The sequence below is a fragment of the Lacisediminimonas profundi genome (genome assembly GCF_008831265.1).
In the GTDB taxonomy this organism is placed as follows: domain Bacteria; phylum Pseudomonadota; class Gammaproteobacteria; order Burkholderiales; family Burkholderiaceae_D; genus Lacisediminimonas; species Lacisediminimonas profundi.
Window position 1 is genome coordinate 1 of record NZ_VTTH01000006.1, and the last position, 57,671, is coordinate 57,671.

Genomic DNA, 57,671 nt, shown 5'->3' on the forward strand with positions numbered 1-57,671 from the left:
CCCAGGCCGGACTGCCGGGCGCAGGCACCGATATCCACGCCGTGCTGCGCGACAGCCGCTTCGGCAGCCAGCCGCAGGCGCCTGCTTCACTGTCAGGGATCGTGCCTTACGACTCGCTGGGTATTCGCTGATGCCCGAGCAGTCCACGATGACGAAATCGCCGGGGCCCATGCCGGGGATGCAGCCAATGCAGCCCATCCAGCCCACGCATCACATCGGAGCCGGCGCGCGGGCCTTCGCCCCCGGCCTGCTTGCGATCCAGGAAAGCCCGCCATCTGCCCTGCCGCGGGCTGTGCTTGGCAGCGTAGCGGCGCTGGTGGTGCTGCTGTTGCTGTGGGCAATTTTCGGGAAGCTGGACGTGGTGGCCTCGGCCGAGGGCCGGCTGGTGCCACAGACCTATCTGAAGATCGTGCAGCCGGCGGAGGCCGGCATCGTGCAACAGATCCTGGTGCGCGAGGGTGAGCTGGTGGAGGCGGGGCAAGTGCTGATACGCATGGATGCCAGCATTGCCAATGCCGACACGCGCGCAATACGCAGCGAATCCGCGCTGAAGCGCTTGCAGTTGCGCCGCATCGATGCCGAACTGGCAGGGCAAGCGCTGACGGCCGACGGTAGCGATCCGCCGGAGCTTTTCGCGCGGGTGGCGGCGCAGCAGGCTGCCCATGTGCAGGCCCAGGGCGATGCGCTGGCGCAGGAGCAGTCGGTGCTCGACAAGACCCGGCACGACCTGCAGGCGGCGCTGGAACTGCTGCGCAAGTTGCAGGAAGCGATACCCGTCTACCAGCGCAGTGCTCTGGCCTTTGCCCGGCTTGGCCGTGAGGGTTTCTACGGCGCGCTGGCCGTCGAGGAAAAGCAGCGCGAGCTGATGGAGAGGGAGCAGGACCTGCGTGCCCAGACAGCGACGGTCGCCAGCCTGCGGGCCACGATCGCCGCCAGTGAAAAGCGGCTGTCCGGGATCCGGTCTGGCTACCGCAGCGAACTGCACAACGAGCGCGCCGATATCGATGCCCGGTTCCGCCAGTTGCTGGAAGAAGGCAACAAGATCGACCACAAGTCAGGCCTGCTGTCATTACGTGCGCCACAGCGCGGCGTGATCAAGGACCTGTCCACCCATACCCCCGGCACGGTAGTCGGCCCAGGCACAGTGCTGATGTCGCTGATACCCAGCGGCGATCCCCTGCAGGCCGAAGTCTATGTAAAAAACGAAGACGTGGGATTCGTCCATCGGGAGCAGCGCGTCAGGCTCAAGCTGAGTGCCTATCCATTCCAGAAATACGGCATGCTGGATGGCACCGTGGTGCATGTCGGTCCGGATGCAGCCGACATGGCTCCTGCTTCTCCTGCTGCGCCAGCCGGCGTCACGCCCAAGGATGCCGACCAGGCTGCGACCGGCCTGCGCTACAAGGCGCTGGTGCGACTGGACCGCCAGGATTTGCCGCTGGAGGGCAAGCCGCTACGCCTGGACGCCGGCATGCAGGTGGTGGCAGAAATCCATCAGGGACGGCGCACGGTGATGGAATACCTGCTGTCCCCGGTGCAAAAGGCATGGCAGGAGGCGGGGCGGGAGCGGTAGGGACAGTAACCAGGGGAGCGCCAAGGGAACAACATGCAAGCGGTATGGCTACATGGGACTCCCTTGTAACAATTCCGTAACCATCGCCCCGTAGACTCGCCACAATCTGTCGTAAGGCAACCGGACATGCCGATCGATAGTCAGGTGTGTCGCCCGACGGTGACACACCGATCCCGGTTTCGATGCCGGGCGTCCGCGATCGGGCGCTGGCAGGCGGACGCAGTCCACCCTTCTTTTTTCTCCTTCCAATGCATCCTGAAAAATTGCTGCCCTCGCCTGCAATCCTCCTCGCTATTGCGACATTTGTTCTTGGCATGCTGGCGACCGTCAGCATGTCCCCGGCACGTGCCGCGACTCCCGGATCACTGGTGATCGGCCAGGTGATTGATCTCAGCGGCCCGAATGGCGCAATCGGACGCGATTACGTAGCAGGGTTGCGCACCTTCTTCGACATGGCAAACAAGAGCGGCGGCGTGGCCGGCAAGAAGGTCGAACTGGTGGTGCTGGACGACAAGGGCGATGCAAAGGCGGCTGCCCAGGCGGCTGCGCAGCTAATACAGCAGGAGCGTGTGCAATTCCTGTTCGGCGGCGTCGGCGAAGAAACTACCCGCGCCATTACCGGCAGCGCCGCATTCCAGAACAGTGGCCTGACGCTGTATGCGCCGCTGGGCGTGGCGGTGTCGTCGCCCAGGGTTGCGCTGTGGCGGCCACGCCATGAACTGGAACTCGCCTTCCTGCTGAATCACTTCCAGAAAATCGGCATTACCAGCGTGGCGCTGGCGGTGCAGCAGAGCAAACTTCAGCAGGACATGCTTGGACGCGCGCTGTCCATGCTCAAACAGAACAAGATGCAACACAAAGGCAGCTGGACCCTGGCCAGCGACCACGGCGAACTGGCAAAACAGGCCCGGCACATCGCCAGCGTCGCACCCGGCGTCGTGATCGTGCTGGGCGATACGCTCGAAATCGGCATGTTCCTGAAGGCCTATCGCCAGCATTCCCCGGCCGGATTCATCGCCGGCACGTCGCTGGTCAGCCTGCCGACATTGCACGAAGTTGCCGGGGCCAGAAACCTTGAGTGGACGGTTTTTTCGCAGGTGGTGCCGGACGCCGGCAGTGCAAAATCGCGGCTGCAAAAAGAGCATGCCGACATGATGGAACGCTTCCGTGACGAGCCGGTCTCCTCCCTGACGCTGGAAGGCTACGCCGCCGCCAAGACGCTCGCTGCGGCGATCGAGAAAAAGATGGTGACGCAGCATCAGGGCGTGCAGTCGATCCGCATTGCGCCGGCGATCGACCTCGGCGGCCTGGTCGTCAAAAATGCGGCGCCGGAAGACGGCCTGTCGTCGTGGTTCGACATGGCGCTGCTGGGCAAGAACGGCCGCCTGCGATTCTGACCAGGGGTCCGGGAACGGGCCTTCTGTCCAACCGCGACAGCTGGCAGGCCCTCCCCTCCTCGTCATTTTACGAATATCCCTACTCGATTTTCTTCGTTTGCCGACTCGCTGCGGTCGGGGAAAATGCGTCAGGTCTTGTCATGACAAGGCCTGATGGATACATCTCCGCCATCAGGGCCACGCTGTCTGGATGCCGGTTTTCCATTTAGCACCCCCTCCATCCAGCGGCAACACATTCGGATACCGGCTCCCGGGCGAGCCGGGTATACGGCACGAGCCAGGCAATGCGCACCAATATACCCACCATTGAAACTGAATATGACGTCGTCATCGTCGGCGGCGGCACGGCCGGTCCGATGGCCGCGATCAAGGCCAAGGAACAAAATCCCGCGCTGCGGGTGCTGTTGCTGGACAAGGCTCACGTCAAGCGCAGCGGTGCAATCTCGATGGGGATGGACGGCCTGAACAACGCCGTCGTTCCCGGCTTTGCAACGCCCGAGCAGTACACCAAGGAAATCACGATCGCCAACGATGGCATCGTCAACCAGTCGACGGTGTACGCCTATGCCAGGCACAGCTTCACCACCATCGAGCAGCTTGACCGCTGGGGCGTCAAGTTCGAGAAGGACGCCACCGGTGATTACGCCGTGCGCAAGGTGCACCACATGGGCGCCTATGTCCTGCCGATGCCGGAAGGTCATGACGTGAAGCGGGTGTTGTATCGCCAGCTCAAGCGCGCCCGGGTCGAAATCACCAACCGCGTAATAGCCACCCGGCTGCTGACCGCCGCCGATGGCAGCGTCAATGGCGTCATGGGCTTCGATTCCCGCAGCAGCGAGTTCCACGTGATCCGCGCCAAATCGGTGGTGCTGGCCTGCGGCGCTGCTGGCCGCCTTGGCCTGCCGGCATCCGGCTACCTGATGGGCACTTACGAAATCCCCACCAACGCCGGCGATGGCTATGTGATGGCCTACCACGCAGGCGCCGAGCTGGCGAACCTGGAGTGCTACCAGATCAATCCGCTGATAAAGGACTACAACGGCCCGGCTTGCGCCTACGTGACCGGTCCACTGGGAGGCTACACCGCCAACAGCCACGGCGAGCGCTTCATCGAGTGCGACTACTGGAGCGGCCAGATGATGCTGGAGTTCTACAACGAACTGCAAGGCGGCAAAGGACCTGTTTTCCTGAAGCTCAACCACCTGGCCGAGGAAACGATCCAGACCATCGAGACCATCCTGCACGGCAATGAACGGCCCAGCCGCGGCCAGTTCCACGCCAACCGCGGCACCGACTACCGGCATCAGATGATAGAGATGCATATCTCCGAGATCGGGTTCTGCAGCGGGCACAGCGCGTCAGGCGTGCATGTGAACGAGCGCGCCGAGACCACCGTACCGGGCCTGTATGCCGCCGGCGACATGGCAGCCGTGCCTCACAACTACATGCTGGGCGCGTTCACCTATGGCTGGTTTGCCGGCACCAACGCGGCGCAGCGCGCCAGCGCCGTCGAGTTGTCCGCGGTGGATGCCGGGCAGGTCGAGCGCGAGCGCCAGCGCGTATACGCGCCACTGCTGCGCACGGAAGGATTGCCGCCACAACAGGTCGAGTACAAGCTGCGCCGCTTCGTCAATGACTACCTGCAGCCGCCGAAAGTCACGCGCAAGTACGAGATCGGCCTGCAGCGTTTTGCCGAGATCGGCGAGGACCTGGACCATCTGCACGCGCGCGACGCGCACGAACTGATGCGCGCCGCCGAGGTGTCGGTGATCCGCGACTGTGCGGAGCTGGCGGCCCGGGCTTCACTGTTCCGCACCGAAAGCCGCTGGGGCCTCTATCACCTGCGCGCGGACTACCCGGAGCGCAACGACGCCGACTGGTTCTGCCACGCCCATGTGAAGAAGGATGGATCCGGCCGCATGACCCACTTCAAGCGCGAGGTCGAGCCCTACATCATTCCCATCGCCGACGATGAAAAAGATGCCTATGGCCGCCTGCGCGTGAACCGCAGCGCCAGCCAGGCGAATGCCGCCGCCCCTGCGCCCGCCACTGTCTGATTTTTCAGGAGTCACCCATGCCTTTTCAAGCCCGCAGCATTACCCAGATCAGCGAGGCGTCGGTCACGGTCGACCCGGACAAGTGCATTGCCGAGAAAGGTTGCACGGTCTGCATTGACGTCTGCCCGATGAACATCCTGGCCATCGATGCCGAAACCGGCAAGGCATACATGAAACACGATGAATGCTGGTACTGCCTGCCTTGCCAGAAGGATTGCCCGACCGGCGCGATCCAGGTTGGCATTCCCTATCTTCTTCGCTGATCCGGAACCGGTCCGGCCTGCAGAAAACATCAAACCTTCAAAGGGACACCCATGACATTCCCCCGCCTTGCACGCAACCTCCTGGCCCTGGCAACGCTTTCCGCCTCATTCCTTGCCCAGGCAGAAACCGTGCGCATCGCCATCGGCACGCAGGACACGACCATCAACTGCGCCACCGGCGGCCTGCTGATCCGCGAACTGAAATTGCTCGACAAATACCTTCCGCGCAGCGGGAAGTACAAGGACGTGAAGTACGATATCCAGTGGAAAAATTTCACTTCCGGCGCTCCCCTCACCAATGAGATGGTCGCCGACAAGCTGGATATTGGCACCATGGCCGAATTCCCGGGTTCGGCCAACGGCGCCGCTTTCCTGAAAGCCGGCAAGAAGAGCATCTTCGTCACCGTCCTGTCCGGAAGCGTGCTGGGCAGCGGCAACGGCGTGGTGGTTCCAAAGAACTCGCCCTACACGTCGCTTTCCGAACTGCGCGGGCGCACGATCTCGGTTCCTTTTGCCTCGGCTGCACACGGCATGCTTCTGCGCGCCTTGAAAAGCCAGGGACTGGACCCGGAGAGGGACGTCACCATCATCACCCAGGCGCCCGAGGTAGCAGGCCCGGCGCTGCAGTCCGGGAAAATCGACGCGCATGCGGATTTCGTCCCGTTTGCCGAACTGTTTCCCTACCGTGGCTTTGCGCGCAAGATCTACGATGGGGTGCAATCCTCGACCCCAACTTTCCACGGATCGCTGGTGGGCGCGGAATTCGCTCGCAAGCACCCTGAAGTGGTCGTCGCCTTCCTCCGTGCCGCCATCGAGGCAGACCAGCTGTTCGCCAGCAACCCGGAAAAATATAGCGAGCTGATCGAAAAAATCACTGGCATCGACGCCCCTGTGAGTTACCTCTTCCACGGTCCGCTCGGGCTGCAGACACGGGACTTCACCTGGAAGCCGGAATACCGCCAGGCGCTCGGGACAGCCATCGATACCCTGCACCTGATGCGCCGCATCGAAATCAAGCCTGATGCTGCCAACTTCGTGGACGACCAGTACATCCGGACCGCATTCAAACAGGCTGGGCTGAATTACGACGCGCGGCTGAAGAACAACGAGCCGCTGGCACTCAAAAGCAACGATGCGTTGACCGGCAAGCCGATCACCGACACCAAACGCCTGGCCGGACTCTGGGTTGCAGGCGAGCCCAAGGTACGGCATTACGCGTCCATAGAATCGGCGGTCGGCGACCTGGCCAAGCTGGAAAAATCCGGCAAGAAGGTACGCGCGGTTTACGTGCATGACCTGATCCACCGGATCAAGTTGCTCGGCACGACGGCGTGGTATGCACGTGATGCCAGGGGCCAGGTGAGCGCCTTCCTGCAAAAGGACGCCGCCGTCGCCTACGCTGCGGCCAACAAGAGCAGCGTGCTCGACTACGCCGCCCTGCGTGCGGCCGGCAATCTGTGAGCGGAAGGTCGCGCCACGCCGCCCTGATCTGGTCAGGGTGGCTGCTGTCGCTCGCGGTTTGCCTGCTGCTTTGGCACCTGGCATCGACCAGGCACCTGAACCTGGCCGTGGTGACGTTCGAGTACGTGCCCGCCCCTCTCGAAGTCCTGCGTGCCGCCTGGGATTTGCTGCATTCGCCCAAGCTGCAAAACCACTTGTCCAGCAGCCTGGCCCGGGTGGCCGCAGGCTTCGCGCTGGCCGCAGTGGCGGGCATCGGTCTCGGATTGGCCATCGGACGTTCGGCCTGGGTGCGCACAGCCCTCCTGCCCCCGCTGGAAATCGCTCGCCCCATCCCCGCGGTTGCCTGGATTCCGCTATCCATCCTGATGTTTCCCTCATCCGAGGCAAGCATGGTCTTCATCACTTTTGTCGGCGCCTTGTTTCCGATCCTGCTCAGCACCATTCATGGCGTGAACTCGGTCGACCAGCGCCTGGTTGCCTCGGCACGCAGCCTGGGCACCGGGCCATGGCGACTGTTTGCCCAGGTCATCCTGCCGTCCGCTGCCCCAGGCATCCTGACCGGGCTGACCATCGGCATTGGTACATGCTGGTTCTGCCTGGTGACTGCTGAAATGATCTCGGGCCAGTACGGCATCGGCTATTACACGTGGGAGTCGTACACGGTGCAGAACTACGCCAACATCGTGGTCGGCATGCTGCTGATCGGCTTCCTGGGCCTGGGCAGCAGTGCCCTGGTTCAATGGAGCGGCTCGCGCCTGATGCCCTGGTACCGTCCCGGAGGCCGACCATGAGCGCCGTGTTCCATGAAACGCAGGAAGCACTGGAGGCACAGGGAGCGCAGGCCACACCCGCCGCAGCGGCGCCCGGCCTGATCGACATCGACGATGTCTCGGTGCATCTCGGCGAGGGTGCGCAGCGCTTCGCCGCACTGGACCAGGTCACGCTTCGCATCCAGCCGGGCGAATTCGTCTGCCTGCTCGGTCCGTCCGGATGCGGAAAATCAACCTTGCTCGGCGCCCTGGCGGGCCACCTCAAGCCGACCCGGGGCCAAGTACTGCTGGACGGCAAACCGATCAGCGGCCCGGCGCCCGAGCGCGGCCTGGTATTCCAGCATCACACGCTTTTTCCGTGGCTGTCAGTGCAGGACAACATTGCCTATGGCCTGAAGATGCAGGGCGTGGCGCGCGCCGAACGCCGGCGCCAGGCGCAGGCCATGTTGACCGACGTCGGGCTCACGGGTTTTGAGACCCGTTACCCGAACGCCCTGTCCGGCGGCATGCAGCAGCGCGTCGAGATCGCACGCGTCCTGATCAATCGTCCCCGCGTATTGCTGATGGATGAGCCGTTCGGCGCGCTTGACGCATTGACCCGGCTAAGGATGCAGGAGTTGCTACTGGAACTGTGGAGCCAGCGACGCATGACCGTGGTTTTTGTCACGCACGACATCGACGAAGCGCTGTTCCTGGCCGACCGCATCCTGGTCATGAGCGCTCGTCCGGGCCGCATCATGGAGGAGTTGATCGTCCCGGCCAGCCGGCCGCGCGGCGCGGACTGGCTGACAAGCCCGGCGTTTTCTGCCCGCAAGCGCCACTGCCTGGACCAGTTGCGCTCGCCAGAAGGCGGCCCGCCGCTGGAGAGGCTTTCACCGCTGGCCGGCCCGGCGGCGAACTAGCGACCCGGGCCTTGCCCCGGCGCTCCCGTCACTTTCTTTTTTACCCCTTCCGTCATGAGCCATAGCTTGCCCCCTCCGCCCGCCGCCGACGTGGAACTGTCCGCGCTTTTCCCCCGCCTGGGCGATCCCGATGCCACGGTACGCCGGCTGGCCCTGATCGAGCTGGCCGACCTTGAAAACGAGGACCATGTGCCGTGGCTGGCCGCCGCGCTGGACGATGCCGATGCCGCGGTACGGGCGGAAGCCGCCGGCCGCTTGAGCTACCGGGAGGACCCCGTCAGCCTGGCGGCCCTGCTGAATGCCTTGACCGACAGCGACCAGGCCGTGCGTGATGCAGCCGCATTCAGCCTGGGAGAAATCCGCGAGCCGGAAAGCGGACAGTGGCTGCTGCCAGCGCTGGCATCGCCGGAGCCGTTTGCACGCGCCGCCGTGTTACGCGCGCTGCGCGAACTGCGCCTGCCCGCCAGCTTCCTGCCAGCCCTGAAGGCCACGCAGGACACGTTTGCGCAGGTGCGACTGGAGGCAGTGGGCGTGCTGGGCTGGCTGAAGCGGGTCGAGGCGCTACCGGCGCTGATCCATCTCGCCAATAGCGACCCCGATCCGGAAGTCCGGCGTGCCGCAGTCGGGGCCATCGGCCTGGCCACCGATGCCAGCGATGCCAACGTGCTGGCATCACTGCTGCAAGCCTTGCAGGACCCAGCCTGGCAAGTTCGCGAGGAAGCCGCAACCACCCTCGGCAAATTGAAGCTGGCAGGCAGCTTGAACGCCTTGCTCGATGCATTGGAGGACAGCTACTGGCAGGTACGCCAGCGCGTCACGCGCGCGCTTGGCAGGCTCGGGGATGCCCGCGCCGTGCCTGCCATTACCGGCTCCGCTCTCGTACATGGTTCGGCCAACCTGCGCAAGGAAGCTGCCATTGCCCTTGGCGAAATCGCCGACCCATCCGCCGTGCCGGCGCTTGAGCAGGCGGCACAGGATGGCGATCCCGAAGTGCGCAAGGCGGCGCGCCTGGCCCTGGGCATGATTGGGCAGCGCGCCTGAACACAAGTACTGGCCTGCCAACATGAACACCGCAAGTGCAACACCCCCCAACGACGGCCGCCACGACCTGGCCGGCCTGAGCCTGGATCTCGACACCCTTGAACAGGCCTACCGGCATGGCGGCCTGACGCCATTGGCGCTGGTTGAAGAACTGGAGCGCCGCGCTCTCGTTACTGTGGATGACAAGGTCTGGCTGTATCGCCTGCCCTTGCCCGCGTTGCGGGATGCCGCCCAGGCACTCCAGCAACGGGCTGCGCGCGGCGAAGTGCTGCCCCTGTATGGCCTGCCCTTCGGCGTCAAGGACAACATCGATGTCGCAGGCCTGCCGACGACAGCAGCTTGCGAAGCCTTGCGCTACACGGCGACGCGTACTGCGGCCGTGGTTGAAAAGCTGCAGGCGGCCGGCGCGCTGTTGATCGGCAAGCAGAACATGGACCAATTCGCCACCGGGCTGGTGGGAGTGCGCTCGCCGTCCGGGCATTGCCGCAATCCCTTCAATCCGGACTTGATCCCGGGCGGCTCGAGCTCGGGTTCGGCGGTGGCGGTCGCGACCGGCCAGGCCAGCTTTTCGATTGGCTCGGACACTGGCGGTTCGGGCCGCGTGCCAGCCGCGCTAAACAACATCGTCGGCCTGAAACCGACACCCGGCCTGGTCAGCACCTACGGCTTCCTGTACAACAACCGCACTTTCGATGTTGCGCCGGTGTTCGCCCTTACCACCGGCGATGCCTTGCAGGTCCTCGATGTCATCGCCGGTCATGACGAGCGCGATCCCTGGAGCGTGATCGGGCAGGATTGGCGCAAGTCCGCAAACACCTTGCGCGAACGTTTCAGGTTTGGCCTGCCGGCTGCGCAGCATCTGGAATTTTTCGGCGATCTGGAGGCCAAGGCACAGTTCGAACGCGCACTGAGCTGGCTGCAGATGCTGGGCGGCGAGCCGATGGAAATTGATTTTTCAGCGTTCGCGGAAGCCCGCTCGCTGGTGTTTGACAGCCCGCTGGTGGCCGAGCGCTGGATCGATTACGGCGCCACGGTCGAGTCCCATCCGGACGCGGTGCATCCTGCCGTGCGCCAGTCATTGCGCGCCGGCCGGAACTACAACGCACAGCAGGCTTTCGAATGCCTGTACCGCCTGGAATCGCTCAAGCGCCGGGCCTGGAGCGCCCTGAAGGATGTCGACGCGCTGGTGTTGCCGACGGCCGCCACGATTTACCGCTGCGATCAAGTGGAGGCCCAGCCCCAGGCTCTCAACACCAACATGGGCTACTACACCTACTTTGCCAATCCCTTGCAACTCAGCGCGATCAGCGTGCCGGCGGGCTTGCGCGAAGACGGCCTGCCGTTTGGCCTGAGCTTCATCGGCCTGCCGTTTGCCGACCTTCGCGTGGCGGCGCTGGCGCAGCGTTTTCATGCCCGCATCGGCGGCATGCTCGGCGCCACTGCGGCGCCGAACTGCAGCGGCAAGCCATACTGATCAGGGCTGGCTGGCGCGCGCCGTGCGCGCCGGCGCATTGTTGGCGTTGTTGGCGGCGCCATCAGCGCCGTACCACGGCAGCAGGCGTTTGATCAGCCGCGTGAACAGAAAATCGGCGAGGAAACCCATCAGGCCAAGCGCAATCAGGCCGGTAAACATCTGGTCGACCCGGAATACCTGCTGCGACATCTGGATCAGGTAACCGACCCCGAACATGGCGCCGGCCAGTTCCGCTGCCACCAGCAGTACCATGGCCACCGACAGGCTGATGCGCAATCCCGCAATGATGAAGGGCAAGGCACCCGGCAACACCACGAACAGCAACATGCGCCAGCCGCGCGCGCCCAGGCTGGCTGCGGCCCGCCCCAGCAGCGGGTTGGCGTCGCGCACACCGAGGTAGGTATTGACCCAGACCGGAAAAAATACGCCCCACGAGATCAGGAATATTTTCGACACCTCCCCGATGCCAAACCAGAAAATCGCCAGCGGCACGAAGGCGAGTGCCGGCACGGCGCGAAACATCTGCAGCAGCGGGTTCAGCAGCCCCTGCAGAAAGCGCGAGCGCGCCATGGACACGCCCAGCACCACGCCCAATGACGCGCCTATGCCAAAGCCGGCGATGGCGCGCCACAAGCTGGCTTCGAGGTGGGCCTGCAGTTCACCGCTGGCCAGCATGGCGGCCGCGGTCTGCACGATCGTGGCCGGGCCTGGCAGCATCACCGGATCCACCCAGCCGCTGCGGCTCAAGCCTTCCCAGGCACCAAAAAACAGACCCGTGCCGAGACTCCCAAGCACGAGCGATGAAGACCAGAAAGAACGATATTTCATGAATTTCAGTCGACTGTCTCGAAGCCGATCAGCTCGGTCAGGTGCTCATACAGCGCGTTGAATTGGGTGCTGGTGCGCCGCCGTGGACGCGGCAGGTCCACCTTCAGGTCTTCCACCACGCGCCCCGGGTTGGGTGACAGCACCAGGATGCGGGTGCCCAGCAAGATCGCCTCGCCGATATTGTGGGTGACGAACACGACCGTCTTGCCCTGGGATTCGTGAATCTGCAGCAACTGCTCCTGCAAGGAGCCACGGGTCATGGCATCCAGCGCCGCGAATGGCTCGTCCATCAGCAGCACGTCGGGATCGGGCGCCAGTGCGCGGGCGATGGCCACGCGCTGCTTCATGCCGCCCGACAGCTCGAACGGATAACGCCTGGCCGCCGACTCCAGGCCCACCAGCGCCAGATGGCTTGCGACGACAGTTGAGCACTGCGCCGCCGACAGGCCTTTCATGCGAAGACCAAAGGCCACGTTGTCGGCCACGGTCAGCCACGGAAACAGCGAATAGTCCTGGAACACCACGCCGCGCTGCGGGCTGGGCCCCCTGACCGGCAGCCCGCCCACGCTGAGCTGTCCCTCGCTGGGCGACAGGAAGCCGGCGAGCAGGTTGAGCAGCGTGGTTTTGCCGCAGCCGCTGGGGCCAAGCAGGCAGACGAACTCGCCGGCCTGGATCGACAGCGAAACGGCGCTGAGTGCCTGGTTGGACTGGCCCAGCGCACTTTCGTAGCGGTGGCCCAGGCCTGCACATTCAATGAATGACACGATTGTTCCCTATTTTTTGCGTGCTTCGTCAAGGAAGCGCGTGACGACCACAGCATTGAAGTCAGGCAGCTTGGCATCCGGACGCGTGAGCTTGTTGTCGATCGCCCATTTGGCCTGGCTTTCGAGTTCCTTCACCAGATCGGCCTTGTCGAGGTCGACATCGAATTTCAGGCGTGGCCAGAAGCTGCGGGTTACCGCCGGATCGAGCTTGATGCGATCGGCCACGATCTTGATTGCGCCCTCGGGATCGGCTTTCAGCGACTTGTCCGCCGCCAATAGCGCGCGCAGGGCCTTGACCAGCAACTCGGGATGCTTGTCGATGGTGGACTGCAAGGTAATGATGCTGGAGTGGCTGCGATACAGACCCGGCGTGGAGATCGCATGGATCTTGCCCTTGCCCTGCTTGATGGCTTGCGAAATGTGGGGCTCGGTCCAGATGAATGCGTCCAGGCTGCCATTCACCAGGCTGGTGACGAAGTCAGATGGGGTGAGGCTGATCGCCGTCACATCGGTCAGTTTCAGGTCGGCCGCGCCAAGCGCCTTGAGCAGGTAGTAATGCGCATTGGTCCCTTGTGAATAGCCGATGCGCTTGCCTTTCAGGTCCTTGAGCGACTTGATGTCCGTGCGTGTCACCACGTCGAACGGTTCATGGCGGTTGAGCGTGCCGATGACGCGCACCGGCAGGCCGTTGAGCGCAGCAAACGCCACCGGCGTTTCAGCCGCCGTGCCGATCAGGACGCTGCCACCGACCACCGCGTCCAGCACCAGGCGTCCGCTGGCGAAGGTGACCGACTTGGGATTGAGTCCTTCCTTCTGCCACAGCTTTTGCTGGTCGGCCACGAAGAACTGGCCCCAGCCGGCGGCCAGGCCCTCGCCGATAACCACATCCTGCGCGCTGCATGTGGCCGACGCCATGGCCGAGATTGCAAGGAAAGCCAGGGCGCGCACAGGGCGCCGGATCGAGTCGATCATTCTGTTCATATCAAAGTGCTCTTTTGGTTCATGGATGAAAAACGTTTGCGGAAGCGATCAGGCCGGGTCGGCTGGCCGGGCGAAAGGGCGGGCAAACTCGAATGCCCGTGCGGCACGCAAAACCAGGGCGTCGTTGTACTTGGCTCCGACGATCTGCAGGCCGACCGGCAAGCCGGCTTTGGTCAGGCCCGCCGGTACCGAGATGGCGGGTTGCTGCGAGAAATTGAAGGGGTAGGCAAACGCCGAAGGGGTGACGCCGCGCGTGCCGGTCGTGCCCGCATGATCGGCAGGCAATGCCGGCACTGCGGTGCTCGGCGTGATGAGCAAATCGTAGTCGCGGTGGAACAGCGCCAGATGGCGTCCGAACGCTTCGCGGGCCTGGACCGCCGCCAGGTAAGTGACGGCATCCAGCAAGCTGCCACGCGCGCCGACTGCTTGCAGGTTCGGGTCGACCCGTTCACGCTCGGCGGGAGTCAGGCTGGCCAACAGGCGCGCCACGGCCGCATCGGCGAGGACGCGGTAATCAGGCAGCGGATCCTTGATGCCAGGATCTGCCCGCACCACGGTCGCCCCCAGTTCGGTGAAGACGGCTGCTGCCTGTGCCACCAGTTCGGCCACCTCGGGATCAACCTCGGCATAGCCCAGGTCAGGACTGAAAGCGATGCGCAAGCCGGCTACGCCGCGATCGAGGCCGTTGAGCCAGTCCGCCGATGGCGCCGGCAAGGCATTCCAGTCGCGCGGATCCGGCTGGGCAATTACCTGCAGCAGCAGTGCCGCATCGCCCACCGTTCGTGTCAGCGGCGTCACATGAAACAATGTGCCCGTATGAGCCGAGGGATAGCCAGGCACGCGGCCGAAAGTCGGCTTGAAACCAACGACGCCGGAATTGGCTGCCGGCAGGCGGGTGGAGCCGCCGCCATCGGTGGCCACATGCAGTGGACCGAATCCCAGTGCCGCACCTGCGGCGGAGCCACCGCTGCTGCCGCCGGCGGTGCGCGACAAATCCCAGGGGTTACGGGTGATGCCGGTCAGCGGGCTGTCTGCCAATGCGGTCCAGCCATACTCCGAGGTGGTGGTCTTGCCCAGCAACACGGCGCCATGTTCGCGCAAGCGCGCAGTGGCAGGCGCATCTTCATTCCAGTCCTGCTTGGGATCGATGGAGAGGCTGCCGCGCAGAGTCGGCCAATTGCGCGCCCAGATCAGGTCTTTCAACGCTGCGGGAACCCCATCCACCAGTCCGATCGGCGCGCCCTTCTGCCACCTTGCTTCGGACTCGCGCGCGGCCGACAAAGCGGCCTGCGGATCGAGCAGGACAAAGGCATTGACCTTGGGCTCAAGCCGTTCGATGCGGGCCAACACCGCATTGACCGCCTCGACCGGCGAAGCCTGCTTGCTGCGGTAAAGCACGAGCAACTCTTCCGCAGATGCCAATGAAAGATCTGTGACGTGCGATGCCTGCGACGGCGTGATGGGCTGTTGAACTGCGGACATTAAATGACTCCTGCCTGGATAAGGAGTCTGAATAATATTCAGCAGGAAAAATTTGGAACAGGAATGGTTTTACATATCGTTAATTGGAAAATGCGATCCATGCCGCTGTGCCAGGCATTGATGTCCAGAACCTTGTCCGGCATGAAGCGCTGAGTAATGGCAGCATCGGTGTCCTCAAGTACGCGGCCACTGTCGAACGAGTCACGATGGGGTTACCAACCGGCGCCCGAAACAATCAAATCAAACATCCATTAATCCCATCACTTGAGTTCGTACCAGACACCCCGCCCTCTGCCCTGCTGATTCAAATGACCGTGCTCGACCAGATTGCGAAAATGTTGCTTCAGCGTGTTTCGACTGACACCCGTCAATTTGATGGCATCGCCGATCGTGACGCGCCCGTGCTCACGGGCAAATTCGACGATCTGCAGTGATAGCTCGGGCAAGGCCGCCAGTACGATCTTCTCGCGCTCGACCTTCTTTTCCAGTCGCCTGACCTGTTCGGCCAATGACCGCAGGAAGAACACCAGCCACGGTTGCCAGTTGGTTGCATCCGTCCGGATCGACCCCTGCGTCTGCCGCAAGGCAAGGTAGTACGCCTCCTTATTGAGCTCGATCACGCTTTCTAGTGAGCTGTAGGGCACGTAGGCGTAGCCAGCCTGAATGAGCAACAAAGTGGTCAAAACACGGCTGAGGCGTCCGTTGCCATCCTGGAACGGGTGGATCTCCAGGAACACCACCACGAAGATCGCAATGATCAACAGCGAGTGCAACTGCGCCTTGTCGCGCTCCTCATTCACCCAGGTCACAAGTTCAGCCATCAGGCACGGCGTGTCGAACGGGCTTGCCGTCTCGAACACGATCCCGATCTGCACACCGTTTTCATCGAAAGCGGCCACGCTGTTCGAGTTGGTCTTGTACTGTCCCCGGTGCCGCGAGTCCTTCTCGCTGTGACGCAGCAGGATCTGGTGCAGTTGCTTGACATGGTTCTCGTTGAACGGGATGTCCCGCCAGGAGATGAACACCAAGTCCATCAGCTCGGCGTAGCCAGCCACCTCCTGCTCATCACGGGTCTCGAAAGACTGGATGGCCAGGTTGGAAAGCAGTTTCTCCACCTCCCTATCGGTCAGCTTGCTGCCTTCGATACGGGTAGACGACCCGATGCTCTCGATGGTGGCCACCCTGCGCAAGGCAGATAGACGATCAGGCGCAAGCGTGCCCAAGGCGCGCCAAGCGCCTTTGAACTCATCAATCCGAGCGATCAGGCTCAAGATCTCAGGGGTGATCTGAAGGGTGTCAGAGCGAAGCATGGAACCAATAATACACCCAATAACACCCATTTATAAAGATGGTAAGTCCATCGATCCTACGAGAGGAAATGGGTGTGAATGGATGTTTTATTGGTTCGCGCCGTGCGCCTCGCGACGGTCAGCAGGATGGATTTGCCAACGTCGTCAACAACAGTGAACTGCTTGCCAATGGAGCCAGCCTGCCGATACCCCTGCATGACAAGCGTCAAGCCAGCAGAGAGGCGTCGGCGGGGGTGAAAGGGTTGGACGAGTAGCGCTCGCGAGGCAAGGCCCGGAATCCGCGCCAACAACTGGGGGAAATGGGCGAAAAAAAACCAACCGAGAACGGTTGGTTTTTTGAATAGTGGTGGCGGGTGGTTGACCATGTGCCGACTGGCCTCCCGAGCTTAATTGCACTGGAGCGGGCTGCTGCGGGCTTGCGGGTGGCGCGCGGAGCTTGCACAAAGAAAAAGGGCCCGGAGATAAGTCCGAGCCCTTGTGTATGGTGGAGCGGATGAGGATCGAACTCACGACCTTCGCATTGCGAACGCGACGCTCTCCCAGCTGAGCTACCGCCCCAGTGAATCCTATTCTTAAGGATTCCATCCCGGCATGCAAGCCATCCGGCAAAAATATCCGCTCCCCGGAACACCCCCGCCACCAATACCCCGCTACCGCCCAAAACCGTTCAAAACCCCAGCCGCGCCCCTGCCCCAAGCAGCGTGGCCACCCCCAGCGCCGCGAAAATCAGCGCCGCAATCCCGTGTACCAGGCGCACCGGAATCCGGTGCGCAATGCGGGCGCCGAACAGGACGGCGGGCACGTTGGCGATCATCATTCCCAGCGTGGTGCCGGCGACCACCAGCAGCAGGGACTGGTACTGTGCCGCCAGCGCGACCGTGGCGATCTGGGTCTTGTCGCCCATCTCGGCCAGGAAGAATGCCAGCAGCGTGGTGCCGAACACGCCAGCGTGAGCCAGGTGGGCGTCGCGCTCGTCGAACTTGTCGGGCACCAGGATCCAGGCTGCCATCGCGATGAAGGAAATGCCCAGTCCCCAGCGTAGCCATTGCGGATCGAGCAGCGAGGTCAGCAGCGCGCCAATGGCGCCGGCAAAGGCGTGATTGAACAGCGTCGCGACGAATATCGCGGCGATGATCGGTAAAGGTTTGCGGAATTTCGCGGCCAGGATGAAGGCCAGGAGTTGGGTCTTGTCGCCGATTTCAGCCAGCGCGACAACACCCGTCGAGAGCAGGAAAGCTTCCAATTTGCAGATCCATCGCCGGGGCTGTAACGGTTGACCATGCAGCTGCCCCGGCAATGGAGTGCGGCATGGTCAAAGGTCTTGCCAGGTTCAGGACTGCCTGCGCCATGAGCCCGGCGTGCGGGATCAAGCATGTTGACGAAGGCCCCTTCGCTTGCGAAGGGCGGCTACTCCCCAATGACCTCGGCATTTTACGATGCCGCACCCTTCACCGTCACGGCAATTGTTGTGGCATGAAGCGCAACGAAGCCTGCAGGGACTGCTGTTGCAAGGCTGCGCTGCGCTAATATAGCGCCACCTACAAACTGACACGCACTCCTCTTTCATGGCCCCTGCCGACCTTCTTCTCGCCGCGCCCCACTCCTTGCTGCCCAGCCTGGTCGCCGCCGTTTTCGGCCTGATCATCGGCAGTTTCCTCAATGTCGTGATCTACCGCCTGCCGCGCATGATGCAGCGCGAGTCGGACAATTACGTTGCCGAGGAGAGCGGCAAGCCGGTGCCGCATACCGACCGCTACAACCTGGCCGTGCCGCGCTCGGCCTGCCCCAAGTGCGGACACCAGATCACGGCAATGGAAAACATTCCGGTAGTCAGCTACCTGGCGCTGGGCGGCAAGTGCAGCAACTGCAAGACGCCGATCCCGGCCCGCTACCCGATCATCGAGTTGCTGACCGGGGTGCTGTCGGGCTACCTGGTGTGGCAGTTCGGCAGCGGACTGGCCGGGTTTGCGGCCTTGCTGTTCTGCTATCTGCTGATCGCCATGACCTTCATCGACGCCGACACCCAGTTGCTGCCCGATGACCTGACCTACCTGCTTCTGTGGGGCGGCTTGCTAGTCAACCTGGCAGGCACATTCGTACCGATCCACACCGCCGTGATCGGCGCCATCGCCGGCTACCTGTCCCTGTGGTCGGTGTACTGGGCGTTCAAGCTCGCGACCGGCAGGGAAGGCATGGGCTATGGCGACTTCAAGCTGCTGGCGGCGCTGGGCGCATGGATGGGCTGGACCATGCTGCCGCTGATCATCCTGCTGTCGTCGATCGTCGGCGCGGTGGTCGGCATCAGCTTGATCGTGTTCAAGAGTCACGGGCGCGACGTCCCTATTCCGTTCGGCCCCTACCTGGCGGCCGCAGGGCTGATTGCGCTGATCTTCGGCAAGCCGATTGTCCAGGCCTGGCTGCCGGGAGCGTACTGACATGACATCCGCACCCTTGCGCCTGCCATTCTCGGTGGGCCTGACAGGCGGCATAGGCAGCGGCAAGAGCCTGGTGGCCGACATGCTGGCCGAGCGCGGCGCAAGCCTGATCGATACCGATCGCATCGCCCATGCCCTGACTGCCCCCGGCGGCGCCGCCATGCCGGGCATACGAGAGCAGTTCGGGGATGATTATGTGACGCCCGAGGGAGCAATGGACCGCGACCGCATGCGGCAACGGGTGTTCTCGGATCCCGACGCCAAGAAGCAGCTGGAGGCGATCCTGCATCCGCTGATCCGGGTCGAGACCGAGCGTGCCGCACAGCGCGCGAGCGGGCTGTACCCGATCTTTGTGGTGCCGCTGCTGGTGGAGTCCGGCAAGTGGGCCGATCGCGTGTCGCGGGTGCTGGTGGTCGACTGCCCCGAGTCGCTGCAGGTAGAGCGGGTCATGCGGCGCAGCGGGCTGACGCAAGAACAGGTGCTGGCAATCATGGCAGCGCAGGCCACGCGTGAACAACGGCTGGCGGTGGCTGACGATGTGATCGTCAATGACCGCGATCCGGCCGCGCTCGCGCCTGAAGTGGACCGGCTTCATGCGCTTTACTCGTCACTTGCACGGGCGGCAAGCAATCAATAGTTACAGGGTTTGTAATTTCGCCCGGCATGGGTCAGAATCACGTACATTGTCGGACCGGCCTCCACTACCCTACGGATGCAACATTGATTGTCTACGAATACCCTTTCAACGAGCGCATTCGCACGTTGTTGCGGTTGGAAGACCTATACGAGAAGTTCGCTTTCTTTGTGCAGCAAGGCCATGCGCTGCATCACCACGTCGCGCTCTCCACCATCTTCGAGATGCTGGAAGTCGCCGGACGCGCCGACCTGAAATCCGACCTGCTGCAGGAACTCGAACGGCAGAAGCACGCCTTGCTAGGCTTCCGCAGCAACCCTAACGTGCAGCCCGAGATGCTGGACGCCATCCTGGGCGAGGTCGACCAAGTCAGTTCCGCATTGATCGCCGCACAGGGCCGGACCGGCCAGCATATCCGTGAAAATGAATGGCTGATGAGCATCCGCGGCCGCACCATCATTCCGGGTGGCGCTTGCGAGTTCGACCTGCCTTCCTACCATGCCTGGCAACAGCGCCCGACCGAAAGCCGGCTGCAGGACATCTCCAACTGGTTCGGGCCGCTGGAACCGCTGTTCAATGCAATCGGCCTGGTGCTGCGGCTGCTGCGCGAATCAGGTCGCCCCTCCAAGTTCATCGCACAGGCTGGCAGCTACCAGCAGATGTTGCAAGGGAAGGTCTACCAGATGCTGCGGCTGACGCTGGACGAGTCGCTGGGAGCGATCCCGGAGATTTCCGCCAACAAGTACATGCTGTGGGTGCGCTTCACGCTGCAGGACGGCGACATGAAGCCGCGCCCCATCGAGACCGACGTTCCGTTCGAACTGACGCTCTGTAATTTCTGACAGATCCATCCATGGTTACCGTTGTAAATTGCCCAACCTGCTCGGCCAAGGTCGAATGGAAGGAAGAGAACAAATACCGGCCGTTCTGCTCGCTGCGCTGCAAGCAGATCGACCTGGGCGCATGGGCCGAAGAGAAATACGTGATTCCTGCGGTGAATCCGCCGCAGGACATTGAGGACGAGAATCGCGAGGGGTAGTCAGGGGGCATTCCTGAAAAAGTCACGCCGCATTACATTGCGTTGACCCCATCCCCACCCCAGCCCTCCCCTTGAAAGGGAGGGAGCGTTCTTGGCGTGCGTCGCGCCATGCTTTCAATCAGGATATGAGTAATGCCTAGCTTACAAGGCGAGGTTTACTGATCCACCCGGTACAGCCACTCCAGCAGTGGTATGGTCGCCGGCAGCACCGGTTCCACTTCCACATTCCCCTGCCACGCAAAAGCCTGCCCTTCCAGGCTTTGCGGTTCGCCCTGCCAGGCGCGGATGATGAAGAAATGCAGGTGGACGTGGGCGTGGGGATAGACGTGCTCGACGCAGCACCAGGGCTGGGCCTGCAGCACCTTCACCCCCAGCTCTTCCTCGAATTCACGCTTGAGCGCGTCCAGCACGCTCTCTGACGGCTCGACCTTCCCGCCCGGAAACTCCCAGTAACCCGCATAGGGCTTGCCTGGCGGACGCTGCGCCAGCAGCAGGCTGCCGTCGGACTTGCGCATTACCCCTACGGCAACGTCGATGGCGGGCATTCGCTGCTTTCCGGCCGCTTAGCGGCCAGCCTTGCCGGCGTGGTCCTTGGCAAACTGCCAGGCCACGCGCCCCGAGCGCGAACCGCGCTGCAGCGCCCATTGCAGGGCCTCGTGTCCGGACGCCTCGATCTCTTCCTCGCCGCAACCGAAATGCCGCAGCCAGTGGGCAACGATATCCAGGTAGTCGGCCTGCCGGAACGGATAAAACGACACCCACAACCCGAAGCGTTCGGACAGCGAGATTTTCTCCTCGACGGTCTCGCCGGGATGCAGGTCGCCATCGTCGGTGTGCGTGTAAGTCGCATTGTCGGACATGCGCTCGGGCATCAGGTGGCGCCGATTGGAGGTGGCATAGATCAGCACGTTGTCCGACTGCGCTGCGATGCTGCCATCGAGCGCAACCTTGAGCGCCTTGTAGCCGCCCTCGCCTTCCTCGAACGACAAGTCGTCGCAAAAAATCACGAAGCGCTCAGGCCGGGCGGCGACCAGTTCGACGATGTCGGGCAGGTCGACCAGGTCTTCCTTGTCGACCTCGATCAGGCGCAGGCCGCGGTCTGCGTACGCGTTCAGGCAAGCCTTGATCAATGAAGACTTGCCGGTGCCGCGGGCGCCGGTCAGCAGCACGTTGTTGGCGGGCTTGCCGTCGACGAACTGGCGCGTGTTCTGCTCGATCTGCTCCTTTTGCCGCTCGATATTGTGCAGGTCGCCAAGCGTGATGCCGGAACGGTGCGTGACCGCTTGCAGGTAGCCGCCGTCGCGGCCGCGCTGATGGCGCCAGCGGAATGCGGTCGAGGCCTCCCAGTCCAGGGGCTTGGTGTTCGCCGGCAGCAGCGCTTCTACCCGCGCCAGCAATGTCTCGGCGCGGTTGAGGAATCGTTCAAGTTCAGTCATGTCGTTGCTGGATTTGCTGGATTTGCTGGATTTGCTGGTTTCGCTGGTCTGGCTGGCTTCGCTGCGGCCTCAGGACCGGTAGTCGGCATTGATCGAGACATAGTCGTGCGACAGGTCGCAGGTCCAGATGGTGGCGGCATGCGATCCGCGCGCCAGGCGCACCCGCACGGTGATCTCGCTTTGCTTCATCACCCGCTGGCCGTCTTCCTCGCGGTAGTCCGGATTGCGTCCGCCGGCCTTGGCCACCAGTACATCGTCCAGATAGAGGTCGAGCTTGCTGACATCGAGATCGTCGACGCCGGCATAGCCGATGGCGGCCAGGATGCGGCCCAGGTTGGGGTCGGAAGCAAAGAAAGCGGTCTTCACCAGCGGCGAGTGGCCGATCGAATAGGCGATCTTGCGGCATTCTTCGACGCTGGCGCCCTGCTCGACGGTGATGGTCATGAACTTGGTCGCGCCCTCGCCGTCGCGCACGATCATCTGCGCCAGCTGCTGCGAAAGGGCCAGCACTTCGGCGGCCAGCGCCGCATATTCCGGCGAGTCGGCCGAGGTGATCTGCAGCCCGGAAGCGCCGGTTGCGATCAGCATGAAGGAATCGTTGGTCGACGTGTCGCCGTCGATCGTGATGCAGTTGAACGACTGGTCAGCAGCTTCTTTCACCAGTCGGGCCAGCAGCGGCTGCGGCAGTCCGGCATCGGTGGCGATGAAACCCAGCATGGTCGCCATGTTCGGCTTGATCATGCCGGCGCCCTTGCTGATGCCGGTCAGGGTGATCTGCTTGCCGCCGATGGTGGCCGTGCGCGAAGCCGCCTTGGGCTGCGTGTCGGTAGTCATGATCGCTTCCGCCGCCGCCTGCCAGTTGTCCATTTTCAGGTTGGCAATGGCCGCCGGCAGGCCGGCCGTGAGACGCTCGACCGGCAAGGGCTCGAGGATCACGCCGGTGGAAAACGGCAGTATCTGATTGGCCTGGCAACCCAGCAGCGCAGCCAGCGCGGCGCAGGTTTCGCGCGCAGCCGCGAGGCCCGGTTCGCCGGTGCCGGCATTGGCGTTGCCGGTGTTGACCACCAGCGCGCGAATCGGCCTGTCCAGATGCTGGCCCAGGTGTTCCTTGCACAGTTGCACCGGTGCTGCGCAGAAGCGGTTGAGCGTGAACACGCCGGCAACGCTGGCGCCTTCGGCCAGGCGCATCACCAGCAGGTCCTTGCGGTTCGCCTTACGGATGCCGGCTTCGGCAAAGCCGAGTTCAATGCCGGGTACCGGCAACAGGTTCGAAGGAAGTGGGAGATTGACCGCCATGTCCGTGCTCTCGTGGTTTCTGGTTGTGGGTCATGCGCCGGCCGGGCGCGCCGGGGAGGCGGCTCGCTCTCGGCGGCCGCCCGCCCCGGTCACTGCAACTGGCCGTGGCAATGCTTGTATTTCTTGCCGCTGCCGCACGGGCAGGGATCGTTGCGGCCCACCTTGGGCAGCGCATTGACCTGGGTCAGGCCACGCTCGTCCCCGGACACGGCGGTCGGCGCCAGCAGTTCTTCCGGCGCCAGCCCCGGCTTGAAGTCGGCGTGCTGGTAATGCACGTTGGCGACGTGCGGCTGTGCGAGTTCTTCCTCCGCTGCCTCGATCTCTTCGCGCGACTCGATCCGAACCGTCATCACGATGCGCACCACTTCGTTGCGGATCAGGTCCAGCATCTGCCCGAACAGCTCGAAGGCTTCGCGCTTGTATTCCTGCTTCGGATTTTTTTGCGCATAGCCACGCAGGTGGATGCCCTGGCGCAGGTGATCCAGCGCAGCCAGGTGCTCGCGCCAATGGCTGTCGATGCTCTGCAACATGACGCTGCGCTCGAAACCGGCGAACGACTCGCGCCCGATCTGTTCGACCTTGGTGTCGTACAGTTGCTTCGCTGCAGCCAGCACCCGCTCCAGCAGTTCGTCATCGCTCAGGTCCGGCTCTGCTTGCAGGATCGCGGCCAGCGAGATACTCATCTGCCACTCGTTGGCAAGCACGCTGTCGAGGCCGGCAATGTCCCATTGCTCTTCGATTGCATCGGCGGGCACATGCTCGCGGAACAGGTCGGTGAACACGCCATCGCGCAGGCTGGCGATCATTTCGCCGACGTCGCCGGTCTCGAGCAGTTCGTTGCGCTGCTGGTAAATCACCTTGCGCTGGTCGTTGGCGACGTCGTCGTATTCGAGCAGTTGCTTGCGGATGTCGAAGTTACGGGCTTCGACCTTGCGCTGCGCCGACTCGATCGAGCGCGTCACGATGCCCGCCTCGATCGGCTCGCCTTCCGGCATCTTCAGGCGTTCCATGATGGCGCGCACGCGGTCGCCGGCAAAAATGCGCAGCAAAGGATCGTCCAGCGACAGGAAAAAGCGCGACGATCCCGGATCGCCCTGGCGTCCCGAGCGTCCGCGCAACTGGTTGTCGACGCGACGCGACTCATGGCGCTCGGTACCGATGATATGCAGGCCACCGGCTGCGACCACCTGCTCGTGCAGCGACTGCCATTCGTCGCGCAGCTTCTGCGAGCGTTGTGCCTTGTCGGCATCGCTCAGGGATGCGTCGGCTTCGATCAGCTGGATCTGCTTGTCGACATTGCCGCCGAGGACGATGTCGGTGCCGCGGCCTGCCATGTTGGTGGCGATCGTGATCATCTTGGGCCGGCCGGCTTGGGCGATGATCTCGGCTTCGCGCGCATGCTGCTTGGCGTTGAGCACGTTGTGCGGCAGCTTGGCCTGCGTCAGGATCGACGACAGCAGTTCCGAGTTCTCGATCGAGGTGGTGCCGACCAGCACCGGCTGGCCGCGCTCGTAGCAGTCCCGGATGTCGGCAACCACCGCGTTGTAACGCTCTTCGGCCGATTTGTAGACCTGGTCCTGGCGGTCCTTGCGCTGGCTCGGCCGGTTAGGCGGAATCACCACCGTTTCCAGACCGTAGATCTCCTGGAATTCGTAGGCCTCGGTATCAGCCGTGCCGGTCATGCCGGACAGCTTTGCGTACATGCGGAAGTAGTTCTGGAACGTGATCGACGCCAGCGTCTGGTTCTCGTTCTGGATCTTGACGCCTTCCTTGGCCTCGACTGCCTGGTGCAGCCCGTCGGACCAGCGGCGGCCGGTCATCAGGCGTCCGGTGAATTCGTCGACGATGATGATCTCGTTGTCCTGCACCACGTAGTGCTGGTCCTTGTGGTACAGGACATGTGCGCGCAATGCGGCATAGAGGTGGTGAATCAAGGAGATATTGGTGGCGTCGTACAGCGATGCCCCCTCGGGCAGCAGCCCCATGCTGGTCAGGATCTGCTCGGCCTTCTCATGGCCGGCTTCGGTCAGCAGCACCTGGTGCGCCTTCTCGTCCTTCAGGTAGTCGCCTGGCTTCTCGACCTGGCCGCGGCCGTCCGGCGTCTCTTCGCCGATCTGCTGCGTCAACTGCGGCGGAATGACGTTGATCTTCAGATACATGTCGGTGTGATCTTCAGCCTGGCCGGAAATGATCAGCGGCGTGCGGGCTTCGTCGATCAGGATCGAATCGACCTCGTCGACAATGGCAAACGGCAAACTGCGCTGCACCCGGTCGCTGGTCTCGTAGACCATGTTGTCGCGCAGGTAGTCGAAGCCGAACTCATTGTTGGTGCCGTAGGTGATATCGGCGTTATATGCCTGCTGCTTCTGCTCATGATCGAGCTGGGCGGTATTGACGCCGGTGGTCAGTCCGAGCCAGCCGTACAGGCGACCCATCCATTCAGAATCGCGCTGGGCCAGGTAGTCGTTGACGGTCACGATATGCACGCCACGGCCGGCCAGTGCGTTCAGGTAGGCGGCCAGTGTCGCCATCAGGGTCTTGCCCTCGCCAGTTCCCATCTCGGCGATCTTCCCGTCATGCAGCACCATCGCGCCGATCAGCTGCACGTCGAAGTGCCGCATTTTCAGCACGCGCTTGCTGGCCTCGCGGCAGACGGCGAAAGCTTGCGGCAGGATCGCATCCAGCGTCTCGCCCTTGGCAAGCCGCTCCCTGAAAGCCGGCGTCATGGCCTGCAGCTCCGCGTCCGACAACTTCTCCATCTCGGGTTCGAGGGCGTTTATCTGGCGGACGGCTTTCTGGTACTGCTTGAGCAGGCGCTGATTACGGCTGCCGAAAATCTTGGTCAGGAATGACATGCTTGTTTGGGCCTGGGAAAAGGCGGCCGGACAGGCTTTGTCCGGCGCATTGGTCGGTATCAGCAAACCGTTGATTTTATCACGCGGCATGCCCGGTAAAGATTGTGGCGGGTTGCCGGGAAACAAGCCCGGCCCGGGAATCAGCGGCTGGCGGACAACAGTTTCGCCTGGGCTGCTGCGCCGGCAGAGAGGAATTTGTGCGGATCCTGGTGTACGTTCCTGACCAGCACCTCGAAATGCAGATGGGCACCGGTCGAGCGTCCGGTCGATCCGATGTCGGCAACACGCTGGCCGCGCCGCACGATATCGCCCAGTTTTGCGTGCAGCCGCGATGCATGGGCGTAACGCGTGACGATGTCATTGCCGTGGTCAATTTCCAGCAAGTTGCCATATTGCGGGTGGTATTCGGCCGCCACCACCACCCCGCCTGCAGCCGCCACCACCGGCGTCCCGGCCGGACCCGGAAAGTCGATTCCGCCATGGAATGCCTGCCGGCCATTGAACGGATCGATGCGCCAGCCGAAACCGGAGGCGCTGTAGCTGACATTGGCCGGCTGCACCGTCGGCAGCATCTTGAACTGCACCTTGTCGCGCATCAGCGCGCTTTCAACGACATTCAGGTAATCGGCGCGCTGTTCCAGCTCCTTCGACAATTGTTCGAGCGCACGCGAGAACTCGGCCATGGTCATGGGCTGGCCCGGCTCGGCCGGCGCCTCGATCCCGCCACGGCCCGGCTTTTCGCGGAAATTGAAGGTCTCCGGCTTGATGCCGGCGAGGCCCTGGACCCGCTCGCCAAGCGCGTCCAGGCGCATCATCTGCGCCTGCATTTCACCGACCTTGACCGCCATCGCCGAGATATTTTCGCGTACGTAGCGATCCTTCTGCCCGGCCTCGCCCGGGGTGGCGCTGGCTTCGGCCACGAATGGCAGGCCGGCGCGTGCCAGCAGCGGAAGCCCGAAATAGGAGATGCCGGCACCGGCCGCGCAGACGAGCGAAATGAACAGCAGCAACAGCGCGACCAGATGGCGGGTCTTCAGCGTGATCGAGCGAGCCTGGCGCAGGCCCGGATGGACCAGGATAATTTGCATTGCGATTCCTCGGTGCAGTCCACATCGGCGAGCTGTGATAAGGTTGGCGGATGTCACGTCCGTCGCCTTTCCCCGCTTACCAGCAAAACTCCCGCCCGGCCCGAGCATCGAACTCGCGCACGTCGTTGGGTGCTGTGGACTTCCTAAATGCGCATGACAAGATGGCTAGCCTCTTGCCGACGGTTGCGCGCATGGCAGCACTGCAAAAAGACTGCGCCGCCATCCTTCCTGAGCTATTCAAGGCATGTGAAGTACTGCTGTTCGAATCCGACCAACTGGTGCTGTCGGTTCCGAGCGCGGCGCTCGCCGCGAAGCTGAAACAGACCCTGCCAAGATTGCGCGAAAGCCTGCTGAAACGAGGGTGGCAGGTTAGCTCAATACGCCTCAAAGTGCAAGTTGGCCAAGTTGCTGTAAAGACAAAGCAGGAGAAGCGCATTGCCCTGTCAGGCAACGCGGTCGGCGCCCTGGACGAACTTGAAAAATCGCTGGAGAGAAATCCGCACAACGACGGTTTGCGCGCCGCTTTGCAGGCGATGATACGGCGCCATCGGCGCGACCAGCCAGCCTGAGCAGCCGGCCTAGTTGAGCGCCCACTCCTGCCCGACTTGCTGCGAGTAAGCAGTCGGGGCGGTCGCATGCTCGAAGCTCACGATCTCGTAGGCGTCGGGTTGTGCCAGCAGCGCCCGCAGCAACTGGTTGTTCATTGCGTGGCCCGACTTGTGCGCCGTGTAGGATGCAATCAGCGCATGGCCGACAAGGTACAGGTCGCCGATGGCATCCAGTATCTTGTGCCGCACGAATTCATTGTCGTAACGCAGACCGTCCGGATTGAGTATCCGGTACTCGTCCATCACGATCGCGTTCTCCAGCGAGCCGCCGCGCGCCAGTCCAAGGCCACGCAGGGTTTCCACATCCTGCATGAAACCGAAGGTGCGGGCGCGGGAAATTTCCTTCACGTATGAATCCATCGCGAAGTCGACTTCGGCGATCTGTCCGGTCGCATCGACGGCAGGATGATTGAATTCGATGAAGAACTTCAGGCGGAAGCCGTCGTAAGGCTCCAGCCGGGCCCATTTCTCCTGCGCCCCCTGGCCCTCGCGCACTTCCACCGGGCGCAGCACGCGGATGAATTTTTTCGGCGCATCCTGCTGGTCCAGTCCCGCCTGTTGCAGCAGGAAGACGAAGGATGACGCAGAGCCGTCCATGATCGGGATTTCTTCGGCGGTGACGTCGATATAGAGATTGTCGATTCCCAGTCCGGCACAGGCAGACATCAGGTGCTCCACCGTCGACACTTTCGCGTTGCCCCTTTGCAGCGTCGAGGCCATGCGAGTGTCGCCCACCTCCAGCGCGGCCGCAGGAAGATCGACGACGGGGTCGAGATCGACGCGGCGGAAAACGATGCCGGTATCAGGGGCAGCGGGGCGCAGCGTCAGTTCGACCCGGGTACCGGAGTGAAGTCCGATGCCGACGGTCCTGATCAGTTGCTTGATGGTTCGTTGTCTGAGCATGATGCGATTATATCAACCGTGCCAATCCGGCCCGGGCGAAGATTACCTGGCGTAATGGTGGCGTGTAGCGGAAATGGAACGGCGGCGGCATTCCCGGCGGGCCATGAGGAAGTGAAGGTTCGCCCCGGAAGTTGAACGGCAGTGCCTGCGGCCAGGGCCAGCGGGACCCTGGAAAATGCAGATGCACCTGCCCGGGGCCGGCACGCTTTCATGCCGACCCGGGCAGCATGATCCTTAAAGCTGCGCCAGCATGGTCTCGGCGTTCGACACTTCAAACTTGCCAGGCGCCTCGACGTTCAACCGGGTCACGACACCGTCCTCGACCAGCATCGAATAGCGGCTCGAACGCACGCCCATGCCAGCCTTGGTCAGGTCCAGTTCCAGGCCCATCTTCTGGGTCAGTTCGGCGCTGCCGTCGGCCATCATGCGCACGGTGCCGGTGGCTTTCTGGTCACGGCCCCAGGCCCCCATCACGAACGCGTCGTTGACCGACACGCACCAGATTTCATCCACGCCCTTTTGTTTCAGTTCCGCCGCCTTGGCGACATAACCGGGCACATGCTTGGCCGAGCAGGTCGGGGTGTACGCACCAGGCAGGCCGAAGATCGCGATCTTCTTGCCCTTCACCAGGTCAGCCACATTGAATTTGTTCGGGCCGAGCGAGCAGCCTTCGGTTTCTACTTCGATGAATTCGGACAGCACAGCGTCGGGCAGACGGTCTCCAACCTTGATGGTCATTGCGTTTCCTTTCAGAGTACGATTTTATTGGCGTGAACCATGCCTGTCGCGGCACGGCGAGCGGGCAGTATGCCGTGTTTCGTGCTTCCGTGCAGGGCGCCCGCCACCAAAGGAAACGCCGCCCGCAGGCGGCGTTTCCGGAGGACCGCCCAAAGGCTTAGTCCGCCTGCTTGCGCAGGAAGGCCGGGATGTCGTAAGTCTCCATTCCGTTCTTCTCCAGTGCCCGCACCGTATCCGAGGCGGATTCGCGGCGCCATACTGCCGGCGCTTTCATGCCCTCGAACGACTGTGCCGGCTGCGCGCCGGTGGTTTGCTGGTGGCCGTGCTGTTGGCCGTGCATGTGACCGACCGCCATCGGCTGGTCATGGGTACCGGTGCGCAGCATGGGCGTCTGCACCAGTTGCACGTTCTTGCGGCCGCGGCCAAGGCCGGTGGCGACCACGGTCACGCGCAAGTCGTCGCCCATGGTGTCGTCATAGGCAATGCCCTGGGCAATCGAGGCGTCCGGCGCGGCAAATGCGCGAACCGTGGCCATGACTTCCTTGATCTCCTTGCCCTTCAGGCTGCGGCTGGCGGTGACATTCACCAGCACGCCGCGCGCGCCGGAGAGGTCGATGCCGTCAAGCAGCGGCGAGGCCACTGCCTGTTCGGCGGCAATCCGTGCGCGATCGACGCCGGCTGCGGTTGCCGTTCCCATCATGGCCTTGCCCTGCTCGCCCATGATGGTCTTGACGTCGTTGAAGTCGACGTTGATGTGGCCCGGGACGTTGATGATCTCGGCAATGCCGGCGACGGCATTGTTGAGAACGTCATCGGCATGCTGCAGCCAGTCGATCATGCTGTCGTCTTCGTAGATCTCTTCCAGCTTCTCGTTGAGGATCACGATCAGCGAGTCGACGTGCTGAGTCAGTTCTTCCAGCCCTTCGTTGGCGATGTCCATGCACTTCTGCCCTTCATACGAGAAAGGCTTGGACACCACCGCCACGGTCAGTGCGCCGAGTTGCTTGGCGATCTCGGCCACGATCGGCGCTGCGCCGGTGCCGGTGCCGCCGCCCATGCCGGCAGCGATGAACACCATGTGCGCGCCGCGCAGGGCATCTTCGATCCGCGCGCGCGAATCTTCAGCCAGCTGCCGTCCGACCGCCGGCCGCATGCCAGCACCCAGTCCGCTGTCGCCGATCTGGATGATGTTGTGCGCCTTGGACAGCAGCAGTGCTTGTGCATCGGTATTGGCGCAGATGAACTCCACGCCCTGCACGCCCTTGTTGATCATGTGCTGCACCGCGTTGCCGCCTGCACCGCCGACGCCCACCACTTTGATGACGGTGCCGCCTGATGCGCTGTCGATCATGTCAATTTCCATCATGCTCCCCTTTAAGTGCAGTTTTCAGTCGATAGGCATCACGCGGTGTGACGCCTAGCCACTGCCAGCTGCGGTTGAATAAAAAAACGTCTGTCAGAAATTCCCCAGGAACCACTCTTTCATGCGCTGCCAGACCGCAGTCGCAGAACCTTGCTGCCGGTGCACGATGTGCCCGCGCAGATACTGTTTTTTCGCTTCCTGCAGCAAGCCGAGCACGGTTGCGTAGCGCGGGCTGCGCACCACATCGGCCAGCTGTCCTGTGTAATCCGGCATGCCCAGGCGGGTCGGCTTCAGGAACATGTCCTCTGCCAGTTCGACCATGCCCGGCATCATGGACGAGCCGCCGGTCAGGACGATCCCGGACGACAGCACTTCCTCGTATCCGGACTCGCGCACCACCTGGTGCACCAGCGCAAAGAGTTCCTCGACGCGCGGCTCGATCACGGCGGCCAGCGCCTGCCGCGACAGGGTTCGCGGACCGCGGTCGCCCAGTCCGGGCACCTCGATCGACTCGCCCGGATCGGCCAGCACCTGCTTGCAGATGCCATAGCGCAGCTTGATTTCCTCGGCTTCGGCCGTTGGCGTACGCAAGGCCATGGCGATATCGTTGGTGATCTGGTCGCCGGCGATCGGAATCACCGCCGTGTGCCGGATCGCGCCTTCGGTGAAGATTGCGATGTCGGTGGTGCCGCCGCCGATGTCGACCAGCACCACGCCCAGTTCCTTCTCGTCCGGCGTCAGCACCGCGTCGGCAGAAGCCATTGGCTGCAGGATCAGGTCAGACACTTCCAGGCCGCAGCGGCGCACGCATTTGACGATGTTCTGGACGGCCGACACGGCGCCGGTGACGATATGCACTTTCACTTCGAGGCGGATGCCGCTCATGCCGATCGGCTCGCGCACGTCTTCCTGGTTGTCGACGATGAATTCCTGCGGCACCGTGTGCAACAACTGCTGGTCGGTCGGTATGTTGACCGCCTTGGCGGTCTCGATCACGCGAGCGACGTCGGCCGCGGTCACTTCCTTGTCCTTGATCGCGACCATGCCGCTGGAGTTGAAGCTGCGGATATGGTTGCCTGCAATCCCGGTGTAGACATTGCGGATCTTGCAGTCCGCCATCAGTTCGGCTTCTTCCAGCGCCCGTTGTATCGATTCCACCGTGGCTTCGATGTTGACCACCACGCCCTTCTTCAATCCCTTGGAATCGTGCTGGCCCAGGCCGATCACCTCATGCCGCCCGTCCGGCATGATCTCGGCCACCACGGCCACGATCTTGGAGGTGCCGATGTCGAGGCCGACAATCAGGTTTTTCGCGTCTTTAGTCATGTTTTATCGCTTCACTTCTTTTTGGTTTCCTGCTTCAGGTTCAGCCCGTGCGCCTTGAGCGCGAGGCCGTTCGGATAGCGCATGTCGACACTTTCGATACGGTCCTGCAGTCGCGCCGCCAGCTGCGGATAGATGTTCACAAGGCGCTCCACCCGCGCCTTCAAGGTATCCCTGGTCTGCTCCCTTCCCAACTCCACCGTCATGCCATTACTGAGCTTGACGGACCATGCATAACGGCCCGAAAGGCTGACCGACGCCGGCTTCAGGTTGACGCTGCGAAACCATTGCAGGAAATCGCGGTAGCGCGTCACCACTTCCTTTTCACTGCCGGCCGGCCCCGTGAACGAAGGCAGGTCGCCGTCCTCTTCAGCCTCGGCAAGGTTGGCCGTAAAGATATCGCCGGCAACCGACAGCAGTCGGCCGTCCTCGCCCCAGGTGCCCAGCGGCTGGTGCTCTTCCACCGTGATCACCAGCCCGTTCGGCCAGGCACGACGGACTGTTGCGCGCCGCACCCATGGCACCGATTCGAACGCAGAGCGAACGGAATCCAGGTTGGCCGTGAAAAAATTTCCCTTGATGCGCGGCAGGGCCGTGCCACGTATGGTCGACGTGCTGACATGGCGCAGCGGCGCCTGCGAAACACCTTCGACCCGGATCGACTTCAATGTGAATGCCGGCCGATGCGCGACCCACCACAGGCCAGCACCCAGCACGGCCAGCAGCGTTGCCGCCACCAGCGCACTGGCCATCGCATTCAGCAATTTGATGTCGTTCCACATGTCGGGTCAGGCCTCTCCCTTGATGTCCGGCGTCGGCCCCGGATGCGAATCCAGCCGTGCCATCGCCAGGATCCGGACGCACAGGTCCTCGTAGCTGACGCCGGCGGCCCGGGCCGACATTGGCACCAGCGAATGTCCGGTCATGCCGGGCGATGTATTGATCTCCAGCAGATAAGGCGCGTCGTCGCCCTCGCGCAGCATGAAGTCGACCCGACCCCAGCCGCTGCAGCCCAGGGCATTGAAGGCGCGCACTGCCAGTTCCTGCACCTGCGCCGTCACCTCCGCGCTGAATGGCGCGGGGCAGAGGTATTTGGTTTCGTCGCTGAAATACTTGTTGTGATAGTCGTAATTGCCTTCCGGCGCACGGATCTCCACCACCGGCAGCGCATGGGCACTGCGTCCGCGCCCGATCACCGGCACCGTAATCTCCCGCCCCCTGATGAAGGCCTCGGCCAGCAGTGTCTCGTCGTAACGAGCACAGTCGTCGAACGCGGCACGCATCTCGGCCGGTGCGCTGACCTTGCTGATGCCGATGGTCGAACCCTCATGCGGCGCCTTGAGCATCAGCGGCATGCCGAGCCGGGCGGCGACCCGCTCCAGGTCGGCATCGGTCGTGCTCGCGCTGTCGAGTTCCGCGAATGGCGGCGTCGGCAAGCCCTGGCTGGCCCAGATGCGCTTGGTCATGATCTTGTCCATCGCAATGGCCGATGCCATCACGCCGGAGCCGGTATAGGGAATCCCCAATTGCTCGAGCGCGCCCTGCAGCGTGCCGTCCTCGCCGTAGCGGCCATGCAGCGCAATGAACACGCGATCGAATTTCTCGGCCGCCAGTTCGGCCAGGCTGCGCTGCGCCGGATCGAAGCCGTGCGCGTCCACTCCCTTGTCACGCAAGGCCTTCAGCACGCCGCTTCCCGACATCAGCGACACCTCGCGCTCTGCCGAGCGGCCGCCATAGAGCACGCCGACCTTGCCAAATCCTGCCGCATCGAGAGCACTCATGGCGCCTCCTTTCCGGACAAGGTCGCCAGGTGCGCGGGCACCGCGCTGATCGAACCGGCTCCCATCGTGACGACGACGTCGCCGTCACGCACGACATTCATGATGGTGTCCGGCATGTCGGCGATATTCTCGACGAAGACCGGCTCCACTTTGCCCGCCGCCCGCAGCGCGTGCGCGAGCGCGCGTCCGTCAGCGGCGACGATCGGCTGCTCGCCAGCCGCATAGACCTCCGCCAGCACCAGCGCATCGGCGCTGGAAAGCACCTTGACGAAGTCCTCGAACAAGTCGCGCGTCCGGGTATAACGGTGCGGCTGGAATGCCAGCACGATGCGCCGTCCGGGATAGGCGCCGCGCGCCGCCGCCAGCGTTGCCGCCGTCTCGACCGGGTGATGGCCATAGTCATCCACCAGCGTGAAACTGCCGCGATCACCGCCGTCGGCGGAGACAATCCGGATGTCGCCGTGGCGGGTGAAACGGCGGCCGACACCGTTGAATTCGCGCAGCGCCTTCTGCGTGGCGCTGTCCTGCACGCCGATCTCGCGCGCAATGGCAATCGCAGCGCAGGCGTTCTGCACATTGTGCATGCCGGGCTGGTTCAATTCGACCGCCATGTCCGGATAGCCGTCCTGCTTGACGGTGAAGTGCATCTGCCCGTTCACCGCGCTGGCGTCCACGGCGCGCACCTCGGCCTGCGGATCGAAGCCGTAGGTGACCACTGGCTTGGAGATGAACGGCATGATCTCGCGCACGTTCGGATCGTCCACGCAGATGATCGCCACGCCATAGAAAGGCAGTCGCTGGGTGAACTCGATGAAGGCCTGCTTCAGCTTGGCGAAGCTGTGGTCGTAGGTCTCCATGTGGTCGGCGTCGATGTTGGTGATCACCTCGATCACCGGCGACAGGTTCAGGAACGACGCATCCGACTCGTCGGCTTCGGCGACGATGAAGTCGCCGGTGCCGAGCTTGGCATTGGCGCCGGCGCTGTTGAGGCGGCCGCCGATCACGAATGTCGGATCCATGCCGCCTTCTGCCAGCACACTGGCGACCAGGCTGGTGGTCGTGGTCTTGCCGTGCGTCCCGGCGATCGCGATGCCGCTTTTCAGGCGCATCAACTCGCCCAGCATGATCGCGCGTGGCACGATCGGAATCCGGCGCGCGCGGGCCGCCATCACTTCCGGATTGTCGGCCTTGACCGCGGTGGAGGTGACGATCGCATCCGCACCATCGACGTTGCCCGCCTCATGGCCGGACATGACACGCGCACCGAGCGACGCCAGCCGTCGGGTGGCAGCATTGCTGGACAGGTCGGATCCGGACACGCCATAGCCGAGATTGAGCAATACCTCGGCAATGCCGCTCATTCCGGAGCCGCCGATGCCGACAAAATGAATATTCTTTACTTTGTGCTTCATGACTTTTTCGCCAGTTCTTCGAGCACCCTGGCAATCGCCTCGTTGGCGTCGCGACGGCCCTGTTCCCAGGCCGATTGCGCCAACTGGCTGCAGGTGTCGCGCGTCATGCCGCGCAACAGAGCCGCCAGGTGCTCGGGATTCAATTCGGATTGCGGCAGGTGGATCGCCGCGTTTTGCGCCGCCATCCACTGCGCGTTGTCGCGCTGGTGTGATGTGGTCGACGCGACCAGCGGCACCAGCACGCTGGCCACGCCGGCGGCAGTCAGTTCGGATACGGTAATGGCGCCGGCGCGGCAGATCACGAGATCGGCCTCACTGTAGCGGCGCGGCATGTCATCGATGAAATCGACCACTTCGGCCTCCACGCCGCAGTCGCGGTAGGCTGCGCGCAGCACGTCGATATGCTGCTTGCCGGATTGGTGCACCACCAGCGGCCGCTGCCCGGCCGGGAGCAAGGCCAGCGCCTTGGGCAGCGTGTCGTTGAGCACCTTCGCGCCCAAGCTGCCGCCAATGACCAACAGCCGCAGTGGGCCGCTGCGGCCAGCGTAACGAGCCGCCGGCAGCGGCAACGCCATGATTTCCTTGCGCACCGGATTGCCGGTGACGATGGCCTTGGACGCAGCACTGCCGAAGTCGGCAGGAAAGCCGAACAGCACCCGCTGCGCGACGGGCAGCAAGGCCTTGTTGGATAGCAGCAGCGCGGCGTCGGCATTCACCAGCACCAGCGGAACGCCGCGCACCCTGGCCATCAGGCCGCCGGGCACGGTGACATAGCCGCCCATGCCAAGCACGACATCGGGATCGCGGCGGCGCAGGATGCCCAGGCAGGCAGCAAAGCCGGCAATCAACCTGAACACGCCGGTGGCCGTATGCTTCCAGCCCTTGCCGCGCAGTCCGCTGAACTCGATCGAATCCATATCAACGCCGTGGCGCGGGACGATGTCCTGCTCCATGCCGTGGGTGGTGCCCAGCCACGACACTTCCCAGCCGCGCGACTTCATCGTCTCGGCGATGGCGAGTCCCGGGAAGATGTGACCGCCGGTTCCCGCTGCCATGATCAGGAGGCGCTTCATGGTCGGCTGCATCATCGGCTTGACCATTTCCGTCATACGCGGCCTCCGCGCATCAGCAGGCGATTCTCGTAGTCGATCCTCAGCAGGATCGCCAGCCCGACGCAATTGATCAGCACGCCAGTGCCGCCATAACTCATCAAGGGCAGGGTCAGGCCCTTGGTCGGCAGCAGCCCCAGGTTCACGCCCATGTTGATGAAAGCCTGCACGCCGATCCAGATGCCGATGCCCTTGGCCGTCAGCCCGGCAAAGGTCTGGTCGATCGCAATCGCCTGGCGGCCGATCTCGAAGGCGCGCTTGATGATCCAGTAGAACATCAGGATTACCGTCAGCACGCCGACAAAGCCGAGCTCTTCGCCGATCACCGCCAGCAGGAAATCGGTATGCGCTTCCGGCAGGTAGTGGAGTTTCTCGACGCTGCCGCCCAGCCCGACGCCGAATATTTCCCCGCGTCCGAACGCGATCAGTGAATGTGAAAGCTGGTAGGCCTTGCCCAGCGCGTTCTCTTCCTGCCACGGATTGAGATAGGCGAAGATGCGCTCGCGCCGCCATGGAGAGAGCACGATCACCATGGTGAATATGCCGACCAGGGTAGCGCCGATGCCGCCGAACCAGATGCCGTTGATCCCGCCCAGGAACAGGATGCCCATGGCGATGCAGACGATCACGCCAAATGCGCCGAGGTCGGGCTCCAGCAACAGCAGCAACCCGACGAAGCCGATTGCGGCAGTCATCGGCATGAAGCCTTTGGTCAGCTTGTGCATGAACTGCTGCTTGCGCACGGTGTAGTCAGCGGCATACAGCACGACGAACAGCTTCATCAACTCCGACGGCTGCACATTCATGAATTTGAGCGACAACCAGCGGCGAGCGCCGTTGACGCCCTTACCCACGCCAGGGACCAGCACCAGCACCAGCAGCACCAGGGTAAGGACGAACAGATAGGGTGCCATCTTTTGCCAGGTCTTGACCGGGATCCGGAACGCCATCAGGCTGGCGACCAGTGCCACAACGATGAAGATTGCCTGGCGCATCAGGAAATGAGTGCTCTTGTAGCCTGCGTATTTCGGCGAATCCGGCAGCGCGATCGAGGCCGAATAGACCATCACCATGCCGAACAGCATCAGCAACACGGTGACCCAGACGAGGGGCTGGTCATATTCCATCATGCGTGAGCGTTGGGACTGGACGTGCACCTGGCCGGGGGTCCCGGCGCCTGGCAGCAATGCGGAAAGGAATTTCATCCGGTCACCTCCCCGCGCGACAAGCCCAGTTCGCGCACTGCGTCGACGAACACTTCGGCCCGGTGCAAGTAGCTGCGGAACATGTCGTAGCTGGCGCAGGCCGGCGACATCAGCACGGCGTCTCCCGGCTGGGCCAGGGATGCCGCCTTGTCGACTGCCTCTTCCAGAGTCTGGCAGGAATGCACCGGAACGCCGGATCCATCCAGCGCCACGCCGATGGCCGGGCCATCGCGCCCGATCAGCACGACGTCGCGCACGTAACGTGCAACTGGCTCGCGCAACGGAGCGAAATCCTGGCCTTTCCCATCGCCGCCGGCGATCAGGACCAGGCGGCCGCCGGACATGGAGCCCATGCCGTTCAGCGCAGCCACGGTCGCGCCGACATTGGTGCCCTTGCTGTCGTCGTAGTAGCCGACGCTGCCGATGGTAGCCACCAGCTCCACCCGGTGCGGCTCGCCCTGGTAATCGCGCAGGCCGTGCAGCAGCGGAGCCAGCGGCAGTCCGACCGCGCGGCACAGCATCAGCGCGGCCAGCGCATTCATTGCATTGTGCGTGCCACGGATTTTCAGGGCGTCGGCCGGCATCAGGCGGTTGATCAGCAGCGGCAACTCCTCCACTTCCTTCTTGCGGCGGCGGGACGGGCGCGAGTCGCCGGACTCGCCCGCGCTCGCCAACGCCAGCCATTGCATGCCGTTCTCGTTGACCAGGCCGGTGCAGTCGGGCTGGTCCGGCTCGTCGCGGCCGAAGGTGAGCACCGGCGCCAGCGGCGACGCCATCGCCATCACCAGCGGATCGTCGCGATTGAGCACCCGCACGGTGCCGGCGCCGAAGATGCGCGCCTTGTCACTGGCATAGGCCTCCAGGCTGCCGTGCCAGTCCAGGTGGTCCTGGGTGACGTTCAGTACGGTTGCCACATCGGCTTGCAGGCTGGCGGTGAAATGCAACTGGAAGCTGGACAGTTCGAGTACCCATGCTTGCGGCAGCTCGTCGGCGTCGAGCGCACTGCGCAGCACATCAAGCGCAGCCGGGCTGATGTTGCCCGCCACTTGCACCGACAATCCGGCACGCCGGCACAACAAGCCGGTCAGGCTGGTCACGGTCGTCTTGCCATTGGTGCCGGTGATGGCGATCACCTTGGGCTGGTATTCACGGGTCTCGCGCAGCGCCTGCAGCGCCTGCGCGAACAATTCGATCTCGCTCCACAAGGGCAGGCTGCGTTCCTGCGCGGCGGGGATGATGTCCGCCAGTTCATTGCCGGGCGCCAGCCCCGGGCTGACAGCGACAAAGTCGCAACCGTCCAGCAGTTCGGGGCTGAATGGGCCGCTGACGAAGACAGCCTCCGGCACGGCCTGCAGCAACTGCTCCAGGCGCGCCGGCGCCTCGCGCGTATCGGCGACCACCAACCGGGCGCCGCAGCGCCCCAGCCAGCAAGCCATCGCCAGCCCCGATTCACCGAGGCCGAGCACGAGTACCTGTTTGCCCTCGTAATTCATCAGCGTAGTTTCAGTGTCGACAAGCCAAACAGCACCAGGATCATGGTGATGATCCAGAAACGGACCACTACCTGCGTTTCTTTCCAGCCCTTCTGTTCGTAATGGTGGTGCAGCGGCGCCATCAGCAGCACCCTGCGGCCGACGCCGGTGCGCATCTTGGTGTACTTGAACCAGGCCACCTGCAGCATGACGGACAGGGTTTCAACCACGAACACGCCGCCCATGATGAACAGCACAATTTCCTGGCGCACGATGACGGCAACCGTGCCGAGGGCGCCGCCGAGCGCGAGCGCGCCGACATCGCCCATGAACACCTGGGCCGGATGTGCGTTGTACCAGAGGAAGGCCAGGCAGGCCCCGGCCATCGCTCCGCAGAAAATCAGCAGCTCACCGGCGCCCGGTATGTGCGGAATGAACAGGTAGCGGGCGTAATTCGCGCTGCCGGTCAGGTAGGCAATCAAGCCGAGCGCCGACCCGACCATCACGGTAGGCATCGCCGCCAGTCCGTCCAGCCCGTCAGTCAGGTTGACCGCATTGCTGGTGCCGACGATCACGAAATAGGTCAGCGCGATGAAGCCCCATACGCCGAGCGGGTAGCTGATGGTCTTGAAGAAGGGCACGATCAGGTCCGCCTTGGGCGGAAGGTCCATGCTGAAGCCTGATTGCACCCAGGCCATGAACAATTGCCAGACTTTGATATTGGTCTCGCCCGAGACGGAAAATGCCAGGTAAAAGGCCGCGATCAAGCCGATCAGCGACTGCCAGAAGTATTTCTCCCTGGACGGCATGCCTTTCGGGTCCTTGTGGACCACCTTGCGATAGTCATCGGCCCAGCCGATCGCGCCGAATCCGAAGGTCACCAGAATTACCGGCCAGATGAAGCGGTTGCTCCAGTCGCACCAGAGCACGGTCGCCACGGCGATCGCAATCAGGATCAGCGCGCCGCCCATGGTCGGCGTGCCGGACTTGACCAGGTGGGTCTGCGGCCCGTCGGTGCGCACCGCCTGCCCGACCTTCAGCCGGGTCAGCATGCGGATCACGGCGGGACCGAAAAACAATCCGATCGCCAGCGCCGTCAGGGTCGCGAACACCGCGCGGAATGTGATGAAGTTGAATACGCGCAGGAAGCCGTACTCCTGCTGGAACATGTTGGCGAGCCATAGCAGCATGTCAGTGCGCCTCCTGTTTTGTTTCGCCAGTCAGGTACTGCACTGTCCGTTCCATGCGCATGAAGCGCGATCCTTTTACCAGCACGGTCGTCTCTGGCGAGGCGACTGCCTGCACGGCCTGGTTGAGCGCGTCGATGTCGGCCGCATGGCGGCCACGGGGGCCAAACGCCGCGGTCGCATGCTGTGCCAGTTCGCCCAGGGTGAACAACTGCTCGATGCCACGCCCGCGCGCATAGGCGCCGATTTCAATGTGGAACTGCCGGCCTTCCTGCCCGACTTCGCCCATATCGCCCAGTACCAGCACGCGCGGTGCAGCGCATTGCGCCAGCACGTCGATCGCGGCGCGCACCGAGTCCGGATTGGCGTTGTAGGTGTCATCGATCACAGTGGCGCCATTTGCCGCCACCTTGTGCTGCAGCCTGCCAGTGACCGGCGCGAACGTTTCCAGCCCGCGCACGATTGCCTTGCGGTGCACGCCGATCGCAAGGCAGCAGGCGATCGCCGCCAGCGCGTTGCGCACGTTGTGGACGCCGGCGGCCGCCAGGTTGAGCACAAAGGTGTGATCCTTGACCCTGACCGTCATCTCGCTGCCGAATGCGGCGGGCTTCCAGGTGCAGGACACGCTGGCGTCATCCGACAGCCCGAAGGTCAGGACCTTGCGCTGGACGCCGCCCTTGACATAGCTGCGCCACAGCGGGGTATAGGTGTCGTCTGCCGGAAACACGGCGACACCGTGCTTCGGCAGCGAGCGCAGGACGCTGCCGTTTTCCTGCGCAACAGCCTCGACGCTGGCCATGAATTCCTGATGTTCGCGCTGGGCATTGTTCACCAGCGCCACGGTCGGCTGCGCAATGGCGGCCAGACGTGCAATTTCGCCGGGGTGGTTCATGCCAAGTTCAAGCACGGCAGCGCGATGACCGGCCTCCAGCCGCAACAGGGTCAGCGGCACGCCGATCTCGTTGTTGAAGTTGCCGCGGGTGGCAAGGTAATTGTCCTCCCCGTACTCAAGCTTCAGGATGGACGCGATCATTTCCTTGACCGTGGTCTTGCCATTGCTGCCGGTGACCGCGATCAGCGGCATGTCGAACTGGGTGCGCCAGAAATTGCCGATTTCACCCAGTGCGATCCGGCTATCCGGAACGATCAGCGCCGGCAAGGCAAAGCCCGGCGGCACCCGCTCGGCAACCACGGCTGCCGCACCGGCGGCTGCCACCTGGCCCAGGAATTCGTGGGCGTCGAAACGCTCTCCGCGCAAAGCGATGAACAGGTTTCCCGGCCTCACTTCACGGCTGTTGGTCGATACGCCACTGAACACCGCCTCGGTCGTCATGACCGAGCCGGCGACGCGGCGTTGCAGATGAGCCAACGATGACTGCATCAAGTATTTCCTTTCATCGTCGCTCGCGACAGCAGGGCCAGCGCAGCATGGTCCTCGTCCAGGAACAGCTGCTTGCGACCCTTTATGTCCTGATAATTTTCATGGCCTTTGCCGGCCAGCAGAACCACGTCTGCCCGCGACGAATGGCGAATCGCCCAAAGAATCGCGGCCGCGCGATCTTCTACCGTCTGCGGCGCAACGGGCATGCCCGCCACGATCTGCCGGATGATCGCGGCCGGATCTTCGGTGCGCGGATTGTCACTGGTGACCACGACGTCGTCGGCCAGCGCTGCCGCGACTGCGCCCATCTGCGGCCGCTTGCCGGGATCGCGGTCGCCGCCGCAGCCGAACACGCACCACAGCCGGCCACCGCGCTCCTGCGCCACCTGGCGCAGGCAAGCCAGCGTTTTTTCCAGCGCATCCGGCGTGTGCGCGTAGTCGATCACCACCAGCGGCGCATCCTGCCCGCCAAGTTGCTGCATGCGTCCCGGCACGGACTGCAGGTTCTCGATCAGGTCTATGGTGGTCTGCCATTCGATCCCGCGCGCCAGCAGCACGCCGGCAATGCCGAGCACGTTGCTGACATTGAAGCGGCCGACCAACTGGGTGCGCACTGGTCCGCTGCCGAACGGCGAATCAAGATTGAATCCGGTGCCGGCCTGGGTACTCTTGATCTGGCTCGCCCGCAATACCGGGAAATCCAACCCGGTGGCAGCAGCATCGTCGATGGTGTAACCGATCAGCGACAGGCCCGGGCGCGAACCAAGCCGCCCTGCCAGCCGCAACCCGGCCGGATCGTCCAGGTTGAGCACTGCATGTTGCAGTCCCGGCCAGTCGAACAACATCGCCTTGGCGTTCTCGTAGTCCTGCATGCTGCCGTGGAAGTCGAGATGATCACGGGTCAGGTTGGTGAACAGGGCGACGTCAAAGTGCAAGCCATCGAGCCGGCCCTGCTGCAAGCCGATCGACGATGCCTCGATGGCCAGCGCCCAGGCGCCGGCATCGCGCAATTCGACCAACCGGCGCTGCAGTTGCACGGCGTCGGGGGTGGTGAAACCGGTGGCACTGAACTCGCCCATGCGGCCGTTGGCCCACAGGCCGGCGCCGAGCGTGCCGACCACGGCAACCGGCCCGTCCACCTGCGACAGCGCGCAACCCAGCCATTGGGTGCAAGAGGTCTTTCCATTAGTGCCGGTGACGGCGACCGCGAACATGTTGCGGTCCGGTGCGTCATACCAGGCCGAGGCGATCAGCCCGGCCAGCTGGCGCAAGCCCGGAACCGCCAGGTGCGGCAAGGTCCAGTCCGGATCCCAGGCGAAATCCGCCGACTCTTCAAACACGACGCCGGCCGCGCCGCGGCTGATTGCATCGGCAATGTAGCGCCGTCCGTCCGAGGTGTCGCCGGGATAGGCCAGGAACAGGTCGCCAGCGGCCAGCGTGCGCGAGTCCGGGCACAGCTGCGCACCGCTTGCCGCCCCTTTCATCCAGGCGGTGGCGTTGGCGATGATGGCGTCGGTCACTGGCATCACAGGCTCTCCACCAGCGCATCCGGCGGGATGATGATGTTGGTCACGCTGGAATCCGGCGCGACGTTCAGGGCGCGCAGCGCACTTGCCGCGACCGCCGAAAACACCGGCGCTGCCACATTACCGCCGTAGTACTGGCCGTTGGACGGCTCGTCGACCATCACGGCGATGATGATGCGCGGGTCGGACACCGGCGCAAAGCCGACGAAGGACGCCACATATTTCCGTACGTACTGGCCGCCTGCCAGCTTGTGGGCGGTGCCGGTCTTGCCGGCAACCCGATAACCTGCAACCTGCGCCTTGGGCGCGGTACCGCCCGGCCCGGCCGCTTTTTCAAGCATTTCGCGCAGCGCCCGCGCGGTGTTCTCGGAAATCACCCTCTGGCCGACCGGTTTCTCGTTCAGCTTCTGGAAGCTGAGCGGGATCATGTCGCCGTCGCGGGCGAAGATCATGTAGGAACGCGCCATCTGGATCAGCGACACTGAAATGCCGTGGCCGTAGCTCATGGTCGCCTGCTCGATCGGCCGCCAGGACTTGAACGGCCGCACCCGGCCGGCGACGGCGCCAGGGAAACCGAAGCGCGGCTGCTGGCCGAAGCCCACGTTCGTGAACATCTCCCACATCTCTTCAGGCTCCATCTGCAACGCGATCTTCGCGGTGCCGACGTTGGAAGACTTTTCGATGATCTGCGCCACGCTCAATATGCCATGCGGGTGGGCGTCGCCAATGGTGGCACGGCCGATGGTGAGCTTGCCGGGCGCGGTCTGGATCATGGTTGCCGGCGTCATCCGCTTTTCTTCCAGCGCCAGCGCGACGGTAAACGGCTTCATGGTCGAACCGGGCTCGAAGGTATCGGTCAGCACCCGGTTGCGCAGTTGGGCGCCGGTCAGGATCGAGCGGTTGTTCGGGTTGTAGGTTGGCAGGTTGGCCAGCGCCAGCACTTCGCCGGTGCGCACGTCCAGCACCACCGCGGCGCCTGCCTTTGCCTTGTGCAGGTCGACCGCTTCCTTGAGCTTGGTAAAGGCGATGTACTGGATCTTGCTGTCCAGCGACAGCACCAGCTCCTTGCCATCGTGCGGGTCGCGGATTGCGCCGATATCCTCGACCACCCGGCCCAGGCGGTCCTTGATCACGCGCCGGCTGCCGGTGGTGCCGGCCAGGGTTTTCTGCGCCGCCAGTTCCATTCCGTCCTGGCCCGCGTCCTCGACATTGGTGAAGCCGACCACATGGGCCATCACTTCGCCTTCCGGATAGAAACGCTTGTACTCCTTGCGCGTTTCGATGCCGGCGATGTTCAGCTTGAGGATCTTGTCGACCGTCTCTTGCTCGACCTGGCGCTTCAGGTAAACGAAAGTCCGGTCCGAATCGAGCTTCTTGCGCAGGTCGCGCTCGTTCATCTCCAGCAGGCGCGCCAGTTCGCGCAGCTTGTCAGCCGGCGCTTCCAGCACGTCCTCCGGAATCGCCCACACGGCCTTGACCGGCAAGGACGACGCCAGCACCTGCCCATTGCGGTCGGTGATCTTGCCGCGTGTGGCTGGCAACTCCAGTGTGCGCGCATAGCGCGACTCGCCCTGCTTTTGCAGGAATTCGCGCGACAAGCCCTGCAGCCAGAGCGCCCGGCAGATCAATGCAAAGAATGCGGCGAACAGCACGAACAGGACCACACGCGAACGCCATGCAGGCAGCTTGACTGCCAGCAGCGGACTGGTGGAAAAGGGTATCCCGCGGGCAGCGGTGGTGCGGGGGGCGACAGCCATTATTTGCCCCCCAGTGTCAGGTATTGGGTGCGTCCGGGCGTGACCGGGACCATGTTCAGGTCGCGCCGGGCGTTGGCCTCGATGCGCGCGCTCTTGCCCAGCGTGGACTGATCGAGTTGCAACTGCGACCATTCGACATCAAGCTGGCGCGCCAGGCCCTGGGCACGCTCGAGTTCGATGAACAGGCGGCGTGATTGATACTGCGCCGTGACCAGCGACAGCGCGCACAGGACCAGCAACAGGGTCAGCACGGAGGCGAAGCGGCCGCTCACTGCAGGCCTCCCGGGAGAGGAATCCGCTCGGCGACGCGCATGATGGCGGAACGGGCGCGCGGGTTGACGGCTATCTCGGCGTCGTCCGGCTTGTACCGGCCCAGCAGGCGCATTTCAGGTGAGGGCAAGTCAACGGCGCGAATGGGAAGGCGACGGTCCGGCTGGGGCAGCTTTGCGCGGCTGGCCATGAACTGCTTGACGATGCGGTCTTCCAGCGAGTGAAAGCTGATCACCACCAACCTCCCGTGCGGAGCCAAGCGATTGAACGCGCGTGCCAAACCTACTTCGAGTTCTTCAAGCTCCTGATTGATGTAAATCCGGATGGCCTGAAAGGTACGAGTGGCCGGATCCTTGCCTTTTTCGCGGGTCTTGACAGCGCCAGCCACGATCCCGGCAAGCTGCCGTGTGCTTGAAATTGGCGCGACTGCCCGGCTAGCAACAATCGCCTTTGCAATCGAAACAGCAAACCGTTCTTCCCCATATTCGCGTATCACTTTCTGTATGTTCTCTTGGCTTTCGGTAGCCAGCCACTCGGCCGCCGAAATGCCACGCGTCGTGTCCATGCGCATGTCGAGCGGACCGTCATGGCGAAAGCTGAATCCCCGCTCGGCTGCATCCACCTGCGGGGAAGAAATCCCGAGGTCCAGCAGTACGCCATCCACCTCCCCGATTGCCCGTGACTCCAGTTCTTCGTCCAGTGTTGCGAAGCTGCCATGCACGATGTCGAAGCGCGGATCGGCGGCTGCCAGCGCGCGGCCTACTGCGATCGCCTCCGGGTCCTTGTCGAACGCCAGCAGGCGCCCTTGTGCCGACAACTGCCCGAGGATCCTGCCGCTGTGCCCGCCGCGCCCGAAAGTGCCGTCCACGTAAATGCCGTCACGACGCTCGCCCTCGAGCGCAAGCGCTTCGATTGCTTCATCTAGCAGCACTGTACGGTGCTGCAGTTCTGGCACCGCTGGGGACATCATCACGAATCAGAATGAAAAATTGTTCAACACATCCGGCATGCCGGCCGCTACCGCCTCGGCTTCGCTCTGCTCCAGCTTGGCCGCGTCCCAAATCTCGAAGTGACTGCCCATGCCCAGCAACATCACGTCGCGGGTAATGCCGACTGCGCGGCGCAACTCGGGCGCGACCAGGATACGGCCGGCGCTGTCGAGATCGACGTCCTGCGCATTGCCGAGAAAAATCCTTTGCCAGGATTTCGCCGACATCGGCCAGGAAGCGATCTGCTCGCGATGGCTTTCCCACACTGGCCGCGGGAAGAACAACAGGCAACCGTGCGGATGCTTGGTCAGCGTGACCCGCCCTTCGCACTGGACCATCAGGGCGTCACGATGCTTCGCAGGGATCGACATGCGACCCTTGGCATCGAGATTGAGTGCTGACGCGCCTTGAAACACCTTGAATGGCCTTTTTTTTGATTCCGCTTGTTGTCATTTCTGCAGCTTCGCCACAGAAATTCTTCCCACAAAAAAACACTTTTTCACACTGCTGCCCACTTTAGAGGAGGAAGAATTTGCGGTCAAGGAATATTCAGGGCACCAAGTCTCATTTATCTCAATGAAATTAAGGACTTACAGACCATCCTTCAGAAGTTTGAAAACCATCAATTTGTAGTCGATTGAAGCACTTACGGAGGGAACTGAAGGTAGCGCATCACGTTAACACATGTGTTTACGGGAATTGATCAATGACAACAACGGTTTGCGCGCCGCCACAAGGCTTAGGCCATGGCCGGAAATTCAGGTTCGCAAAAAGATGGGGCGGACGAAAATCCGCACTGGCAGGCGGGAGATGAGCGGCCGGTATCGAGGCGCGCTTTACAGTGCAAATTTGCATTGCAAATCACATTGCAAATCACATTGCAACTTGCAGGCGATCGCAGGAGCGGTTGGCATGGGTGCCCGCGGCCCGGGCAAACGTGACGCCGAGTGTCCATGCGCGTCGCGCCGGGCACTCGGGAGGTGCTCAAGACTGCGCGATCAGTGCGTCTTTTCGAGCAGGTTGAAGTGTTCGACTGCCGGCGGCGCCGCGAAATACGGACCGACGATTGCGCGCCAGGTCGCAAATGCCTCCGATCCGCGGAAATCCACCGTGTGATTTTCCAGCGTCGCCCAGTAGACCATCAGCACGTAGCGCTCGGGCGTCTCGATGCAGTGGTTGATCTGGTGGCCAAGGTAGCCCATTGACTTGCTGATGACTTCCGCCACGCCACGGCGGATCGCCAGGTCGAATTCCGCTTGCTTGCCCGGCTGTATTCTAAGGTCGGCTAATTCAAGAATCATGAGTTTCGTGCCTTTCATGTTTGACACCCTTGTGAACCCGCTGTCGTGCCAACGTTCCCTCCAGTTCACATTCTCAGGGAGAAGATTTAACTAATTGTCAGGAAGTAATGGACTTTACCTCATTTGTTGGTAAATTAGAGGCAACTCCGGTCCATTTCGCCCACTTGTTCGATGTTCGCACTTTCACAATTATGAGAATTGCTGTGCTCGATGAAGAACGCGGCCAGTGCGACCTGGTCTGCCAGGTGCTCAAGTCGGCGGGACATGCCTGCTTTCCCTTCAGCAGCGGCAAAGAGCTGCTGGCCCAATTGCGGCGGGAAAATTTCGACATGCTGATCCTGCATTGGCAGAGTACCGACACGGCACCGGACCAGGTGGTGCAAACGGTTCGCGAGACCCTCCCCTCAAATCTGCCCATCCTGTTCATAACCGGCCGTTCGTGCGAAGACGACATCATTGCCGGGCTGGCAAGTGGCGCCAACGATTACATCATCAAGCCGGTCCGGCGCGGCGAACTTGTGGCCAGGATCCAGGCGCTGCTGCGGCGTGCCTACCCCTCGCACAATGCGGTCGAACAAATTCAGTTCGGCAACTATGTGTTCGAGTCACGCACCGGCCGCCTGACGGTAGAGGGCCAGGCGGTCGACCTGACCCACAAGGAATTCGACCTCGCCCTGCTGTTTTTCCGGAACATGGGCCGCCCATTATCGCGTGCCTACATACTTGAAGCAGTCTGGGCGCGCGACGTCGACGTGCCCTCCCGCACCATGGACACCCATGTTTCACGCGTGCGCAGCAAGCTGAAATTGCGCCCGGAACACGGCTACCGGCTAGCGCCGGTATACAGTTACGGCTATCGGCTCGAGCAAACGACGGCCTGAGCAGGACGTCCCCACTCTTGCAATCGGGCAGCAGGAGCCGGATATGGGCAACAGGCTATAATAGAGCCCGTCTTCCGTCCCTAATCCAATCTTGTCCGATCGCACCGGTCACTACCGAATGCAGCTGCTCGCCATTGGCCTGAATCACACCACGGCCCCCGTGTCATTGCGGGAAAAAGTCGCCTTTCCGGCCGATCATCTCGGCCAGGCGGTGGCGGCTGCGCGCGCCTCGCTGGCGCGCGGCATCGGTGAACAGGCCGCTGCCGAGGCCGCCATACTGTCGACCTGCAATCGCACCGAATTGTATTGTGCCAACCGCGCCGGACGCAGTGTCAATGACGCGATCGATGCGACCGCCCACTTCATGGCGGACTATCACCAGCTGAGCGTGTCGGAGCTGCGCCCGCACCTGTACACCCTGCCCCAGGACCAGGCCGTTCGCCATGCATTCCGCGTCGCATCGGGGCTGGATTCGATGGTGCTCGGCGAGCCACAGATACTTGGGCAGATGAAGGATGCGGTGCGCGAAGCCGATGCGGCCGGCGCCCTGGGGACTTATCTCCACCAGATGTTCCAGCGCACATTTGCAGTGGCCAAGGAAGTGCGCAGCACGACTGAAATCGGCGCCCATAGCGTATCGATGGCGGCGGCCGCAGTCAGGCTCGCGCAACGCATCTTCGACCGCATCAGCGAACAAAATGTATTGTTCATTGGCGCCGGTGAAATGATCGAGTTGTGCGCGACGCACTTCAGCGCCCAGAACCCGAAATCCCTGACCATCGCCAACCGCACACTGGAGCGCGGCGAAGCGCTTGCGCACCGGCTGGACGGACGCGCGATCCGCCTGGCCGACCTGCCGGAGCAACTGGCGAATTTCGACATCGTCGTGTCTTCGACCGCATCCACGCTGCCGATCATCGGGCTGGGCATGGTCGAGCGCGCGATCAAGGCGCGGCGCCACAAGCCGATGTTCATGGTCGACCTGGCAGTGCCGCGCGATATCGAATCCGAGATCGGCCGTCTCGACGACGTATTCCTGTACACCGTCGACGACCTCGCCACCACGGTCCAGACCGGAATGGAAAACCGCCAGGCTGCGGTGATCCAGGCCGAGGCCATCATCGAGACCCGCGTGCAGTCGTTCATGCACTGGATCGACAGCCGCGCCGTGGTGCCTGTGATCCAGGAACTGCACGAGAACTCCGAACAAATACGAATGATCGAACTCGAACGCGCACGCAAGCTGCTGGCGCGCGGCGAAGATATCGACACCGTCCTCGACGCCCTGTCGCGCGGACTGACCGCAAAATTCCTGCATGGCCCGCAGAGCGCGTTGCATTCCGCCCAGGGCGATGAACGGGCCCGCCTGGCGGCGCTGCTGCCGCAGTTGTTCCGCACCCGGCGCTAGCGGCGCCGCCGCAGCCCACCCTCCCCCGCCCTTACCCCGATCGCGCACTGCCGCGCGCGCCCTTGCCGCACACTACTGGATGCAATGAAGCCCTCAATGCTCGCCAAGCTGGACCAGCTGGCCAACCGTCTCGAAGAAGTCGCCACCCTGCTGATGCAGGAAAACGCTACTGCCGACATGGAGCAGTACCGCAAGCTCACGCGCGAACACGCCGAACTGCAGCCGCTGGTCGCGCTGTACCTGGAATACGTGCAGGCCGGCCGCGACGTGGAGACCGCCGAGGAAATGCTGTCCGACCCGGACATGAGAGAGTTCGCCCAGGACGAGATCCAGGCGGCCCGCGCGCGCATGGAAACCCTGGCCGGCGAACTACAGACGATGCTGCTGCCGAAGGACCCCAATGACGAGCGCAATCTCTTCCTGGAAATCCGCGCCGGCACCGGCGGCGACGAATCTGCGCTGTTCGCCGGCGACCTGCTGCGCATGTACACCCGCTATGCCGAGCGCAACCGCTGGCAGGTGGAGATGGTGTCGGAGTCGCCGTCCGAACTCGGCGGCTTCAAGGAAGTCATCGTGCGCATCATCGGCCACGGTGCCTACTCGCGGCTCAAGTTCGAATCGGGAGGCCACCGGGTGCAGCGGGTGCCGGCTACCGAGGCGCAAGGCCGCATCCATACCTCGGCCTGCACGGTCGCCGTGATGCCGGAAGCCGACGAACTGGAAGAGGTCCACATCAATCCCGCCGACCTTCGCATCGACACCTACCGCGCCTCGGGCGCCGGCGGCCAGCACATCAACAAGACCGATTCCGCCGTGCGGCTGACCCACATCCCGACCGGCATCGTGGTCGAATGCCAGGACGACCGCAGCCAGCACAAGAACAAGGCGCAGGCGATGAAAGTGCTGGCTGCCCGCATCAAGGACGTCCAGACCCGCGAACAACAGTCGAAAGAAGCGGCCACGCGCAAATCGCTGATCGGTTCCGGCGACCGCAGCGAGCGCATCCGGACCTATAATTTCCCGCAGGGTCGCATGACCGACCATCGCATCAACCTGACGCTGTACAAGCTTGACTTCATCATGGACGGCGACCTCGACGAACTGACGCGGGCACTGATGGCCGAGCATCAGGCAGAATTGCTGGCCGCGATGGGCGACGAAGTCTTGTGAGAAGCACAGTCGTAACAAACACAGTCGTAGCAAGCAACTGGCACAATCGTGACGAGCAACTGGCATAACCGTGACAACCAACCGGCATAACCGATGACATCCACCAGAACCCTGCTGATTGCAATTGCCCTAACCTGCATCGGGCTGCTTGGCTTCGCGCTCTACCTGCAGTTCGGGCGCGACATGCTGCCCTGCCCGCTGTGCATCATCCAGCGCTACGCCTTTGCCGGCGTCGCGCTGCTGTGCCTGGTTGCCGCATTCCTTCCCGCCGCCGCACGCCGTTTCGGGGCCGGGCTGGCGGCACTGGCGGCGCTGGCCGGCGCCGGCGTGGCCACCTGGCACTTGTGGGTTAAGGCGCATCCGAACGTGTCCTGCGGCATCGATCCGCTCGAGACCTCGCTGAACACGATCCCGACGGCCAAGCTGCTGCCCTTCCTGTTCCAGGCCGACGGCCTGTGCACCACTGAATACGAACCCATCCTCGGCTTGTCGATTCCGCAATGGTCGCTGGCGTGGTTCTCGCTGTTCGTGGTCGCGCTGCTGTGGCTGGCGCTGCGCCGTCGCTGAAACCGGCGCCATGAACGAAGCGTCGCCAACCGTCGGCCAGTTGCTGGCCGCGGCCGGCATCGATCCCTTCGAAGCACGGCTGCTGCTGGCGCACGCGCTGGGGCTGACACGGGTGCAGCTGATCACGCGCTCGCATGAACAGCCTGCGGCCGGACAAGTACAGGCGGTGCGCGATCTTTTTGCACGGCGGCGTGCTGGCGAGCCGGTGGCCTACCTGCTCGGCCATCGCGAATTCCACGGCCTGCTGCTACGGGTGACGCCGGATGTGCTGATCCCGAGGCCGGAAACCGAATTGCTGGTGGACCTGGCCAGTGAACGCATTGGCAACCAGGCCTGGCGCGTGCTCGATCTCGGGACAGGCTCCGGTGCGATTGCGATCGCGCTGGCGCACCTGCATCCCGCCGCGCAGGTCTTTGCGGTCGATCTCAGCGCGCCGGCGCTGGCGATTGCACGGGAAAATGCAGTGGCGAACGGCGTGAAAGTCGAATTCGCCGAGGGCAGCTGGTATGGCCCGCTGGCGGGAATGCAGTTCGACATCATCGTTTCGAATCCGCCATATATATGCGCCGGCGATCCGCATCTTGCCCAGGGCGACCTGCGGTTTGAACCGGTGCAGGCATTGACGGACCAGGCCGACGGATTGGACGCATTGCGCATGATTGTCAGCGGCGCGCCGGCACACCTGGCGCCTGGCGGATACTTGTTGATGGAACATGGATATGACCAGGCCGGGGCGGTGCGCGCCCTGCTGGCCCACGCCGGTTTTGGCAATGTGGAAAGCTGGCGCGACCTGGCTGGAATCGAACGGGTCAGCGGGGGGCGCTTGAATACCAGGCCATAGCCCTGCCGCTGCCGCCCCGCTTGTCTTTTTTCAGATGTCAAGACTGGCGCCCCCGCCCAGTTTGCGTATCATCCTTCGCTTGTTTTCCCATCATCCAGAGTTCCAATGCTTCCTTCGATCGAACAACGTCTTGCCCTTGAACTTGCTGCGCGCCCGGCCCAGGTGGCGGCGGCAATTGCCCTGCTGGACGAAGGCGCGACCGTGCCTTTCATCTCCCGCTATCGCAAGGAGGCCACCGGCGGCCTGGACGACACGCAATTGCGCCTGCTGGAAGAACGGCTGCGCTACCTGCGCGAACTGGAGGACCGGCGCGCCGCGATCGTCGCCTCGATCGAGCAGCAGGGCAAGATGACACCGCTCCTGCTCGACCAGATCCTGCATGCGGAAGACAAGACCCGGCTGGAAGACCTGTACCTGCCCTACAAGCAGAAGCGCCGCACCAAGGCGCAGATCGCCGCCGAAGCGGGGCTGACCGTACTGGCGGACGCGCTGCTGGCCGACCCCACCCTCGATCCCGAGCAGGAAGCGGCGAAGTTCATCAAGCCGGCCTTCACCACTGACCAGGGCGACAACCCGGGCGTGGCGGACACCAAGGCCGCACTGGACGGCGCGCGCCAGATCCTGATGGAGCGCTTTGCCGAAGACGCCACGCTGCTGCAATCGCTGCGCGAATACCTGACCGAGCACGGCGTGGTGGAATCAAAAGTGGTCGAGGGCAAGCAGGATGCCGGCGAGAAATTCGCCGATTACTTTGACTATTCCGAGCCGCTGGCCACCGTTCCCTCGCACCGGGCGCTGGCGCTGTTCCGCGGCCGCCGAGAAGAAATGCTGACCTTCAACCTGCGGCTCGACACCGAGGAAGAAAAGCCGAAGTGGGATGCGCCGCACAATCCGTGCGAATCCCGCATCGCCGCCCGCTTCGGCATCAAGCACCAGAACCGCCCGGCCGACAAATGGCTGGCCGACACCGTGCGCTGGACCTGGCGCGTAAAAGCCTTCATGCATCTGGAAACCGAACTGATGACGGCGCTACGCGAAAAAGCGGAGACCGACGCCATCAACGTGTTCGCCACCAACCTGAAAGCGCTGCTGCTGGCGGCCCCGGCCGGATCGCGCGCGACCATGGGACTGGACCCGGGCCTGCGTACCGGCGTCAAGGTGGCCATCGTCGACGCCACCGGCAAGGTGGTGGACACGGCGACCATTTATCCGCACCAACCGCGCAACGACTGGCACGGCTCGCTGCATGTGCTCAGCCAGCTGGCCGAGAAACACAATGTCGCCCTGATTGCGATCGGCAACGGCACCGCATCGCGCGAGACCGATCGCCTGGCGCAAGACCTGATCAAGCAGCGCGCCGAACTGAATCTCACCAAGATCGTGGTGTCGGAGGCCGGCGCCTCGGTGTATTCGGCGTCCGAATTCGCATCGCGCGAACTGCCCGAGCTGGATGTCACGCTGCGCGGCGCCGTGTCGATCGCGCGCCGGCTGCAGGATCCGCTGGCCGAACTGGTCAAGATCGACCCCAAATCGATCGGCGTCGGGCAGTACCAGCATGACGTCGGCCAGAGCCAGCTGGCGCGCGCTCTCGACGCCGTCGTCGAGGATTGCGTGAATGCCGTCGGCGTCGACGTCAACACCGCTTCCGCGCCGCTGCTGGCGCGGGTGTCCGGCCTGAACTCCAGCGTGGCGCAGAGCATTGTCAACTTCCGCGATTCGCATGGAGGCTTCCGCTCGCGCGCCGGATTGCGCGAAGTGCCACGGCTGGGCGACAAGACGTTCGAGCAGGCGGCCGGCTTCTTGCGCGTGATGAACGGCGACAATCCGCTGGACGCGTCCGCCGTCCATCCGGAATCCTATCCTGTGGTGGAAAAGATCCTGGCGGATCTGAAGAAAGACGTGAAATCCCTGATCGGCGATGCCAAGCTGCTGAAGTCGCTGCCGCCGGCGAAATACGCAGACGAAAAATTCGGCGTCCCGACCATTTCCGACATCCTGAGAGAGCTGGAGAAGCCGGGCCGCGATCCGCGCCCCGAGTTCACGACAGCAAGCTTCAAGGATGGCGTCGAAGAGATCCGGGACCTGCAGCCCGGCATGCTGCTGGAAGGCGTGGTCACCAATGTCGCGGCCTTCGGCGCCTTCGTCGACATCGGCGTGCATCAGGATGGCCTGGTCCACATTTCGGCGCTGTCCAACACCTTCGTGAAAGACCCGCACACGGTGGTCAAGGCCGGCCAGGTGGTCAAGGTCAAGGTGCTGGAGGTGGATGAAAAGCGCAAGCGCATCGCCCTCACCATGCGGCTGTCCGACGAAGCGCCGGCCCCCGGCGCCCGCCAGAACGCCCAGCGCGCAGACCGCAACGACACGCGCCGCCTCTCACAGCACCAGCAACAGCAAGAGCGGGCGCCAGCTGGCAATTCGGCAATGGCGGCAGCCTTCGCCAAGCTCAAGAGCTAGCAGGCCGGTCCGGGCCCGCGCCCAACCGACCGCCGGATTTCTCCCTATAATGCGGTATTCAGTCATTTTCAAGGCAGCCCCCCATGAGCGACGTACAAGAGTGGATCAAGCAAACCGTCACCGGCAACCCGGTGGTGCTGTTCATGAAAGGCACGGCACAGTTCCCGCAGTGCGGATTCTCCGGCCGTGCGATCCAGCTGCTGAAATCCAGCGGCGCGGAAAACATCGTGACGATCAATGTGCTGGAAGACGCGGAAGTGCGCCAGGGCATCAAGGAATATTCGAACTGGCCGACCATTCCCCAGCTGTATGTGAACGGTGAATTCATCGGCGGCTCGGACATCCTGACCGAGATGTATGAAAGCGGCGAGCTGCAGAGCCTGCTGAAGGCCTGACAACACTGGCGCGTCCCCTGCGGATGCGCCAATGCCGCTGCCCACGCCATGGCCCACGCCATGGCCACGCCACAGCGGGCGCTAGTCCGGCCGCGGCGCTTCCGAGAATATGCTGCGCGCCTCGTTCAGCAATGCTTCCGACAGCGCGGCATGCGGACTTTGCAGTCCGCGAATCAATCCTATCCGGCGCACTGGCGCCCGGCCCGGCAAGGGTATGCGGGCCAGGGCCATGCCGCCCGACCACATCGCCGGCCAGTCCGGCAGCAGCGACACGCCAAGGCCGTGGTCGATCAATGCCGCAATCGCCAGCAAGCCGTCGATTTCAAGCCGCTGCCTGGGGTGGATATCCTGGTCGCGCAGGTAACGGTCGGCCAGTTGCCCCCCCACGACCGAACGGTCGTAGCGGATGAACGGCTCCTCGCGCAGCAGTTCATGCGGATCGCGTCCTGCCATGCTGGCATGGGCGACCACGACCAGTGGCTCCTCGGTCAGGACCTGCCATTCACAAGTCTTGGGAATTGCGAATTGCGGCTCGACCACAATCGCGGCGTCGAGCTCGCCGGCGCTGACGCGGCGGCATAACTCAACCGACGCCCCGGGCGCGACAAAAACCGACATTGCCGGATAGGCTTCGTACAGCCGCTTCAGGACCGGGGGAAGCACGCTGGTCAGCGCCGAGACGAACACGCCGAGCCGCAATTCGCCTAGCCGGCTGGTGTCCTGGGCAATCGCATGCAGGTCGCGCACATCGCGCAGCAATCCGCGGGCGCGTTCGAGTATCTTCAGGCCAGCCTCGGTGGGGCGCACGGCGCGGCCAGCCCGTTGCAACAGGCTGGTGCCGAGCTGGTCCTCCAGCGCCTTGATGCGCGCCGCCATGGCGGGCGGCGTCAGGTCGAGCCGCCGCGCGGCTTCCGCCAGCGAACCGGCGTCGACCACGGCGACAAAACTCTGCAGGTATTCGATATTCATGCGGGGGAGTTTACACCCCCCTGCACTAGACTCACCCTAGCCGCGCGGCGTGGTGCCGGTGTTGACTGGCGCCCGCAGGAAGTCGAAGTCGACGCCCTTGTCGGCCTGGGTCACGGTATCGAGGAACAGCTTGCGATACCCGCGGTCGGCGGTCGGTGGCGTGACCGGATTGCGGCGCGCGCGCTCGGCCAGTTCTTCGGCCGACACCAGCAGGCTGATCTCGCGTTTGGACACCGACAACCGGATGCGGTCGCCGTTCTGCACATAGGCCAGCGGGCCGCCGATTGCGGATTCCGGCGTGACATGCAACACGATGGTGCCGAAGGCGGTGCCGCTCATGCGCCCGTCGGAAATGCGGACGATGTCCTTGACGCCGGCGCGGGCGAGCTTCAGCGGGATCGGAATGTAACCCGCTTCCGGCATGCCCGGCGCGCCCTTGGGTCCGATGTTCTTCAGCACCAGGATGTCGTCGGCCGTGACATCGAGATCGTCGGCGTCGATCCGCGTCGCCAGGTCGGCTGCATTCTCGAACACCACAGCACGCCCTTCATGCTCCATCAGCTCAGGATTGGCCGCCGACTGCTTGATGATGGCGCCGCCCGGCGCCAGATTGCCTTCCAGCACGGCAATGCCGCCCTGCGGATAGATCGGATTGCTCATCGGGCGTACCACATCCTGCGCAAACCCCGGGCCCGCACGTTCCAGTTCCTCGCCGAGCGTGCGGCCGGTGACGGTCATCGCATTCAGGTTCAGCAAGGGCTTGAGTTCGCGCAGCAGGGTGCTCATGCCGCCGGCGTGGTGGAAGTCTTCCATGTAATGCTGGCCCGACGGCTTCAGGTCGAGCAGCACCGGCGTATCGCGGCCCATGCGGTCCAGCGCCTTCAGGTCCACTTCCAGTCCCATGCGGCCGGCAATCGCGGTCAGGTGCACGATGCCATTGGTCGAGCCGCCGATGGACAGCAGCACGCGCATGGCGTTCTCGAAAGCCTCGGGCGTCAGGATCTTGTCGATGGTCAGGCGGTCGCGCGCCATCTGCACGGCCTGGGCGCCGGTCTGCTCGGCGATGCGGATGCGGTCGGCGGTGACGGCCGGCGGCGAGGCGCCGCCCGGCACGGTCATGCCTAGCGCTTCGGCGATGCAGGCCATGGTGCTGGCCGTGCCCATCACCGAGCAGGTGCCGACGCTGGCCACCAGCTGGTTGTTGACGTCCGCGATCTCCTGCTCGTCGATCTCGTCGGCGCGGAACTTGCCCCAGTAGCGGCGGCAGTCAGTGCAGGCGCCGACCCGTTCCGAACGGTGCGAGCCGGTCAGCATCGAGCCGGTGATCAGCTGGATCGCCGGAATGTTGGCAGAAGCGGCGCCCATCAGTTGCGCCGGCACGGTCTTGTCGCAACCGCCAATCAGCACCACCGCGTCCATCGGCTGGGCCCGGATCAATTCCTCGGTGTCCATCGACATCAGGTTGCGCAGGTACATGCTGGTCGGATGCGCAAAGCTCTCATGGATGGAGATCGTCGGGAAATCCATCGGCAAGCCGCCCGCCAGCATGACGCCGCGCTTGACCGCCTCGAC

Annotated in this window: 52 protein-coding genes, 1 tRNA gene and 1 riboswitch (1 of these 54 running past the window's edge); of the genes, 21 read left to right on the plus strand and 32 right to left on the minus strand. The window is 63.4% G+C overall.

Annotated elements, in window-relative coordinates:
- Positions 1-148 precede the first annotated feature (148 nt).
- From FVE66_RS16320 to FVE66_RS16360, 9 genes are all read left to right on the plus strand, one after another.
- A complete protein-coding gene (locus tag FVE66_RS16320) occupies positions 149-1,573 on the plus strand; it encodes an HlyD family type I secretion periplasmic adaptor subunit (RefSeq protein WP_241673252.1) in 1,425 nt (474 codons plus the stop codon).
- A 332-nt stretch (positions 1,574-1,905) separates the two neighbouring features.
- Entirely contained in the window at positions 1,906-2,970 is a 1,065-nt protein-coding gene (locus FVE66_RS16325) for an ABC transporter substrate-binding protein (protein WP_161993310.1), read from the plus strand.
- A gap of 284 nt (positions 2,971-3,254) precedes the next feature.
- Positions 3,255-5,027, plus strand: coding sequence for a fumarate reductase/succinate dehydrogenase flavoprotein subunit (locus tag FVE66_RS16330; protein ID WP_206668779.1), 1,773 nt, complete (start codon positions 3,255-3,257; stop codon positions 5,025-5,027).
- 17 nt (positions 5,028-5,044) lie between these two features.
- Positions 5,045-5,290 (plus strand): 4Fe-4S dicluster domain-containing protein, encoded by a 246-nt coding sequence (locus tag FVE66_RS16335; protein WP_151448541.1) that lies wholly within the window; start codon positions 5,045-5,047, stop codon positions 5,288-5,290.
- Between the two features lie 51 nt (positions 5,291-5,341).
- On the plus strand, positions 5,342-6,751 hold the full coding sequence (locus tag FVE66_RS16340; RefSeq protein WP_151448542.1) for an ABC transporter substrate-binding protein: 1,410 nt from the start codon (positions 5,342-5,344) through the stop codon (positions 6,749-6,751).
- Positions 6,748-7,542 carry an ABC transporter permease gene (locus FVE66_RS16345; protein ID WP_151448543.1) on the plus strand — a complete coding sequence of 265 codons (795 nt, stop codon included), beginning with the start codon at positions 6,748-6,750 and terminating at the stop codon, positions 7,540-7,542. Before FVE66_RS16340 ends, FVE66_RS16345 begins: the two co-directional genes overlap by 4 nt.
- Positions 7,539-8,423 carry an ABC transporter ATP-binding protein gene (locus FVE66_RS16350; RefSeq protein ID WP_151448544.1) on the plus strand — a complete coding sequence of 295 codons (885 nt, stop codon included), beginning with the start codon at positions 7,539-7,541 and terminating at the stop codon, positions 8,421-8,423. The genes FVE66_RS16345 and FVE66_RS16350 overlap by 4 nt, the downstream gene beginning before the upstream one ends.
- A 54-nt stretch (positions 8,424-8,477) precedes the next feature.
- Positions 8,478-9,464, plus strand: a complete 987-nt coding sequence (locus tag FVE66_RS16355; protein ID WP_151448545.1) for a HEAT repeat domain-containing protein — start codon at positions 8,478-8,480, stop codon at positions 9,462-9,464.
- Between the two features lie 22 nt (positions 9,465-9,486).
- Positions 9,487-10,938 (plus strand): allophanate hydrolase, encoded by a 1,452-nt coding sequence (locus tag FVE66_RS16360; RefSeq protein WP_151448546.1) that lies wholly within the window; start codon positions 9,487-9,489, stop codon positions 10,936-10,938.
- On the opposite strand, the gene FVE66_RS16365 is transcribed toward FVE66_RS16360, so the two are convergent.
- From FVE66_RS16365 to FVE66_RS16395, 7 genes are all read right to left on the minus strand, one after another.
- The gene (locus tag FVE66_RS16365; protein ID WP_151448547.1) at positions 10,939-11,766 is read right to left on the minus strand and encodes an ABC transporter permease; all 828 of its coding nucleotides are present in this window, start codon (positions 11,764-11,766) and stop codon (positions 10,939-10,941) included.
- Between the two features lie 5 nt (positions 11,767-11,771).
- Positions 11,772-12,530, minus strand: coding sequence for an ABC transporter ATP-binding protein (locus tag FVE66_RS16370; RefSeq protein ID WP_194164407.1), 759 nt, complete (start codon positions 12,528-12,530; stop codon positions 11,772-11,774).
- Between the two features lie 9 nt (positions 12,531-12,539).
- The gene (locus FVE66_RS16375; protein ID WP_151448549.1) at positions 12,540-13,511 is read right to left on the minus strand and encodes an ABC transporter substrate-binding protein; all 972 of its coding nucleotides are present in this window, start codon (positions 13,509-13,511) and stop codon (positions 12,540-12,542) included.
- Positions 13,512-13,559: 48 nt separating this feature from the next.
- Positions 13,560-14,993, minus strand: a complete 1,434-nt coding sequence (locus FVE66_RS16380) for an amidase (protein ID WP_151448550.1) — start codon at positions 14,991-14,993, stop codon at positions 13,560-13,562.
- Positions 14,994-15,253: 260 nt separating this feature from the next.
- The gene (locus FVE66_RS16385; protein ID WP_241673253.1) at positions 15,254-16,264 is read right to left on the minus strand and encodes a Fic family protein; all 1,011 of its coding nucleotides are present in this window, start codon (positions 16,262-16,264) and stop codon (positions 15,254-15,256) included.
- A 521-nt stretch (positions 16,265-16,785) separates the two neighbouring features.
- Positions 16,786-16,861: transfer RNA gene (locus FVE66_RS16390), tRNA-Ala, on the minus strand.
- Between the two features lie 109 nt (positions 16,862-16,970).
- Entirely contained in the window at positions 16,971-17,546 is a 576-nt protein-coding gene (locus tag FVE66_RS16395) for a TMEM165/GDT1 family protein (protein ID WP_151448552.1), read from the minus strand.
- 5 nt (positions 17,547-17,551) lie between these two features.
- Positions 17,552-17,731: riboswitch (yybP-ykoY riboswitch) on the minus strand.
- A gap of 137 nt (positions 17,732-17,868) precedes the next feature.
- Between FVE66_RS16395 and FVE66_RS16400 the strand changes: the two genes are divergently transcribed.
- The 4 genes from FVE66_RS16400 (at position 17,869) to FVE66_RS16415 (ending at position 20,411) form a co-directional block, all read left to right on the plus strand.
- A complete protein-coding gene (locus FVE66_RS16400) occupies positions 17,869-18,738 on the plus strand; it encodes a prepilin peptidase (protein WP_151448553.1) in 870 nt (289 codons plus the stop codon).
- A 1-nt stretch (position 18,739) separates the two neighbouring features.
- Positions 18,740-19,375: a dephospho-CoA kinase gene (gene coaE, locus FVE66_RS16405; RefSeq protein WP_151448554.1), complete on the plus strand. Its 636-nt coding sequence runs from the start codon at positions 18,740-18,742 to the stop codon at positions 19,373-19,375.
- An 83-nt stretch (positions 19,376-19,458) separates the two neighbouring features.
- Positions 19,459-20,214, plus strand: coding sequence for a cell division protein ZapD (gene zapD / locus FVE66_RS16410; RefSeq protein ID WP_151448555.1), 756 nt, complete (start codon positions 19,459-19,461; stop codon positions 20,212-20,214).
- Positions 20,215-20,225: 11 nt separating this feature from the next.
- Entirely contained in the window at positions 20,226-20,411 is a 186-nt protein-coding gene (locus tag FVE66_RS16415; protein ID WP_151448556.1) for a DNA gyrase inhibitor YacG, read from the plus strand.
- A gap of 155 nt (positions 20,412-20,566) precedes the next feature.
- Here FVE66_RS16415 and FVE66_RS16420 read toward each other — a convergent pair whose 3' ends face one another.
- The 5 genes from FVE66_RS16420 to FVE66_RS16440 form a co-directional block, all read right to left on the minus strand.
- Positions 20,567-20,956, minus strand: a complete 390-nt coding sequence (locus FVE66_RS16420) for an NUDIX domain-containing protein (RefSeq protein ID WP_151448557.1) — start codon at positions 20,954-20,956, stop codon at positions 20,567-20,569.
- 18 nt (positions 20,957-20,974) lie between these two features.
- Positions 20,975-21,847, minus strand: coding sequence for an ATP-binding protein (locus FVE66_RS16425; RefSeq protein WP_151448558.1), 873 nt, complete (start codon positions 21,845-21,847; stop codon positions 20,975-20,977).
- A gap of 69 nt (positions 21,848-21,916) precedes the next feature.
- Complete coding sequence (gene argJ, locus FVE66_RS16430) at positions 21,917-23,143, minus strand: bifunctional glutamate N-acetyltransferase/amino-acid acetyltransferase ArgJ (protein ID WP_151448559.1); 1,227 nt, start codon at positions 23,141-23,143, stop codon at positions 21,917-21,919.
- Positions 23,144-23,232: 89 nt separating this feature from the next.
- Positions 23,233-25,998 carry a preprotein translocase subunit SecA gene (gene secA / locus FVE66_RS16435; protein WP_151448560.1) on the minus strand — a complete coding sequence of 922 codons (2,766 nt, stop codon included), beginning with the start codon at positions 25,996-25,998 and terminating at the stop codon, positions 23,233-23,235.
- 140 nt (positions 25,999-26,138) lie between these two features.
- On the minus strand, positions 26,139-27,086 hold the full coding sequence (locus tag FVE66_RS16440; RefSeq protein ID WP_151448561.1) for a M23 family metallopeptidase: 948 nt from the start codon (positions 27,084-27,086) through the stop codon (positions 26,139-26,141).
- A 191-nt stretch (positions 27,087-27,277) separates the two neighbouring features.
- On the opposite strand from FVE66_RS16440, the gene FVE66_RS16445 reads away from it, so the two are divergent.
- Positions 27,278-27,655: a DciA family protein gene (locus FVE66_RS16445; protein WP_338325395.1), complete on the plus strand. Its 378-nt coding sequence runs from the start codon at positions 27,278-27,280 to the stop codon at positions 27,653-27,655.
- Between the two features lie 9 nt (positions 27,656-27,664).
- Here the strand turns inward: FVE66_RS16445 and lpxC are convergent, their stop codons facing one another.
- The 18 genes from lpxC to FVE66_RS16535 form a co-directional block, all read right to left on the minus strand.
- On the minus strand, positions 27,665-28,597 hold the full coding sequence (gene lpxC, locus FVE66_RS16450) for a UDP-3-O-acyl-N-acetylglucosamine deacetylase (protein ID WP_151448563.1): 933 nt from the start codon (positions 28,595-28,597) through the stop codon (positions 27,665-27,667).
- Positions 28,598-28,831: 234 nt separating this feature from the next.
- Positions 28,832-29,335, minus strand: coding sequence for a peroxiredoxin (locus FVE66_RS16455; protein ID WP_151448564.1), 504 nt, complete (start codon positions 29,333-29,335; stop codon positions 28,832-28,834).
- Positions 29,336-29,492: 157 nt separating this feature from the next.
- Entirely contained in the window at positions 29,493-30,698 is a 1,206-nt protein-coding gene (ftsZ, locus tag FVE66_RS16460; protein ID WP_151448774.1) for a cell division protein FtsZ, read from the minus strand.
- A gap of 93 nt (positions 30,699-30,791) precedes the next feature.
- Positions 30,792-32,024 (minus strand): cell division protein FtsA, encoded by a 1,233-nt coding sequence (gene ftsA / locus FVE66_RS16465; protein WP_151448565.1) that lies wholly within the window; start codon positions 32,022-32,024, stop codon positions 30,792-30,794.
- 11 nt (positions 32,025-32,035) lie between these two features.
- Entirely contained in the window at positions 32,036-32,803 is a 768-nt protein-coding gene (locus tag FVE66_RS16470; protein WP_151448566.1) for a cell division protein FtsQ/DivIB, read from the minus strand.
- A gap of 6 nt (positions 32,804-32,809) precedes the next feature.
- A complete protein-coding gene (locus FVE66_RS16475) occupies positions 32,810-33,802 on the minus strand; it encodes a D-alanine--D-alanine ligase (protein ID WP_151448567.1) in 993 nt (330 codons plus the stop codon).
- The gene (gene murC, locus FVE66_RS16480) at positions 33,799-35,214 is read right to left on the minus strand and encodes a UDP-N-acetylmuramate--L-alanine ligase (protein ID WP_151448568.1); all 1,416 of its coding nucleotides are present in this window, start codon (positions 35,212-35,214) and stop codon (positions 33,799-33,801) included. Before murC ends, FVE66_RS16475 begins: the two co-directional genes overlap by 4 nt.
- On the minus strand, positions 35,211-36,287 hold the full coding sequence (murG, locus tag FVE66_RS16485) for an undecaprenyldiphospho-muramoylpentapeptide beta-N-acetylglucosaminyltransferase (RefSeq protein WP_151448569.1): 1,077 nt from the start codon (positions 36,285-36,287) through the stop codon (positions 35,211-35,213). Before murG ends, murC begins: the two co-directional genes overlap by 4 nt.
- A gap of 32 nt (positions 36,288-36,319) precedes the next feature.
- Positions 36,320-37,453: a putative lipid II flippase FtsW gene (gene ftsW, locus FVE66_RS16490; RefSeq protein WP_241673264.1), complete on the minus strand. Its 1,134-nt coding sequence runs from the start codon at positions 37,451-37,453 to the stop codon at positions 36,320-36,322.
- A 71-nt stretch (positions 37,454-37,524) separates the two neighbouring features.
- Positions 37,525-39,021, minus strand: a complete 1,497-nt coding sequence (murD, locus tag FVE66_RS16495) for a UDP-N-acetylmuramoyl-L-alanine--D-glutamate ligase (protein ID WP_151448571.1) — start codon at positions 39,019-39,021, stop codon at positions 37,525-37,527.
- On the minus strand, positions 39,021-40,190 hold the full coding sequence (gene mraY, locus FVE66_RS16500; RefSeq protein WP_151448572.1) for a phospho-N-acetylmuramoyl-pentapeptide-transferase: 1,170 nt from the start codon (positions 40,188-40,190) through the stop codon (positions 39,021-39,023). The genes murD and mraY overlap by 1 nt, the downstream gene beginning before the upstream one ends.
- A 1-nt stretch (position 40,191) precedes the next feature.
- Positions 40,192-41,568, minus strand: a complete 1,377-nt coding sequence (locus FVE66_RS16505; RefSeq protein WP_151448573.1) for a UDP-N-acetylmuramoyl-tripeptide--D-alanyl-D-alanine ligase — start codon at positions 41,566-41,568, stop codon at positions 40,192-40,194.
- Positions 41,568-43,094: a UDP-N-acetylmuramoyl-L-alanyl-D-glutamate--2,6-diaminopimelate ligase gene (locus tag FVE66_RS16510; protein WP_151448574.1), complete on the minus strand. Its 1,527-nt coding sequence runs from the start codon at positions 43,092-43,094 to the stop codon at positions 41,568-41,570. The genes FVE66_RS16505 and FVE66_RS16510 overlap by 1 nt, the downstream gene beginning before the upstream one ends.
- A complete protein-coding gene (locus tag FVE66_RS16515; protein ID WP_151448575.1) occupies positions 43,094-44,851 on the minus strand; it encodes a peptidoglycan D,D-transpeptidase FtsI family protein in 1,758 nt (585 codons plus the stop codon). Before FVE66_RS16515 ends, FVE66_RS16510 begins: the two co-directional genes overlap by 1 nt.
- Complete coding sequence (ftsL, locus tag FVE66_RS16520; protein ID WP_151448576.1) at positions 44,851-45,123, minus strand: cell division protein FtsL; 273 nt, start codon at positions 45,121-45,123, stop codon at positions 44,851-44,853. Before ftsL ends, FVE66_RS16515 begins: the two co-directional genes overlap by 1 nt.
- Positions 45,120-46,091 (minus strand): 16S rRNA (cytosine(1402)-N(4))-methyltransferase RsmH, encoded by a 972-nt coding sequence (rsmH, locus tag FVE66_RS16525; RefSeq protein ID WP_151448577.1) that lies wholly within the window; start codon positions 46,089-46,091, stop codon positions 45,120-45,122. The genes ftsL and rsmH overlap by 4 nt, the downstream gene beginning before the upstream one ends.
- A gap of 6 nt (positions 46,092-46,097) precedes the next feature.
- A complete protein-coding gene (gene mraZ, locus FVE66_RS16530) occupies positions 46,098-46,526 on the minus strand; it encodes a division/cell wall cluster transcriptional repressor MraZ (RefSeq protein ID WP_151448578.1) in 429 nt (142 codons plus the stop codon).
- 582 nt (positions 46,527-47,108) lie between these two features.
- Entirely contained in the window at positions 47,109-47,411 is a 303-nt protein-coding gene (locus tag FVE66_RS16535) for an antibiotic biosynthesis monooxygenase family protein (protein WP_151448579.1), read from the minus strand.
- 191 nt (positions 47,412-47,602) lie between these two features.
- Between FVE66_RS16535 and FVE66_RS16540 the strand changes: the two genes are divergently transcribed.
- The 7 genes from FVE66_RS16540 to grxD all read left to right on the plus strand — a co-directional run bounded on the left by FVE66_RS16540 (position 47,603) and on the right by grxD (position 55,130).
- Positions 47,603-48,292, plus strand: coding sequence for a response regulator transcription factor (locus FVE66_RS16540; RefSeq protein ID WP_151448580.1), 690 nt, complete (start codon positions 47,603-47,605; stop codon positions 48,290-48,292).
- A 118-nt stretch (positions 48,293-48,410) separates the two neighbouring features.
- On the plus strand, positions 48,411-49,700 hold the full coding sequence (gene hemA / locus FVE66_RS16545; protein ID WP_151448581.1) for a glutamyl-tRNA reductase: 1,290 nt from the start codon (positions 48,411-48,413) through the stop codon (positions 49,698-49,700).
- An 84-nt stretch (positions 49,701-49,784) separates the two neighbouring features.
- Positions 49,785-50,870 carry a peptide chain release factor 1 gene (prfA, locus tag FVE66_RS16550; protein WP_151448582.1) on the plus strand — a complete coding sequence of 362 codons (1,086 nt, stop codon included), beginning with the start codon at positions 49,785-49,787 and terminating at the stop codon, positions 50,868-50,870.
- A gap of 93 nt (positions 50,871-50,963) precedes the next feature.
- The gene (locus FVE66_RS16555; protein WP_151448583.1) at positions 50,964-51,437 is read left to right on the plus strand and encodes a disulfide bond formation protein B; all 474 of its coding nucleotides are present in this window, start codon (positions 50,964-50,966) and stop codon (positions 51,435-51,437) included.
- A 10-nt stretch (positions 51,438-51,447) separates the two neighbouring features.
- On the plus strand, positions 51,448-52,278 hold the full coding sequence (prmC, locus tag FVE66_RS16560; RefSeq protein ID WP_151448584.1) for a peptide chain release factor N(5)-glutamine methyltransferase: 831 nt from the start codon (positions 51,448-51,450) through the stop codon (positions 52,276-52,278).
- 105 nt (positions 52,279-52,383) lie between these two features.
- On the plus strand, positions 52,384-54,735 hold the full coding sequence (locus FVE66_RS16565) for a Tex family protein (protein ID WP_151448585.1): 2,352 nt from the start codon (positions 52,384-52,386) through the stop codon (positions 54,733-54,735).
- Between the two features lie 83 nt (positions 54,736-54,818).
- Positions 54,819-55,130 (plus strand): Grx4 family monothiol glutaredoxin, encoded by a 312-nt coding sequence (gene grxD / locus FVE66_RS16570; RefSeq protein ID WP_151448586.1) that lies wholly within the window; start codon positions 54,819-54,821, stop codon positions 55,128-55,130.
- 81 nt (positions 55,131-55,211) lie between these two features.
- Here the strand turns inward: grxD and FVE66_RS16575 are convergent, their stop codons facing one another.
- Positions 55,212-56,099, minus strand: coding sequence for a LysR family transcriptional regulator (locus tag FVE66_RS16575; protein ID WP_151448587.1), 888 nt, complete (start codon positions 56,097-56,099; stop codon positions 55,212-55,214).
- Between the two features lie 36 nt (positions 56,100-56,135).
- Positions 56,136-57,671 carry the 3' portion of an IlvD/Edd family dehydratase gene (locus tag FVE66_RS16580; RefSeq protein ID WP_151448588.1) on the minus strand. 216 nt of this gene lie beyond the right edge of the window, so only the last 1,536 of its 1,752 coding nucleotides appear in the window; the start codon falls outside the window, past its right edge; the stop codon is at positions 56,136-56,138.

Bases quoted from the DNA above. Each gene is read 5' to 3' on its own strand.
- FVE66_RS16320 (WP_241673252.1), top strand. From the start codon at position 149: ATGACGAAATCGCCGGGGCCCATGCCGGGGATGCAGCCAATGCAGCCC.
- FVE66_RS16325 (WP_161993310.1), top strand. From the start codon at position 1,906: ATGTCCCCGGCACGTGCCGCGACTCCCGGATCACTGGTGATCGGCCAG.
- FVE66_RS16330 (WP_206668779.1), top strand. From the start codon at position 3,255: ATGCGCACCAATATACCCACCATTGAAACTGAATATGACGTCGTCATC.
- FVE66_RS16335 (WP_151448541.1), top strand. From the start codon at position 5,045: ATGCCTTTTCAAGCCCGCAGCATTACCCAGATCAGCGAGGCGTCGGTC.
- FVE66_RS16340 (WP_151448542.1), top strand. From the start codon at position 5,342: ATGACATTCCCCCGCCTTGCACGCAACCTCCTGGCCCTGGCAACGCTT.
- FVE66_RS16350 (WP_151448544.1), top strand. From the start codon at position 7,539: ATGAGCGCCGTGTTCCATGAAACGCAGGAAGCACTGGAGGCACAGGGA.
- FVE66_RS16355 (WP_151448545.1), top strand. From the start codon at position 8,478: ATGAGCCATAGCTTGCCCCCTCCGCCCGCCGCCGACGTGGAACTGTCC.
- FVE66_RS16360 (WP_151448546.1), top strand. From the start codon at position 9,487: ATGAACACCGCAAGTGCAACACCCCCCAACGACGGCCGCCACGACCTG.
- FVE66_RS16365 (WP_151448547.1), bottom strand. From the start codon at position 11,766: ATGAAATATCGTTCTTTCTGGTCTTCATCGCTCGTGCTTGGGAGTCTC.
- FVE66_RS16375 (WP_151448549.1), bottom strand. From the start codon at position 13,511: ATGAACAGAATGATCGACTCGATCCGGCGCCCTGTGCGCGCCCTGGCT.
- FVE66_RS16380 (WP_151448550.1), bottom strand. From the start codon at position 14,993: ATGTCCGCAGTTCAACAGCCCATCACGCCGTCGCAGGCATCGCACGTC.
- FVE66_RS16400 (WP_151448553.1), top strand. From the start codon at position 17,869: ATGGCCCCTGCCGACCTTCTTCTCGCCGCGCCCCACTCCTTGCTGCCC.
- coaE (WP_151448554.1), top strand. From the start codon at position 18,740: ATGACATCCGCACCCTTGCGCCTGCCATTCTCGGTGGGCCTGACAGGC.
- FVE66_RS16415 (WP_151448556.1), top strand. From the start codon at position 20,226: ATGGTTACCGTTGTAAATTGCCCAACCTGCTCGGCCAAGGTCGAATGG.
- FVE66_RS16420 (WP_151448557.1), bottom strand. From the start codon at position 20,956: ATGCCCGCCATCGACGTTGCCGTAGGGGTAATGCGCAAGTCCGACGGC.
- FVE66_RS16425 (WP_151448558.1), bottom strand. From the start codon at position 21,847: ATGACTGAACTTGAACGATTCCTCAACCGCGCCGAGACATTGCTGGCG.
- argJ (WP_151448559.1), bottom strand. From the start codon at position 23,143: ATGGCGGTCAATCTCCCACTTCCTTCGAACCTGTTGCCGGTACCCGGC.
- secA (WP_151448560.1), bottom strand. From the start codon at position 25,998: ATGTCATTCCTGACCAAGATTTTCGGCAGCCGTAATCAGCGCCTGCTC.
- FVE66_RS16440 (WP_151448561.1), bottom strand. From the start codon at position 27,086: ATGCAAATTATCCTGGTCCATCCGGGCCTGCGCCAGGCTCGCTCGATC.
- FVE66_RS16445 (WP_338325395.1), top strand. From the start codon at position 27,278: ATGGCAGCACTGCAAAAAGACTGCGCCGCCATCCTTCCTGAGCTATTC.
- lpxC (WP_151448563.1), bottom strand. From the start codon at position 28,597: ATGCTCAGACAACGAACCATCAAGCAACTGATCAGGACCGTCGGCATC.
- FVE66_RS16455 (WP_151448564.1), bottom strand. From the start codon at position 29,335: ATGACCATCAAGGTTGGAGACCGTCTGCCCGACGCTGTGCTGTCCGAA.
- ftsZ (WP_151448774.1), bottom strand. From the start codon at position 30,698: ATGGAAATTGACATGATCGACAGCGCATCAGGCGGCACCGTCATCAAA.
- ftsA (WP_151448565.1), bottom strand. From the start codon at position 32,024: ATGACTAAAGACGCGAAAAACCTGATTGTCGGCCTCGACATCGGCACC.
- FVE66_RS16470 (WP_151448566.1), bottom strand. From the start codon at position 32,803: ATGTGGAACGACATCAAATTGCTGAATGCGATGGCCAGTGCGCTGGTG.
- FVE66_RS16475 (WP_151448567.1), bottom strand. From the start codon at position 33,802: ATGAGTGCTCTCGATGCGGCAGGATTTGGCAAGGTCGGCGTGCTCTAT.
- murC (WP_151448568.1), bottom strand. From the start codon at position 35,214: ATGAAGCACAAAGTAAAGAATATTCATTTTGTCGGCATCGGCGGCTCC.
- murG (WP_151448569.1), bottom strand. From the start codon at position 36,287: ATGAAGCGCCTCCTGATCATGGCAGCGGGAACCGGCGGTCACATCTTC.
- ftsW (WP_241673264.1), bottom strand. From the start codon at position 37,453: ATGATGGAATATGACCAGCCCCTCGTCTGGGTCACCGTGTTGCTGATG.
- murD (WP_151448571.1), bottom strand. From the start codon at position 39,021: ATGAATTACGAGGGCAAACAGGTACTCGTGCTCGGCCTCGGTGAATCG.
- mraY (WP_151448572.1), bottom strand. From the start codon at position 40,190: ATGCTGCTATGGCTCGCCAACATGTTCCAGCAGGAGTACGGCTTCCTG.
- FVE66_RS16505 (WP_151448573.1), bottom strand. From the start codon at position 41,568: ATGCAGTCATCGTTGGCTCATCTGCAACGCCGCGTCGCCGGCTCGGTC.
- FVE66_RS16510 (WP_151448574.1), bottom strand. From the start codon at position 43,094: ATGCCAGTGACCGACGCCATCATCGCCAACGCCACCGCCTGGATGAAA.
- FVE66_RS16515 (WP_151448575.1), bottom strand. From the start codon at position 44,851: ATGGCTGTCGCCCCCCGCACCACCGCTGCCCGCGGGATACCCTTTTCC.
- rsmH (WP_151448577.1), bottom strand. From the start codon at position 46,091: ATGATGTCCCCAGCGGTGCCAGAACTGCAGCACCGTACAGTGCTGCTA.
- FVE66_RS16535 (WP_151448579.1), bottom strand. From the start codon at position 47,411: ATGATTCTTGAATTAGCCGACCTTAGAATACAGCCGGGCAAGCAAGCG.
- FVE66_RS16540 (WP_151448580.1), top strand. From the start codon at position 47,603: ATGAGAATTGCTGTGCTCGATGAAGAACGCGGCCAGTGCGACCTGGTC.
- hemA (WP_151448581.1), top strand. From the start codon at position 48,411: ATGCAGCTGCTCGCCATTGGCCTGAATCACACCACGGCCCCCGTGTCA.
- prfA (WP_151448582.1), top strand. From the start codon at position 49,785: ATGAAGCCCTCAATGCTCGCCAAGCTGGACCAGCTGGCCAACCGTCTC.
- FVE66_RS16555 (WP_151448583.1), top strand. From the start codon at position 50,964: ATGACATCCACCAGAACCCTGCTGATTGCAATTGCCCTAACCTGCATC.
- prmC (WP_151448584.1), top strand. From the start codon at position 51,448: ATGAACGAAGCGTCGCCAACCGTCGGCCAGTTGCTGGCCGCGGCCGGC.
- FVE66_RS16565 (WP_151448585.1), top strand. From the start codon at position 52,384: ATGCTTCCTTCGATCGAACAACGTCTTGCCCTTGAACTTGCTGCGCGC.
- grxD (WP_151448586.1), top strand. From the start codon at position 54,819: ATGAGCGACGTACAAGAGTGGATCAAGCAAACCGTCACCGGCAACCCG.
- FVE66_RS16575 (WP_151448587.1), bottom strand. From the start codon at position 56,099: ATGAATATCGAATACCTGCAGAGTTTTGTCGCCGTGGTCGACGCCGGT.